The organism is Streptomyces sp. NRRL S-31, assembly GCF_000718775.1.
Classification (GTDB): Bacteria; Actinomycetota; Actinomycetes; order Streptomycetales; family Streptomycetaceae; genus Streptomyces.
The window spans coordinates 1-56,179 of record NZ_JOCB01000040.1; the positions used below are offsets into that span (position 1 = coordinate 1).

53 protein-coding genes and 3 pseudogenes (1 of these 56 cut by a window edge) are annotated in these 56,179 nt (G+C 72.6%); 32 read left to right on the top strand and 24 right to left on the bottom strand.

The genetic code is table 11. The features are described from left to right. Positions 1–206: 206 nt before the first annotated feature. Complete coding sequence (gene polA / locus IF37_RS0117455) at positions 207–2,933, top strand: DNA polymerase I (RefSeq protein ID WP_030743121.1); 2,727 nt, start codon at positions 207–209, stop codon at positions 2,931–2,933. A gap of 815 nt (positions 2,934–3,748) precedes the next feature. Further along, on the top strand, positions 3,749–4,150 hold the full coding sequence (locus IF37_RS42215; RefSeq protein ID WP_173456877.1) for a hypothetical protein: 402 nt from the start codon (positions 3,749–3,751) through the stop codon (positions 4,148–4,150). Here IF37_RS42215 and IF37_RS0117465 read toward each other — a convergent pair. Beyond that, positions 4,068–4,928 (bottom strand): DUF4184 family protein, encoded by an 861-nt coding sequence (locus IF37_RS0117465; RefSeq protein ID WP_030743125.1) that lies wholly within the window; start codon positions 4,926–4,928, stop codon positions 4,068–4,070. The genes IF37_RS42215 and IF37_RS0117465 overlap by 83 nt on opposite strands. Positions 4,929–5,245: 317 nt before the next feature. Here IF37_RS0117465 and IF37_RS0117470 point away from each other — a divergent pair, with 317 nt between their 5' ends. The 3 genes from IF37_RS0117470 (at position 5,246) to IF37_RS0117480 (ending at position 8,353) form a co-directional block, all read left to right on the top strand. Beyond that, a complete protein-coding gene (locus IF37_RS0117470) occupies positions 5,246–7,033 on the top strand; it encodes a lytic transglycosylase domain-containing protein (RefSeq protein WP_030743126.1) in 1,788 nt (595 codons plus the stop codon). Positions 7,034–7,198: 165 nt separating this feature from the next. Next, on the top strand, positions 7,199–7,333 hold the full coding sequence (locus IF37_RS43635; protein ID WP_106981795.1) for an SPW_0924 family protein: 135 nt from the start codon (positions 7,199–7,201) through the stop codon (positions 7,331–7,333). A gap of 27 nt (positions 7,334–7,360) precedes the next feature. Next, on the top strand, positions 7,361–8,353 hold the full coding sequence (locus IF37_RS0117480) for a DUF3068 domain-containing protein (RefSeq protein WP_030743128.1): 993 nt from the start codon (positions 7,361–7,363) through the stop codon (positions 8,351–8,353). Here the strand turns inward: IF37_RS0117480 and IF37_RS0117485 are convergent. Together IF37_RS0117485 and IF37_RS0117490 are read right to left on the bottom strand one after the other, a co-directional pair. Next, positions 8,343–11,006, bottom strand: a complete 2,664-nt coding sequence (locus tag IF37_RS0117485) for an ATP-dependent RNA helicase (protein ID WP_030743130.1) — start codon at positions 11,004–11,006, stop codon at positions 8,343–8,345. The two genes, IF37_RS0117480 and IF37_RS0117485, sit on opposite strands and share 11 nt — an antisense overlap. Before the next feature lie 177 nt (positions 11,007–11,183). Beyond that, positions 11,184–12,155: a class I SAM-dependent methyltransferase gene (locus IF37_RS0117490; protein WP_253915792.1), complete on the bottom strand. Its 972-nt coding sequence runs from the start codon at positions 12,153–12,155 to the stop codon at positions 11,184–11,186. A 236-nt stretch (positions 12,156–12,391) separates the two neighbouring features. Between IF37_RS0117490 and rpsA the strand changes: the two genes are divergently transcribed. The 4 genes from rpsA (at position 12,392) to IF37_RS0117510 (ending at position 16,557) form a co-directional block, all read left to right on the top strand. Continuing rightward, the gene (gene rpsA / locus IF37_RS0117495; protein ID WP_030743133.1) at positions 12,392–13,882 is read left to right on the top strand and encodes a 30S ribosomal protein S1; all 1,491 of its coding nucleotides are present in this window, start codon (positions 12,392–12,394) and stop codon (positions 13,880–13,882) included. Between the two features lie 327 nt (positions 13,883–14,209). After that, a complete protein-coding gene (locus tag IF37_RS0117500) occupies positions 14,210–15,148 on the top strand; it encodes a PAC2 family protein (RefSeq protein WP_030743135.1) in 939 nt (312 codons plus the stop codon). Positions 15,149–15,512: 364 nt separating this feature from the next. Continuing rightward, positions 15,513–16,127, top strand: coding sequence for a dephospho-CoA kinase (coaE, locus tag IF37_RS0117505; RefSeq protein ID WP_030743137.1), 615 nt, complete (start codon positions 15,513–15,515; stop codon positions 16,125–16,127). 49 nt (positions 16,128–16,176) lie between these two features. Then, positions 16,177–16,557, top strand: coding sequence for a M48 family metallopeptidase (locus IF37_RS0117510; protein ID WP_030743139.1), 381 nt, complete (start codon positions 16,177–16,179; stop codon positions 16,555–16,557). Between the two features lie 79 nt (positions 16,558–16,636). Here the strand turns inward: IF37_RS0117510 and IF37_RS0117515 are convergent, their stop codons facing one another. Beyond that, positions 16,637–16,942, bottom strand: coding sequence for a DUF6343 family protein (locus IF37_RS0117515; protein ID WP_052845230.1), 306 nt, complete (start codon positions 16,940–16,942; stop codon positions 16,637–16,639). Positions 16,943–17,178: 236 nt separating this feature from the next. Between IF37_RS0117515 and IF37_RS0117520 the strand changes: the two genes are divergently transcribed. Then, positions 17,179–17,859, top strand: coding sequence for a bifunctional 2-polyprenyl-6-hydroxyphenol methylase/3-demethylubiquinol 3-O-methyltransferase UbiG (locus tag IF37_RS0117520; RefSeq protein ID WP_030743150.1), 681 nt, complete (start codon positions 17,179–17,181; stop codon positions 17,857–17,859). 115 nt (positions 17,860–17,974) lie between these two features. Continuing rightward, a pseudogene (locus IF37_RS39490) lies at positions 17,975–18,434 on the top strand (DoxX family protein). A 175-nt stretch (positions 18,435–18,609) separates the two neighbouring features. On the opposite strand, the gene IF37_RS0117530 reads toward IF37_RS39490, so the two are convergent. After that, positions 18,610–19,395: an RNA-binding S4 domain-containing protein gene (locus tag IF37_RS0117530; RefSeq protein ID WP_030743153.1), complete on the bottom strand. Its 786-nt coding sequence runs from the start codon at positions 19,393–19,395 to the stop codon at positions 18,610–18,612. Between the two features lie 240 nt (positions 19,396–19,635). Here IF37_RS0117530 and IF37_RS0117535 point away from each other — a divergent pair, with 240 nt between their 5' ends. Continuing rightward, complete coding sequence (locus IF37_RS0117535) at positions 19,636–20,331, top strand: uracil-DNA glycosylase (RefSeq protein ID WP_030743155.1); 696 nt, start codon at positions 19,636–19,638, stop codon at positions 20,329–20,331. Positions 20,332–20,424: 93 nt separating this feature from the next. Here IF37_RS0117535 and IF37_RS45820 read toward each other — a convergent pair whose 3' ends face one another. Both IF37_RS45820 and IF37_RS46385 read right to left on the bottom strand, forming a co-directional pair. Then, positions 20,425–20,877, bottom strand: coding sequence for a GNAT family N-acetyltransferase (locus tag IF37_RS45820; RefSeq protein WP_030743158.1), 453 nt, complete (start codon positions 20,875–20,877; stop codon positions 20,425–20,427). A gap of 51 nt (positions 20,878–20,928) precedes the next feature. Further along, positions 20,929–21,333: pseudogene (locus tag IF37_RS46385) on the bottom strand (RidA family protein); the annotation flags it as partial. Positions 21,334–21,481: 148 nt separating this feature from the next. Between IF37_RS46385 and IF37_RS0117545 the strand changes: the two are divergent. The 4 genes from IF37_RS0117545 to IF37_RS44945 all read left to right on the top strand — a co-directional run bounded on the left by IF37_RS0117545 (position 21,482) and on the right by IF37_RS44945 (position 25,396). Further along, positions 21,482–22,249, top strand: a complete 768-nt coding sequence (locus IF37_RS0117545) for a nucleotidyltransferase domain-containing protein (protein ID WP_030743160.1) — start codon at positions 21,482–21,484, stop codon at positions 22,247–22,249. Between the two features lie 128 nt (positions 22,250–22,377). Next, positions 22,378–24,234, top strand: coding sequence for an FUSC family protein (locus tag IF37_RS0117550; protein WP_030743162.1), 1,857 nt, complete (start codon positions 22,378–22,380; stop codon positions 24,232–24,234). A 188-nt stretch (positions 24,235–24,422) separates the two neighbouring features. Further along, positions 24,423–25,067: a DUF899 domain-containing protein gene (locus IF37_RS0117555; protein WP_030743164.1), complete on the top strand. Its 645-nt coding sequence runs from the start codon at positions 24,423–24,425 to the stop codon at positions 25,065–25,067. A 152-nt stretch (positions 25,068–25,219) separates the two neighbouring features. Next, entirely contained in the window at positions 25,220–25,396 is a 177-nt protein-coding gene (locus IF37_RS44945) for a hypothetical protein (RefSeq protein WP_173456879.1), read from the top strand. A 70-nt stretch (positions 25,397–25,466) separates the two neighbouring features. On the opposite strand, the gene IF37_RS0117565 is transcribed toward IF37_RS44945, so the two are convergent. The 3 genes from IF37_RS0117565 to IF37_RS0117575 form a co-directional block, all read right to left on the bottom strand. Further along, positions 25,467–27,608, bottom strand: a complete 2,142-nt coding sequence (locus IF37_RS0117565) for an ABC transporter ATP-binding protein (protein ID WP_079165784.1) — start codon at positions 27,606–27,608, stop codon at positions 25,467–25,469. A 188-nt stretch (positions 27,609–27,796) separates the two neighbouring features. After that, entirely contained in the window at positions 27,797–28,285 is a 489-nt protein-coding gene (locus tag IF37_RS0117570) for a hypothetical protein (RefSeq protein WP_253915793.1), read from the bottom strand. Next, positions 28,282–29,103 (bottom strand): ATP-binding protein, encoded by an 822-nt coding sequence (locus IF37_RS0117575; protein WP_079165785.1) that lies wholly within the window; start codon positions 29,101–29,103, stop codon positions 28,282–28,284. Before IF37_RS0117575 ends, IF37_RS0117570 begins: the two co-directional genes overlap by 4 nt. Before the next feature lie 215 nt (positions 29,104–29,318). Here IF37_RS0117575 and IF37_RS0117580 point away from each other — a divergent pair, with 215 nt between their 5' ends. The 3 genes from IF37_RS0117580 (at position 29,319) to IF37_RS0117590 (ending at position 31,358) form a co-directional block, all read left to right on the top strand. Then, positions 29,319–30,179, top strand: a complete 861-nt coding sequence (locus IF37_RS0117580) for a helix-turn-helix transcriptional regulator (RefSeq protein ID WP_030743173.1) — start codon at positions 29,319–29,321, stop codon at positions 30,177–30,179. After that, positions 30,180–30,434 carry a DUF397 domain-containing protein gene (locus IF37_RS0117585; protein ID WP_030743175.1) on the top strand — a complete coding sequence of 85 codons (255 nt, stop codon included), beginning with the start codon at positions 30,180–30,182 and terminating at the stop codon, positions 30,432–30,434. It abuts the gene before it with no gap. A 114-nt stretch (positions 30,435–30,548) separates the two neighbouring features. After that, complete coding sequence (locus IF37_RS0117590; RefSeq protein ID WP_030743177.1) at positions 30,549–31,358, top strand: SAM-dependent methyltransferase; 810 nt, start codon at positions 30,549–30,551, stop codon at positions 31,356–31,358. Positions 31,359–31,463: 105 nt separating this feature from the next. On the opposite strand, the gene IF37_RS0117595 is transcribed toward IF37_RS0117590, so the two are convergent. After that, positions 31,464–32,903, bottom strand: coding sequence for a PLP-dependent aminotransferase family protein (locus tag IF37_RS0117595; RefSeq protein ID WP_030743179.1), 1,440 nt, complete (start codon positions 32,901–32,903; stop codon positions 31,464–31,466). Positions 32,904–32,950: 47 nt separating this feature from the next. Here IF37_RS0117595 and IF37_RS0117600 point away from each other — a divergent pair, with 47 nt between their 5' ends. Then, positions 32,951–33,559, top strand: coding sequence for a carboxymuconolactone decarboxylase family protein (locus tag IF37_RS0117600; protein WP_052845232.1), 609 nt, complete (start codon positions 32,951–32,953; stop codon positions 33,557–33,559). A gap of 115 nt (positions 33,560–33,674) precedes the next feature. Here the strand turns inward: IF37_RS0117600 and IF37_RS0117605 are convergent, their stop codons facing one another. Next, positions 33,675–35,162, bottom strand: a complete 1,488-nt coding sequence (locus IF37_RS0117605) for a glutamate synthase subunit beta (protein WP_030743183.1) — start codon at positions 35,160–35,162, stop codon at positions 33,675–33,677. Here IF37_RS0117605 and IF37_RS45830 point away from each other — a divergent pair. Further along, complete coding sequence (locus IF37_RS45830) at positions 35,161–35,481, top strand: hypothetical protein (RefSeq protein ID WP_030743185.1); 321 nt, start codon at positions 35,161–35,163, stop codon at positions 35,479–35,481. The two genes, IF37_RS0117605 and IF37_RS45830, sit on opposite strands and share 2 nt — an antisense overlap. A gap of 80 nt (positions 35,482–35,561) precedes the next feature. Here the strand turns inward: IF37_RS45830 and IF37_RS46635 are convergent. Further along, positions 35,562–35,735, bottom strand: a pseudogene (locus tag IF37_RS46635) (hypothetical protein); the annotation flags it as partial. Here IF37_RS46635 and IF37_RS0117615 point away from each other — a divergent pair. Continuing rightward, positions 35,705–35,866, top strand: coding sequence for a helix-turn-helix domain-containing protein (locus IF37_RS0117615; RefSeq protein ID WP_253915794.1), 162 nt, complete (start codon positions 35,705–35,707; stop codon positions 35,864–35,866). The pseudogene IF37_RS46635 and the gene IF37_RS0117615 overlap by 31 nt on opposite strands. 43 nt (positions 35,867–35,909) lie before the next feature. Continuing rightward, entirely contained in the window at positions 35,910–36,542 is a 633-nt protein-coding gene (locus IF37_RS0117620; RefSeq protein ID WP_030743189.1) for a uridine kinase, read from the top strand. Between the two features lie 104 nt (positions 36,543–36,646). Here IF37_RS0117620 and IF37_RS0117625 read toward each other — a convergent pair whose 3' ends face one another. Continuing rightward, positions 36,647–37,774, bottom strand: coding sequence for a magnesium and cobalt transport protein CorA (locus IF37_RS0117625; protein WP_030743191.1), 1,128 nt, complete (start codon positions 37,772–37,774; stop codon positions 36,647–36,649). 194 nt (positions 37,775–37,968) lie between these two features. On the opposite strand from IF37_RS0117625, the gene IF37_RS0117630 reads away from it, so the two are divergent. Further along, positions 37,969–38,763, top strand: coding sequence for a methyltransferase domain-containing protein (locus IF37_RS0117630; RefSeq protein ID WP_030743193.1), 795 nt, complete (start codon positions 37,969–37,971; stop codon positions 38,761–38,763). Between the two features lie 61 nt (positions 38,764–38,824). Here the strand turns inward: IF37_RS0117630 and IF37_RS0117635 are convergent, their stop codons facing one another. Together IF37_RS0117635 and IF37_RS0117640 are read right to left on the bottom strand one after the other, a co-directional pair. Next, positions 38,825–39,760, bottom strand: a complete 936-nt coding sequence (locus IF37_RS0117635) for a carbohydrate kinase family protein (protein WP_030743248.1) — start codon at positions 39,758–39,760, stop codon at positions 38,825–38,827. Then, positions 39,745–40,653, bottom strand: a complete 909-nt coding sequence (locus tag IF37_RS0117640; RefSeq protein WP_030743195.1) for a pseudouridine-5'-phosphate glycosidase — start codon at positions 40,651–40,653, stop codon at positions 39,745–39,747. The genes IF37_RS0117635 and IF37_RS0117640 overlap by 16 nt, the downstream gene beginning before the upstream one ends. Before the next feature lie 99 nt (positions 40,654–40,752). On the opposite strand from IF37_RS0117640, the gene IF37_RS0117645 reads away from it, so the two are divergent. Further along, complete coding sequence (locus IF37_RS0117645) at positions 40,753–41,196, top strand: VOC family protein (protein ID WP_030743197.1); 444 nt, start codon at positions 40,753–40,755, stop codon at positions 41,194–41,196. A 98-nt stretch (positions 41,197–41,294) separates the two neighbouring features. Here the strand turns inward: IF37_RS0117645 and IF37_RS0117650 are convergent, their stop codons facing one another. Beyond that, positions 41,295–41,849 (bottom strand): methylated-DNA--[protein]-cysteine S-methyltransferase, encoded by a 555-nt coding sequence (locus IF37_RS0117650; protein ID WP_030743199.1) that lies wholly within the window; start codon positions 41,847–41,849, stop codon positions 41,295–41,297. A gap of 41 nt (positions 41,850–41,890) precedes the next feature. Further along, complete coding sequence (locus IF37_RS0117655) at positions 41,891–42,763, bottom strand: glycerophosphodiester phosphodiesterase family protein (RefSeq protein WP_030743206.1); 873 nt, start codon at positions 42,761–42,763, stop codon at positions 41,891–41,893. A 278-nt stretch (positions 42,764–43,041) separates the two neighbouring features. Here IF37_RS0117655 and IF37_RS0117660 point away from each other — a divergent pair, with 278 nt between their 5' ends. The 5 genes from IF37_RS0117660 to IF37_RS0117680 all read left to right on the top strand — a co-directional run bounded on the left by IF37_RS0117660 (position 43,042) and on the right by IF37_RS0117680 (position 49,428). Further along, complete coding sequence (locus IF37_RS0117660; RefSeq protein WP_030743208.1) at positions 43,042–43,920, top strand: MHYT domain-containing protein; 879 nt, start codon at positions 43,042–43,044, stop codon at positions 43,918–43,920. 40 nt (positions 43,921–43,960) lie between these two features. Then, positions 43,961–46,099 (top strand): excinuclease ABC subunit UvrB, encoded by a 2,139-nt coding sequence (uvrB, locus tag IF37_RS0117665; protein ID WP_030743210.1) that lies wholly within the window; start codon positions 43,961–43,963, stop codon positions 46,097–46,099. A 174-nt stretch (positions 46,100–46,273) separates the two neighbouring features. Then, complete coding sequence (locus tag IF37_RS0117670; RefSeq protein ID WP_030743213.1) at positions 46,274–46,852, top strand: TerD family protein; 579 nt, start codon at positions 46,274–46,276, stop codon at positions 46,850–46,852. A 310-nt stretch (positions 46,853–47,162) separates the two neighbouring features. Continuing rightward, positions 47,163–48,164, top strand: coding sequence for a TerC family protein (locus tag IF37_RS0117675; protein WP_030743215.1), 1,002 nt, complete (start codon positions 47,163–47,165; stop codon positions 48,162–48,164). A gap of 163 nt (positions 48,165–48,327) precedes the next feature. Continuing rightward, positions 48,328–49,428: a calcium:proton antiporter gene (locus IF37_RS0117680; protein WP_030743216.1), complete on the top strand. Its 1,101-nt coding sequence runs from the start codon at positions 48,328–48,330 to the stop codon at positions 49,426–49,428. A 21-nt stretch (positions 49,429–49,449) separates the two neighbouring features. Here IF37_RS0117680 and IF37_RS0117685 read toward each other — a convergent pair whose 3' ends face one another. Continuing rightward, positions 49,450–50,721: an MFS transporter gene (locus IF37_RS0117685; protein ID WP_030743218.1), complete on the bottom strand. Its 1,272-nt coding sequence runs from the start codon at positions 50,719–50,721 to the stop codon at positions 49,450–49,452. Positions 50,722–50,930: 209 nt separating this feature from the next. Here IF37_RS0117685 and aroQ point away from each other — a divergent pair, with 209 nt between their 5' ends. Then, positions 50,931–51,404, top strand: a complete 474-nt coding sequence (gene aroQ / locus IF37_RS0117690) for a type II 3-dehydroquinate dehydratase (protein ID WP_030743223.1) — start codon at positions 50,931–50,933, stop codon at positions 51,402–51,404. A 14-nt stretch (positions 51,405–51,418) separates the two neighbouring features. Here the strand turns inward: aroQ and IF37_RS0117695 are convergent, their stop codons facing one another. The 5 genes from IF37_RS0117695 to IF37_RS0117715 form a co-directional block, all read right to left on the bottom strand. Next, a complete protein-coding gene (locus IF37_RS0117695) occupies positions 51,419–52,171 on the bottom strand; it encodes an amino acid ABC transporter ATP-binding protein (protein WP_030743225.1) in 753 nt (250 codons plus the stop codon). After that, entirely contained in the window at positions 52,168–53,094 is a 927-nt protein-coding gene (locus tag IF37_RS0117700; protein ID WP_030743226.1) for an amino acid ABC transporter permease, read from the bottom strand. The genes IF37_RS0117695 and IF37_RS0117700 overlap by 4 nt, the downstream gene beginning before the upstream one ends. Then, positions 53,091–53,975: an ABC transporter substrate-binding protein gene (locus IF37_RS0117705; RefSeq protein WP_030743228.1), complete on the bottom strand. Its 885-nt coding sequence runs from the start codon at positions 53,973–53,975 to the stop codon at positions 53,091–53,093. The genes IF37_RS0117700 and IF37_RS0117705 overlap by 4 nt, the downstream gene beginning before the upstream one ends. A 544-nt stretch (positions 53,976–54,519) precedes the next feature. Next, on the bottom strand, positions 54,520–55,176 hold the full coding sequence (locus IF37_RS0117710; protein WP_030743230.1) for an MBL fold metallo-hydrolase: 657 nt from the start codon (positions 55,174–55,176) through the stop codon (positions 54,520–54,522). A 69-nt stretch (positions 55,177–55,245) separates the two neighbouring features. Then, the gene (locus IF37_RS0117715; protein WP_030743232.1) at positions 55,246–55,932 is read right to left on the bottom strand and encodes a maleylpyruvate isomerase family mycothiol-dependent enzyme; all 687 of its coding nucleotides are present in this window, start codon (positions 55,930–55,932) and stop codon (positions 55,246–55,248) included. Between the two features lie 224 nt (positions 55,933–56,156). Between IF37_RS0117715 and uvrA the strand changes: the two genes are divergently transcribed. Further along, on the top strand, positions 56,157–56,179 hold the 5' end (the start) of the coding sequence (gene uvrA / locus IF37_RS0117720; protein WP_030743234.1) for an excinuclease ABC subunit UvrA. Its footprint extends 3,004 nt past the window's final position; the window shows 23 of its 3,027 coding nt (coding positions 1–23); its start codon is at positions 56,157–56,159; its stop codon lies beyond the right edge, outside the window.

Sequence of the window (56,179 nt, forward strand, 5' to 3'; positions counted from 1 at the left end):
CCGCCGAGCCGTCCCGCGGGCGCGGGCCACCGCGCTGAGCCGGGTCCGCGGGCGGGCGGGTCATCGCGCCGCGCGGGGCCCGTGGGCGTGGGTCGCCGCGCCGCGCCGGTCCCGTGGGCATGGGCGCCGCGACACGCCGGGTGACGGTCCGGTGGCCCACGGTGGCCCGGCTCCCGGTGTCAGTGCGGCGTGGCAGGATCGGGGACGTGGCGAAGACAGCACCGAAGCAGACCGACAAGACCCCCGGCGGGACCCGTCCCCGGCTGATGCTCATGGACGGGCACTCGCTGGCCTACCGCGCGTTCTTCGCGCTGCCCGCGGAGAACTTCACGACCGCGACCGGCCAGCCGACGAACGCGATCTACGGCTTCGCGTCGATGCTGGCCAACACCCTGCGTGACGAGGCGCCCACGCACTTCGCGGTGGCCTTCGACGTCTCCCGCAAGACCTGGCGCTCCGAGCGGTTCACCGAGTACAAGGCGAACCGCTCCAAGACGCCGGACGAGTTCAAGGGCCAGGTCGAGCTGATCGGCGAGCTGCTCGACGCGATGCACGCGCAACGCTTCGCCGTGGAGGGGTTCGAGGCGGACGACATCATCGCCACCCTCGCCACCCAGGCCGAGGCCGAGGGCTTCGAGGTACTGATCGTCACCGGGGACCGCGACTCCTTCCAGCTGGTCACCGAGCACACCACCGTGCTCTACCCGACGAAGGGCGTCTCCGAGCTGACCCGGTTCACCCCGGAGAAGGTTCTCGAGAAGTACGGCTTGACGCCCGCCCAGTACCCGGACTTCGCGGCCCTGCGCGGCGACCCGTCCGACAACCTCCCCGGCATCCCCGGCGTCGGCGAGAAGACCGCCGCCAAGTGGATCAACCAGTTCGGCTCCTTCGCCGAGCTGGTCGAGCGGGTCGAGGAGGTCAAGGGCAAGGCCGGGCAGAACCTCCGCGACCACCTGGAGTCGGTCAAGCTCAACCGCGCGCTCACCGAGCTGGAGCGGCGGGTCGAGCTGCCGAAGGCGGTCACCGACCTGGAGCGGTCCCCGTACGACCGCAAGGCCGTCGCGATGGTCCTGGACACCCTGGAGATCCGCAACCCGTCCCTGCGCGAACGCCTCTTCGCCGTCGACCCGGGCGCGGAGGAGACCGAGGCCGCCCCGGTCGCCGCCGACGGCGTCGAGATCGACGGCAGCGTCCTGGGCACCGGCGAGCTGGCCCCCTGGCTCGCCGAGCACGGCACCGGGCCATTGGGCGTGGCCACCGTCGATACCTGGGCGCTGGGCACCGGCTCGGTCGCCGAGGTCGCCCTGGCCGCGGCCGGGGGAGCGGCGGCCTGGTTCGACCCGGCCGAACTGGACGAGGCCGACGAGACCGCGTTCGCCGCCTGGCTGGCCGACGCCGGCCGCCCCAAGGTGTTCCACGACGCCAAGGGCGCCATGCGCGTCTTCGCCGAGCACGGCTGGCGCATCGAGGGCGTCGGCATGGACACCGCCCTCGCCGCCTACCTGGTCAAGCCGGGCCGCCGCTCCTTCGACCTGGACGCGCTCTCCCTGGAGTACCTGCACCGCGAGCTGGCCCCCGCCGCCGCGGCCGACGGCCAGCTGGCCTTCGGCGCGGACGACGGCGCCGAGGCCGAGGCCCTGATGATCCAGGCCCGCGCGGTGCTCGACCTGGGCGAGGCCTTCGGGGAGCGTCTCGCGGAGGTGGGCGCCGCCGACCTGCTCCGGGACATGGAGCTGCCGACCTCCGTACTGCTCGCCCGCATGGAGCGGCACGGCATCGCGGCCGACCGGGCGCACCTCGAATCGATGGAGCAGATGTTCGCGGGCGCGGTGCAGCAGGCCGTGAAGGAGGCGCACGCGGCGGCCGGCCATGAGTTCAACCTGGGCTCGCCCAAGCAGCTCCAGGAGGTCCTCTTCGGCGAGCTGGCCCTGCCCAAGACCAAGAAGACCAAGACCGGCTACACCACCGACGCCGACGCCCTGGCCTGGCTCGCCACCCAGACCGACAACGAACTGCCGGTGATCATGCTCCGGCACCGGGAGCAGGCGAAGCTCCGGGTCACGGTCGAGGGCCTGATCAAGACCATCGCGGCGGACGGCCGGATCCACACCACCTTCAACCAGACGGTGGCCGCGACCGGACGCCTGTCCTCCACGGACCCGAACCTCCAGAACATCCCGGTCCGCACCGACGAGGGCCGGGCGATCCGCCGGGGCTTCGTGGTCGGCGAGGGCTTCGAGTCCCTGATGACCGCGGACTACAGCCAGATCGAACTGCGCGTGATGGCCCACCTCTCCGAGGACGAGGGTCTGATCCGGGCGTTCACCTCGGGCGAGGACCTGCACACCACGGCCGCCTCCCAGGTGTTCGGCGTCGAGCCCGGCGCGGTGGACGCGGAGATGCGGCGGAAGATCAAGGCGATGTCGTACGGCCTCGCCTACGGCCTGTCCGCGTTCGGCCTCTCCCAGCAGCTGAACATCGAGGCGGCCGAGGCCCGCGCCCTCATGGACGCCTACTTCGAGCGTTTCGGCGGCGTCCGGGACTATCTGCGCCGCGCGGTCGACGAGGCGCGGGCCACCGGCTACACGGCGACGCTCTTCGGCCGCCGCCGGTACCTGCCCGACCTCAACAGCGACAACCGCCAGCGCCGTGAGGCGGCCGAGCGCATGGCCCTCAACGCGCCCATCCAGGGCACGGCGGCCGACATCGTCAAGCTCGCCATGCTCAAGGTGGACGGCGCCCTGCGGGCGGCGGACCTCCGGTCCCGCATGCTCCTCCAGGTCCACGACGAAATCGTCCTGGAGATCGCCCCCGGCGAGCGGACGGCCGTGGAGGAGATCGTCCGCCGCGAGATGGCCGCCGCCGTGCGGCTGAAGGCCCCGCTGGACGTCTCGGTCGGCGTGGGCCCGGACTGGGAGTCGGCCGCGCACTAGCCGACGGCACACGGACGGAGGGGGGCGTCGGGGCGAACACCTCGCGACGGCGCCCCCTCCGTCCGCCCCCAGCCCCCACCGGCCCGCACCACCGGACCCCCTCAGCCGTACGCCTGTGCGGGAGGCGCCTGCCGGGTTCCGCCGCCGGAGGCCTGAGCCGTTGCGCCTGCGGGAGCCCTCACCGGGCCTGCTTGGCCGGACCCCCTCAGCCGTACGCCTGTGCCGGAGGCGCCTGCCGGGTTCCGCCGCCGGAGGCCTGAGCCGTTGCGCCTGCGGGAGCCCTCACCGGGCCTGCTTGGCCGGACTCCCTTAGTCGTACGCCTGTGCGGGAGGCGCCTGCGGGGTTCCGCTGCCGGATGCCTGAGCCGTTGCCTCTGCGGGAGCCCCCACCGGCCCGCATCACCGGACCCTCTCAGCCGTACGCCTCCGCCTGAGCCTGCACCGGGTCCTGTTGCCGGACGGCTCGGTCGCCTGCCTCAAGAGCCTTCACCGGCAGCCTCCCGGCCGGATTCCCTCGCAGGACAGCCCGGTTCCGTCGTGCCGGCGCCGGCGCCGGCGCCGGTGTCGGTGCCGGTAGGCGAAGGTCGGTGGCGCGGCGGTGTCGGCCGGTCCTCGCGGTGCCGGCGAGCCGCGGCGCAACCACGCCGACCGACCCCGCGGGGCCGGTGGGCGGCGGTGGCGCGGGACCCGTCGCGTCCGGGACCCGACCCTGCCCCACCCACCCGCGGCAAGCACGCCGGGCCCCCGGGGGACCCGTCACTCTCGTGGCCCCCGCCAAAACGCCCCGGACCCCCCGCAGCCGCAACACTGCGGGCATGGGTATACGCACGCTTCACCGCCGGACGCCCGTGGCAGTCGCCGGGCTCTGGGCGGACGCCGCCTCGGCGCAGGCCGTGCCCGCCGCGCCGGTCCCGGCCCTCGCGCCCGACGCGAGCACCGCCCGCATCCCGGCCGACCCGGCCACGACGTTCCGCGGCGCCACCAGGGGTCTGAGACACCGGTTCGCCGGGCGCCCGGCCCGCGTCCCGGACTGGCGCCAGTGGGCCGACCTGGCCCGCGGCTACCTCGCCCTCACCCTCACCCTGGTCCCGCGATCACGCCCCCGGCGCGAACTCACGGTCTTCGTGGCGTCCCTCACCGAGCGACCGGCCGCCCCCGGCCCGCACCGACCACCTCGGCGCGGCCCCCGGGACCAGCGGCCGGACGCCAGAGCCTGACCGCCACGGCGTAGAGCAGCAACCCCGCGACCACTCCCGCGCCCACGCCGAAGCACAGGGTGGGCACCAGTTCCCAGGGCCGCGCCGCCGTACCGCCCCGCTCCCGCCAGCGCGCCGTCCGCTGCGCCGCCGCGGCCAGCGCACAGCCGCCGATCACCGCGAACGACCACCACCGGTCCCGCACGGACAGCTCCGGCACCCCCGTCGGCACCCCGCCCGGCGCCCGCCGCAGCGCACGCGCCACGAACACCGCGATCAGCACGGCACCCGTCACGGACGACCCGTACTGGAGCCAGGTGAACAGCGGCACGCCCGCCGGGCGGTCCCGTCCGATGGCCGGAAACAGCCGTGAGCCCCACCGGTCGTGATGGGTGAACGCGTCCCACACCACATGGGTGAGCGCGCCGAGCACCGCCGACGCGTACCACCACCCCGCCGACGCGGCCCGCACGCGCCCGCGTGGCGTCCCGCAGCACAGCAGGGCGGCCGGCCGGTCCTGCCACGCCCGGGGCAGCAACGCCACCGACGGCTCCCGGACCAGCAGCCACAGCCCCGCCAGGGCGCAGGCGAGGAACACGTCGACCGTGATGACCCCGGTGAACGCGTGCGTGACCGTGCCGAACTCCATCCCGCCCGGCAGGACACCGGCCGCGTAGTAGGGCAGGTCGGGAGCGAAGGACCCCGTGACGAGCAACACGGGCACCAGCCGGCCCCGGCCGGACCCGTCCCGGCGGACCGCCGGCAGCACGGCCGCCGCATGACTGAGAGTGAACGGCACCCAGGCCTCCCGGACGTTCGCGGCCCGTACTCCGGCGCCGGTGAATCAGGTCCGCCCAGTATGCGTGACGCCGTCCTGGGGCATCCGCGGCAACGACAGTTGGCCAACCGGTGAAATCGGGGCGCCAACAGGTGCCCGATCACAGCAAGTTGTCGTAGGGTCACCTGGGTCCCCGTACCGGGCGCACGGTCGTACGCACGGCGTACGGAGGCAGAGGCGGAACAGGGGCAACCGAAGCACCGGGTCAACCGTCCCACCAGAGCGAGGCAGCACAGACGGAGACGGACGCGCGGGCGTCCACAGGAGGGGTTCACTCTATGGCGGCGCATTTCGGCAGGCGGCTGCGCAAGGGAGCGGCGACCACCGCCGTGGCCGCGGCGGCGGTCGCGGCTCTCTCCGCGTCCCAGGCACCGGTAGCGGCCGGCGACGAGCCCGACAGACCGACGACGGCCGGCGCCGCGACCTCCGTACCGGAAGGCGACGCCAATGCCGGCGCCAACGCCACCGGCAACTCGCCCTACTACACGGACCTGCCGCCGCTGAAGAGCCCGGCGCCCAGCGCCTCGCCGAGCGTCGGCACCCCGGTCACCCGGGCCGAGGGCGAGGCCGGCATCCCGGCGACGGTCCTCGACGCGTACCGGAAGGCCGCGGCCGAACTGCGCTCCGCCAAGCCCGGCTGCAACCTGCCCTGGCAACTGCTGGCCGCCATCGGCAACGTCGAGTCGGGCCAGGCGCGCGGCGGGCAGGTCGACGCCGACGGCACCACGCTGCGCCGGATCCTGGGCCCGCAGCTCGACGGCAACGGCTTCGCGCTCATCCCGGACACCGACAACGGCGCCTACGACGGCAACAGCGACTACGACCAGGCCGTCGGCCCCATGCAGTTCATCCCGTCCACCTGGGCGTGGGCCGGCCGCGACGGCAACGGGGACGGCAAGAAGGACCCGAACAACGTCTACGACGCGGCGCTCGCCGCGGGCCATTACCTGTGCCGCAACGACTGGGACCTGTCCCGCGAGGGCGACCTGCACAGCGCGATCCTCAGCTACAACAACTCGCAGGACTACCTCAACCTGGTCCTGAACTGGATGGAGTACTACCGCAAGGGCTCCCACTCCGTCCCCGACGGCTCCGGCGGTCTGCCCGGGCACCGCAGCGACGAGGACCCCACCACGTCCCCGCGCCCCTCCCACCCGCCGACGACCAAGCCGGACCCCAAGCCGCACAAGCCCGCGGACGGCGGCGGCAAGGACGGCGGCGGCAAGGACGGCGACCACAACGGCGGAGGCGAGCACGGCGGGAACGGGGGATCCGGGACCCCCACCCCCGAGCCGCCGAAGCCGCCCGTCCCGCCGACGACCCCGCCGACCCCGACCGACCTGGTGGACCACCTCAGGGACGCGGGCACCCGGCAGCTCACCGCGATGGCCGGCGACGCCTTCACCGAGCGCATCGGCACCCGCGCCGAGACCAAGGTCGGCAAGTCCGTGGCCAAGGTCCGGGTCCGGTTCACCATCACCGGTGACACGGACGCCACCTTCGCCGGCGGCGAGACCGTGGCCACGGTCGCCACCGACGACAAGGGCGTGGCGCTGGCGCCGGCGCTCCAGGCCGGCGAGAAGACCGGCGACTTCAAGGTCACCGCGGCCGTCGTGGGCCGCACGCTCAAGGGCGTCGACTACACGGCGACCGTCACCGCGCGCGCCGCCGACCTCCTGGCCCGCACCAGCGACACCCCGCTGACCTGCACGCCGGGCGGCGAGTTCGCCGACCGGGTCCAGGTGAAGGCGACGTACAAGGGCGCCGTCGCGGACGGGGTGGCGGCCACCGCCACGCTGGTCACGTCCGCGCTGGACGCCACGGAGAACAGCGAGGGCCCGTTCTTCAAGGACGCCGACGGCAAGGCCGTACGCACCCTCACCGGCCTCCGGACGGACGCCAAGGGCCTGCTCACGCTGCCCAAACTGTACGCCGACACCACCACCGGCACCTTCCTGCTCCGGATCACCACCACGGGCGGCGCGACGCTCAACGTGGAGCTGAAGGTGGCAGCCGCCACCAGCGCGCCGGAGCTTCCGTTGCCGAGCCCGTCCGCCTCCTCCTGACGGCACACCAGGGCGCCCCTTCCGCTCACGGCGGGAGGGGCGCCCTCGTCCGTCGCGTGCACCGCTGTTCTCATCTCGCGCGCGCGTTGCTACGGTGCCGGACCTGACGCTCCATCAGGAACCCGTCAGGTCCCCAGGACCCGACCGCCCGCCGGGAGGCCCCGCATGCGCGCCCTGCTCGCCGCCGCGACCGGTCTCGCCCTCGCGCTCCTGCTGGTCGTCGGGATCAGCGCGCTGGGCTCGCCGACGGGCCCTCAGTCCCCCAAGCCGCTGCTGACGACGGTGCCCCCGCACCCGTAGCCGCGCCCGTCCGGGAGGGAGGCCGGCATGCGCCGCAAGGCCAGCCTGGTCCTGCTCGCCTGCGCCGTGTTCTGCGCGGCGCTGTCCCCGCTGCTGCGCTGGTACGCCTTCCCGCGCCTGGCCCGCATCCCGCCGAACCAGTACCAGGACATGGTTTTGGAGGCCGAGGGCGCCACCCTCCTCGACTACGGCACCATGCGCGCGAAGAAGGTCCCCAAGGTCACCATCGTGCAGACCCTCAAGGGCGACGTGGAGGCCGCGCGGCGGATCGGGAGGACGGCGGGACGGCCGGTCGCCGTCTGGGACGGCCTGTCCTACGTCCAGGGCCCCGACGGCAAGATGGTCTCCAAGGTGCCCGAACGGTACATCTTCGACGCCCACAGCCAGGCCCCCGTGCACGCCACCGGCGAGACGGTCGACGGCGACCCGGTGAGACGCCAGGGCATCGAGTTCAAGTGGCCCTTCCCGACCCAGCGGCGGGACTACGAGTACTTCGACGCGCAGACCCGCACCACCAGCCCCATCCACTACGGGGGCACCCGGACCTTCCGCGGCCTGACGGTCTACTGCTTCGAGCAGACCATCCCCTGGACCAAGGTCCCCATGCCGAAGACCATGCCCGTGCGGGGCATCACCCCCGAGACGGTCGCCCGGACGGGCACCACCCGGTGGTACGCCACGGTCCGCAGGTTCTGGGTCGAACCGGTCACCGGGGCGCCCGTCTACGGCGAGGAGATCCACCGCGAGGAACTGCGCGGCGGCACCCTGCTCGGCGGCCGCGCCAAGGTCACCGCCTTCGCCGGGCACGTGAAGATGCGCGAGGACTACATCGAGCACACGGTCGCCCTGGTCAGGCACAACCGCACCGCCGTCCTGGCCCTCACCTCGCACGCCCCCCGGGGCTTCCTCGCCCTCGGCACCTCCCTGCTCGCCCTCTCCCTGTGGCCGGAGGCCCGCGCCCGCCGCCCGCGGGACCCCGCGCCCGCCCCGGCGGGGGAACCCGGACCGGTCAGCGCCTGAGCCGCGCGTTGGTGTGCCGGGTCGGCTCGGCGGTCGCCGGGTCCTCGGGCCACGGGTGCTTGGGATACCGGCCGCGCAGCTCCGCCCGGACGGCCCGGTAGCCGTCCGCCCAGAAGGACGCGAGGTCGGCCGTGACGGCGGCGGGCCGCCCGGCGGGGGAGAGCAGGTGCACGAGCAGCGGCACACCCGCCACGGCCGGCGTCTCCCGCAGCCCGAACATCTCCTGGAGCTTGACGGCGAGGACCGGCCGCCCGGGATCGCCGTAGTCGATCCGGACCCTCGACCCGCTCGGCACGGTGATCCGCTCGGGCGCCAGCTCGTCCAGCCGGGCCGCCTCCCCGCTCGCCCAGGGCAGCAGCCGGGCGAGTGCCTGCCCGGCGTCCACCCGGGCCAGATCGGCCCGTCGCCGGGCCCGGCTCAGCTCCGGCTCCAGCCACTCGTCCACGCGCGCGTGCAGCGCCTCGTCCGAGACGTCCGGCCATGGCTCCCCGAGACGCGCCCGGAGGAACGCCAGCCGTTGCCGCAGCGCCCGCGCCTCAGCCGGCCAGCGCAGCAGCCCGAGCCCGTCCCGCCGCAGCCCGTCGAGCAGTGCGGCGCGTACCAGGGCCGCATCGACGTCCGTCAGCGGACGCACGGCCAGCTCGATCGCCCCCAGCCGCTCGACACGCCGGGCGACGACGTCCCCGTCGGACCAGCGCACCTCGTCGCGTTCCGTCAGCAGCGCACCGGCGGCGGCCCGTGCCACGTCCTCGTCGACGGCGGCCCCGAGCAGCACGCGCGCGTGGCCCGTGCCGGAGGGGCGGTCGGCGACGGCCACGACGATCCAGTCGGCGCCGCGCAGAGCGGACCCGCCGGGCAGCTCCGCCCGGGTGCCGGACGCCATCAGGTACGAACCGCCATCGAGCCGGGCGACCCGCTCGGGGAACGCGAGCGCGGCGACGAGCCCGGCGAGCCTGTCGTCACCGGCACCCCGGCCCGCTCCGGCGGCGGCCCCATCGCCCCGGCGGTCACCAGCGGTCACGTCCGGCCGGCGGTCTTCGGCGGCTCCGGCTGTCCGGCGGTCTTCGGCGGTTCCAGCCGTCCGGTCGTCTTCGGCGGTTCCGTCCGGCCCACGGCCACCGGCCGTCCCGTCCGTCCGACGGCCACCGGCGGGCCGGCGGGAGGAGTCCGCCGAGACGGCCCTCAGCCGCCGCACCTCGGCGGCCCACCGCGCCCCGTACGCGTCACCCCCACGCCGCGCCCGGTGCAGCGCACCGGCGAGATCGTCCCCGTAGTCGCGCGGCACCTCCTCGGAGAGCAGCGCCACCACCTCGGCACCCGCACCTCCCGTGTCCAGCAGGGCCCGCCCCAGCCGGGGGTGCACGCCCAGCCGCGCCAGCCGCGCACCGACCGGGGTCGCCCGCCCCTCGGGATCCACCGCTCCCACCGCCGTCAGCGCCGAGCGCGCCGCCGCCATCGCCCCGCCCGGCGGCGGATCCAGCAACGCCAGCCCGGAGGCGTCCGGATCGCCCCAGCAGGCCGCCTGGAGCGCGAACGCGGTCAGGTCGGCCACCTGGATCTCCGGCGCCGGAAAAGCCGGCAGACGGCCGTCCTCGGCCTCCGTCCAGCACCGGTACACCGCTCCCGGCGCCTCCCGCCCGGCCCGCCCCGCCCGCTGCCGCCCCGCCGCCCGCGACGCCCGCACGGTGGTCAGCCCGCTCAGCCCGCGCGCGTGGTCCACCCGCGGCTCCCGCGCCAGTCCCGAGTCGACCACCACCCGCACCCCGGGCACGGTCAGCGACGACTCGGCCACGGACGTCGCCAGCACCACCCGGCGCCGCCGTCCGGCGGTCAGCACCGCCTCCTGCACCGCCGCCGGCGCCCGTCCGTGCACCTGGAGCACCTCCGTGCCGCCGAGATCCCCCAGCAGCCCCGCCACGCGCGCGATCTCGCCCACACCGGGCAGGAAGCACAGCACGTCCCCGTCCCGCTCGGCCAGCGCCCGCCGCACCAGCGACGCCACGTGTCCGAGCAGCGCCGGATCCACCCGCATCCCGTGCGGCGGCCGTACCGGACGGGCCGGGGGCGCCCACACCACCTCCACCGGGTGCGCCGTGCCCGCCGCCTCGACCACCGGCGCCCCGCCGAGCAGCCGAGCCCACCCCGCGGCGTCCGTCGTCGCCGACGCGGCCACCAGCCGCAGCTCCGGCCGCAGCGCCTGCCGGACGTCCCACAGGAACGCGGCCACCGTGTCGGCGTCCAGGTGCCGCTCGTGGCACTCGTCCAGGACGACGACGTCCGTACCGGCCAGCTCCTGGTCGCGCTGGAGCCGCTGGAGCAGGACACCGGTCGTCACGACCTCCACGCGCGTGTGCCGCCCCACGACCCGCTCGCCGCGCACCGTGAAGCCGACGCTCCCGCCGGGCTTCTCGCCCAGCAGCCACGCCATCCGCCGGGCCGCCGCCCGCGCCGCGATCCGCCGCGGCTCGGCCACCACGACCCGCCGCTCGGGACCGTCCCCGGCCAGCCCCGCGAGCACGAGCGGCACCAGCGTCGTCTTGCCGGTGCCGGGCGGCGCCACCAGGACGGCGGTACCGGTCCTCTCCAGCGCGTCGGTCAGGGCGGGCAGGGCGGAGCGCACGGGCAGCGCGTCCAGGGCGTCGTCACGGATCACGCCCCCAGTGTCGTACGACGGCACGACGGCCCCCACGCGCGCGGGCGCACATCCGGGCGACAGCGCCCAGACCACCGCCGGCCCGCCACCGCCGGACACGCCTGCACGCGCGCGTGCATCACGCGCGCGTGCACGCGTAGGGACGCGCGCGCCAGCATGGGGACGGGTCCGGTGGGGTCAGTCCCGCTCGCACACGAAGATCGCCGTGCCCGGGATCAGGTTCCCGCGCAGGGGGGACCAGCCGCCCCACTCCGAGGTGTTCCAGGCTGGCCACTCCGGTTCCACCAGGTCCACCAGCCGGAAACCGGACGCCACGACGTCCCGGACCCGGTCGCCGAGCGTCCTGTGGTGCTCCACGTAGACCGCGCGGCCCTCCTCGTCCTGCTCCACGTAGGGCGTGCGGTCGAAGTAGGACGCGGAGACCGACAGGCCCTCGGGGCCCGGCTCGTCCGGGAACGCCCAGCGGATCGGATGCGTCACCGAGAACACGAACCGGCCGCCCGGCCGCAGCACCCGGCGCACCTCGCGCAGCACCAGCCGCGGGTCGGCCACGAACGGCAGCGCACCGTACGCCGAGCACGCCAGGTCGAAGGAGCCGTCCGCGAAGGGCAGCGCGCCGGCGTCGGCACAGACCAGCGGAAACGATCCGCCGATCCGCAGCGCGTGCTGGAGCTGGCGGTGCGAGAGGTCCAGGGCCACCGGGCGCGCGCCCTGGGCGGCCAGCCAGCGGGAGCACTGCGCAGCGCCCGCGCCGATCTCCAGGATCTCCCTGCCCTTCAGCTCCTCGGCGGGACCCAGCAACTCCGCCTCCGTCTCGTCCAGGCCCTCGGGGCCCCAGACGAAGCGGTCGTCGCCGAGGAACGTGCCGTGATCGATCTGGTACTCGTCCGCGTTACGGTCCCACCAGCCCCGATTGGCACGCGTGCTCTCCGTGACGCCCGCGTCACGGCGGGTGGCCTCCGGCTCGAACCCCGCCGGGTGCTCCGGGTCGTACGTTTCCGGCTCTTGGATGATCGGCTCCCTCGTCGTACTCTTCCGTCCAACCCGCCGGGGTCCGTACGGAGGAGATCCCGTCGGCCCGTGCGGCCTGTCGGGGGTTTTTCTTGCCGGGATTGCGGCGATCCGCCCCGGGTGTGCGCCTTCGCGCATTGACCCTGCCCGGCTGCCCCCGTATGCTACAAGTTGCGCTGCGGGCCTGCGCACCTCAGACGTAGCAGGCTGCGCTCGCATCTGTTGTATGTCCCCTCGGTTGTCGAGGCGCTACCGGGCACCCGGTGTCCTTCATGGTGGCGCTTCCTTGGCTGTCCGGCTTCTTCAGAGCGAAACGGGCTCCCGGCGTAAGCAGTACCTACGACTTCAATGTCCGTACCGGAGCCCTTTCCCACATGACGAGCAGCACCGAGACCACCGCCACCACCCCGCAGGTTGCGGTCAACGACATCGGTAACGAGGAAGCCTTCCTCGCAGCGATCGACGAGACGATCAAGTACTTCAACGACGGCGACATCGTCGACGGCGTCATCGTGAAGGTCGACCGGGACGAGGTCCTGCTCGACATCGGTTACAAGACCGAAGGTGTCATCCCGAGCCGCGAGCTCTCGATCAAGCACGACGTCGACCCGAACGAGGTCGTGGCCGTCGGCGACGAGATCGAGGCCCTGGTCCTCCAGAAGGAGGACAAGGAAGGCCGCCTGATCCTCTCGAAGAAGCGCGCCCAGTACGAGCGTGCCTGGGGCACCATCGAGAAGATCAAGGAAGAGGACGGCATCGTCACCGGTACCGTCATCGAGGTCGTCAAGGGTGGTCTCATCCTCGACATCGGCCTCCGTGGCTTCCTGCCGGCCTCCCTCGTCGAGATGCGCCGCGTCCGCGATCTCCAGCCGTACGTCGGCAAGGAGCTCGAGGCGAAGATCATCGAGCTGGACAAGAACCGCAACAACGTGGTCCTGTCCCGCCGTGCCTGGCTGGAGCAGACCCAGTCCGAGGTCCGCCAGACGTTCCTCACGACCCTCCAGAAGGGTCAGGTCCGTTCCGGTGTGGTCTCCTCGATCGTCAACTTCGGTGCCTTCGTGGACCTGGGTGGCGTCGACGGTCTGGTCCACGTCTCCGAGCTGTCCTGGAAGCACATCGACCACCCCTCCGAGGTCGTCGAGGTCGGCCAGGAGGTCACCGTCGAGGTCCTCGACGTCGACATGGACCGCGAGCGCGTCTCCCTGTCGCTGAAGGCGACCCAGGAAGACCCGTGGCAGCAGTTCGCCCGCACCCACCAGATCGGCCAGGTCGTGCCCGGCAAGGTCACGAAGCTGGTGCCGTTCGGTGCGTTCGTCCGCGTGGACGAGGGCATCGAGGGTCTGGTCCACATCTCCGAGCTGGCCGAGCGCCACGTGGAGATCCCGGAGCAGGTCGTCCAGGTCAACGACGAGATCTTCGTCAAGGTCATCGACATCGACCTCGAGCGTCGTCGCATCAGCCTCTCGCTGAAGCAGGCCAACGAGTCCTTCGGTGCCGACCCGTCGGCGGTCGAGTTCGACCCGACCCTGTACGGTATGGCCGCGTCCTACGACGACCAGGGCAACTACATCTACCCCGAGGGCTTCGACCCCGAGACCAACGACTGGCTCGAGGGCTACGAGAAGCAGCGCGAGGAGTGGGAGCGCCAGTACGCCGAGGCGCAGTCCCGCTTCGAGCAGCACCAGCAGCAGGTCATCAAGTCCCGCGAGGCCGACGCGGCTGCCGAGGCCGAGGGCGGCGAGGCTGCGGCTCCGGCCGCGACCGGCGGTTCGTACTCCTCCGAGGGCGCGGACACCTCCGGTGCGCTGGCCTCGGACGAGGCGCTGGCCGCGCTGCGCGAGAAGCTGGCCGGCGGCCAGAGCTGATCGCTGCCGCTTGAGGCTCAGCCGATAGCTGCATGAGGGGCCGTACCTTTCGAGGTACGGCCCCTCAGGGCTTCCCGGACCCGAATCGGCACCGGTCAGGCCGCTGTCGTCGAAGGTGTTGCCGATGATGCGCGCACCGGTTGGTCCAGACCGCTTCGCCTGTCTGAACAGAGGACGCCGACGTGAACGTCGGTGGCGGTGAAGGTACGGATCAGGTGACGAGGCGTCAAGATATCCCGCAAGAGATCCCAGATCAGCGGCGTGTCGCGGGAATTCCCCTGTTCCGGGGCACGTTGTCGAGGGGGAACAGGAGGAGGAGCGGTCACAGTGCTTGATCCGCAGGGTTTGTACGCATGGGAGCCGAAGGGCCTCGCCGTTGTCGACATGGCGCTCGCCCAGGAGTCGGCCGGCCTTGTCATGCTCTACCACTTCGACGGATACATCGACGCGGGTGAGACCGGCGACCAGATCGTCGACCGGCTGCTCGACTCACTGCCCCACCAGCTCGTGGCCCGGTTCGACCACGACAGGCTCGTCGACTACCGGGCCCGTCGGCCGCTGCTGACCTTCAAACGGGACCGCTGGACCGACTACGAGGTCCCGGCCATCGAGGTCCATCTCGTCCAGGACACCACCGGTGCCCCGTTCCTGCTGCTGTCCGGCCCCGAGCCGGACGTGGAGTGGGAGCGGTTCGCGGCGGCGGTGCGGCAGATGGTGGAGCGGCTCGGCGTGCGCCTGTCGGTGAACTTCCATGGCATCCCCATGGGCGTTCCGCACACCCGCCCGGTCGGGCTGACCCCGCACGGCAACCGCACCGACCTCGTCCCGGGCCACCGCAGCCCCTTCGAGGAGGCACAGGTGCCCGGCAGCGCCGAGTCCCTGGTCGAGTACCGCCTCATGGAGGCCGGGCACGACGTGCTGGGCGTCGCCGCGCACGTCCCGCACTACATCGCCCGCTCCGCGTACCCGGACGCCGCCCTCACCGTCCTGGAGGCCATCACGGCCGCCACCGGTCTGGTGCTGCCCGGTGTGGCCCACGCGCTGCGCACGGACGCGCACCGCACCCAGACCGAGATCGACCGCCAGATCCAGGAGGGCGACGAGGAGCTGACCGCGCTCGTCCAGGGCTTGGAGCACCAGTACGACGCAGCGGCGGGCGCCGAGACCCGGGGCAACATGCTGGCCGAGCCGGTGGAGATCCCGTCGGCCGACGAGATCGGGCAGGAGTTCGAGCGGTTCCTGGCGGAGCGCGAGGGCGACAACTGACCCGCGGGGACGCGTGTCCCGCCAGCCCGCCAGCCCGCCAGCCCGCCAGCCCGTGAGCTTGGGAGCCCCGTGTCTCCCGGGTGGCACGCTCGGCGTGCAGCCGTGGTGTTCCGTCCGCTCCTCCGGGGCCCGGGCGCCGGTGATCCGTGGCTCGGCCGCAACGCGGGGGTGGGCACCTCCCCGCCCGGCCCGGATCCGGCCGATACCCGGACGAGAGGGCGAGGACGCCCGGCATGGACCGGCTTGTCCGCCCCCCGGAAGGGTCCGGCCGGCGCCTGCCGCCCGGAGGTCCGTCAATGCCCCCCCATCCGCACCTGCCCACCTGCCCGACCGGTCGCGCGGTGCGGCGTCTAGGCTTCCGCCCATGCTGACAGTGGGCCTGACCGGCGGGATCGGCGCCGGCAAGAGCGAGGTGTCGCGGCTGCTCGTGGAGCACGGAGCGGTGCTGATCGACGCCGACCGCATCGCACGTGAAGTCGTGGCGCCCGGCACTCCCGGTCTGGCGGCCGTGGTCGAGGCGTTCGGCCCGGACGTCCTCGCCGCCGACGGCAGCCTGGACCGGCCCCGGCTCGGTTCCATCGTCTTCGCCGATCCCGAGAAGCTCGCCGTCCTCAACTCGATCGTGCACCCCCTGGTGCGCACCCGTTCCCGCGAGCTGGAGAGCGCCGCCGCCGAGGACGCCGTGGTGGTCCACGACGTGCCCCTGCTCACCGAGAACGGTCTGGCACCCCTCTACGACGTCGTGATCGTCGTGGACGCGAGTCCCGGAACCCAGCTCGACCGGCTGGTACGGCTGCGCGGGATGACCGAGGAGGACGCCCGCGCGCGCATGGCCGCGCAGGCGACGCGGGAGCAGCGCCGGGAGATCGCGGACGTCCTCATCGACAACGACGTGCCCCTGGACGCGCTGCGCGAGCGCGTCGCCGAGTTGTGGGACGGCCTCCTCCGCCGGGCGCGGAGCGGTCCCGGCGCGGAATAGCCGCCTGCCTCGGGGCGTTGAAGCCCGGAAGCAAGGGAAGGAATCAGCCGTGCCCGAGACCAGCGGTTCCACCGGACGTACTCCGGAAACGCATGTCATCGACTTCCGTGCGGCCGAGCAACTGCTCAACGCACGGGACCCGCGGGGCGCGGTGAAGCTGCTCGACGGAGTCATCGCCGCGCACCCCGAGAACACCGCCGCCCGGCTGCTGCGCGCGCGTGCCTTCTTCGCCGCGGCGCAACTGCGGCCCGCCGAGCTGGAGTTCACCATCGTGCTGGAGCGTGAGCCGGACAACGCGTTCGCGCACTTCGCCCTGGCCCGCACCTACGAGCGTCAGGGCCGGCCCGACCAGGCCAAGCGCCACTTCCGGCTGGCCGCCGCGCTGGACCCCAACCCCGAGTACCTGAAGGCGGCCCGGTTCGAGGACTGACGGGCGCGGCGAGCAGGGGTGCGCCCGGCGCTCACGTCCGGACCGGACTGCCCGCTCATGTCCGGACCGGGCCGCCCGCTCACGGGTGACGGTGTCGTGGTCGTGACCGTGGCCGTCGCGGGTACGGTCCGCCCTCCGGCGGCGGGTACGGCGGTACGTCACGGCCCGGCTGGTAGTGCGGCCCCTGCCGCATGTGCCGGAGGATCATGGCCAGATCGGCGGTGACCACCAGCCACAGCACCCCGCACGCCACCGCCCAGCCCAGGCGCCCGGCCAGCGCGAACGCCGCCGTGCCGAAGACCGCCCACACCAGTCCCCACACGCTCAGCCAGAACCGCGCCCGCAGGGCACTGCGCGCGGTCGCCGGTTCACTGCCCGTACGCATCGGACCACCACTCCTGCTTGCAACGTACTCTCCGACGACGACGCGCACCAACGCTCGACGGGGCGGGGTTCGACGGGGCGGCGCTCGACGGGGCGGCGTTCGGTGGGGCGGGGTTCGGTGGAGTGGTGCCCGACGGGGTGGTTCCCGTTCCGACCCGGATACCTCGAACGAGTGAACCGTGGCAGGAGGGGAACGGGCGTGCGGGGACCGGCCGTTGTCCGGGCATGGGAATCGCGATGCGTGAGGGATACGAGGGCACGGGGCCTGGGGCGCTCACCCCCGACGGCTGCGCGGTCGAGCTGTACGCACGGCTGCCGGTGGGCGACGAACCGGACATCATCGCCGCGGCGGTACCGGCCGGGGCACGGGTCCTGGAGCTGGGCAGCGGGGTGGGCCGGGTCACCCACCCCCTCCTGGAGCGAGGCTTCACGGTCACGGCGGTGGACGAGTCCGCCGACATGCTGGCCAGGGTCCGCGGGGCCCGCACGATATGCGCTCGGATCGAACACCTCGACCTGGGCGAGACGTTCGACGTGGTGCTGCTCGCCTCGTTCCTGGTGCACGCCGGTGACGAGGAGGTGCGCAGGGGCATGCTGCGCGCCTGCGCCCGGCATGTGGCCGAGGGCGGCTGCGTGCTCATTCAGCGGGAGGGCCCGGACTACCACACCGATGTGCCCCGGGAGCGGGTCGACCCAAGCGGCTTCACCGTCCGGATCGCCTCGGTGGAGCCTGCCGGGGACGGGGTGAACTCGGTCCGCGCGGAGTACGAGTTCCCGGACGCGGCCTGGACGCAGACGTTCCTCGCCAGACCGCTGACGAAGGAGCAGTTCGAGTCGGCGCTGGCGGAAGCGGGACTGGAGGTGGACGCGTATCTGACACCGGACGGGATGTGGGTGAGGGCAGTGCCCGTGGAGTGACGGAGACCGGGCTCGACGAACCCCGTGATCCGCCTCCGATACGGCGATGACTTCTCGGCTCCGGACCGGTCTGTCTCGGTGAAAGCAATCGGGACCGCTTCACCAGGAGACCCCCATGTCCGAGACCACCGCTTCCCTCGGCGCCGGCGCCACGATGTCCGCCGCTTCCGCCCGTTCCCGCACGGGCCGGGCGCGACGCGGAGCCCTGGGTCGCCCTGCGGGCCGTGCAGGTGCTGCTCGCCCTCTTCTACGGCACGGCGAGCGCCCTGCCCAAGCTCATGGCACACCCGACGGCCGTCGAGTCCTTCGACCGCATGGGCTGGGGCAGCGGGGCCATGTACACCATCGGCGCGCTCGAACTGGCCGGTGCGGTCGCGCTGTTGATCCCGGTGCTGCAATCCGTGGCGGCGATCGCCCTCGGCGTGCTCATGGTGGGAGCGTTCATCGTCCAGCTCACCGCGTTCGACGGCCAGAACGCGGCGACCCCGCTGATCCTGATCGTCCCGCTCGCCCTGATCGCGTGGACTCGCCGGTCCCACAACACGGCCCTGCTGCGGATCCTTCGCCGAGGCTGAACCCCTGCGAGGAGCGCCACGGCCGCCGGTCGGCCCCTGTTCCGGTCCCGGTGTGGCGGACCCTGGACCCCGTCTCTGGTGCAGGGCCCACCGTCGCGGGTGGACTCCCGCCGTCACGGGCGCGATCCTCACCGTCGTTGGCGCGGGCCGCCGTCGACGGTGCGGGCCCGTTGGCTCACCGCCCGCGCGAACGCCCGCCGGAGCCACCGTGCCCGGAGCCACCGAGCCCGGAGCCACCGGGTCCACCGGATGCGTCATGCCCGCCAGCCGTGTCGGAGCCGCGCCGCCCGCGCCGACCGCCGGCCCCGCCCGGGGAGCCGGTTCCGGTCCCGCCCCGACCACCCGGGGAGCCGGCTCCGCCACGGCCACCGGGGGTGCCGGGGCCGCCGTAGCGGGCGAAGCCTCCAGGGGCGCCGAGGCCCCCGAGGCCGCGCAGGCGCTCCAGTTCGCGGCGGTCCCGCTTGGTGGGACGGCCCGCGCCCCGGTCGCGGAGCCCGGCGGGGGCGATCGCCTCACGGGGCGGAGGCGGCGGCGAGTTGTCGATGTAGCACTGCACGGCCACGGGCGCCCCGACCCGCTTGCGGATCAGGCGCTTGACGATCACGACCCGCTCCCGGCCCTCGTGCCGCAGCCGTACCTCGTCGCCGACGCGCACCGAGTACGCGGGCTTCACCCGCTCGCCGTTCACGTGCACGTGTCCGCCCCGGCACGCGGTGGCGCCCAGGGAACGCGTCTTGATCAGGCGCACGGCCCAGATCCAGCTGTCGATGCGGACGGTCTCGCCGTTGGCGGGCCCGGCGGCCTCGGCCGCGGCCACCGCGGCGGCGATCTTGGGGTCGAGCGGTTGCGTAGCGGCAGCGGAAGCGGGAGCGGAACCCGTCCCGTCCGCCCCGTCGCTCGCCGTGCCGGACTCCTCGCCCGTTCCACGGTCCACGTTCTCGTCCGCATCCTCGGAAGCCATGTCCCGACCTTAACGCCCCGGGACCGCTGAGCCGGAAGTGTTTTCACCGGGCTCCCGCGAGACGTCCGCGCGCCTCGGCCCGGCCGGATCGCCCCGGTGCCGGCCGCGCCGCCGAACCGGACACCGAGTGGACGACAGGGCTGTGGCCGTATGCGGCCGACCTCCCAGTGGCCTCCTGATCTGCGGCTTCATGGCACTGGCAGCGCATTCCCCGGGCTCGCCGGGGCATACGGTGGCGGTATGGACGACACCAGCGCCCTCGCCCGGCTCGACCGGCTCGTCGCCGACTGCCGGGCCTGTCCCCGGCTGGTCGACTGGCGTGAGGAGGTGGCCCGCACCAAGCGGGCCGCGTTCGCCGACTGGACGTACTGGGGGCGGCCCGTGCCCGGTTTCGGACCGGCCGATGCCCGACTGGTGATCATCGGCCTGGCCCCGGCCGCGCACGGCGGCAACCGCACCGGCCGCATGTTCACCGGTGACCGCTCGGGAGACGTGCTCTACCAGGCCCTCTACGACGTGGGCCTCGCCTCGCAGCCCACCTCGGCCAGCGCCGACGACGGTCTGGAGCTGTACGGCGTGCGGGTCACGGCACCCGTGCACTGCGCCCCGCCCGCCAACAAGCCGACGCCGGGGGAGCGGGACACCTGCCGCCCCTGGCTGGTCCAGGAGCTGACGTTGCTCCGGCCGACGGTGCGCGCCGCGGTCGTCCTGGGCGCCTTCGGCTGGCAGGCGGCGCTGCCTGCGTTCGCGGAGGCGGGCTGGACCGTGCCCCGCCCCCGCCCCGCCTTCGCACATGGCACCCGGGTCGCGCTCGACGGCCTGGAACTCTTCGGCTGCTTCCACGTCAGCCAGCGCAACACCTTCACGGGGCGGCTGACCACGGAGATGCTGCGCGAGGTCCTGCGCACGGCGGCGGACGCGGCCGGACTGCCGTAGCGCACCGGCATCGTCAGGGTCCACCGACAACCCGACAACCCGACACCCCGGCTGCCGACAGCCGACCGTCCGCCCGTCATCAGCAGGCGGCGGTCACGGCCGCCACACATACCGGACGTCCGGCTCCCGCTCCTCGTTGCCGCTGCCGTCGGTGTACTCGGCGGCGACGAAACCGTGCCGCTCGTAGAAACGGTGCGCGGGGGCGTTGACCTGGAAGGTCCAGAGGGTGAGGCCCTGCGGCCGGCGCTCCTTGGCCAGGGCCACGAACCGGTCGCCGAGGCCACGGCCCCGCCAGTCGGGGGCGAGGTAGAGCTGGGACAGCTCGTCGTCGCCCAGCACCATCAGACCGACCACGTCCCCGTCCGTGTCGGCGACCCAGGTCTCGCGCGACGGCACCACCACGTCCCGGAAGTACGCCCGTACCTCGTCGTCCGAGTGGGCCCGGCCGACCGTGGGCAGGGCGGTGGCGAAGGACCGCAGCCAGACGTCGGCGGCGGCGCCGGCGTCCGCCGTCCCCGCCCGGCGGAGCACGACCGTGTCCGCCACCGGTCGCCGCTCCGCCGGTTCCGGCTCTGCCGACGTCGCCGATCGCCGCTCCGCCCGATCCGGCACCGCGGCCGTCGCCGTGATCTCCACGAGCTGACCGGTGTACCCGAGACAGGAGACCCCGAGCAGCGTCGACGAGTGCGGTCCCCTGCTCAGGCCCGACGCCTCGACCACCTTCCACACCTCGGAGAGCGTCGCCGGCTCGTCGGCGACCACGTACACCTCCGTCACCAGCACGTGCTCCAGATCGCTGCCGACCGCCCGCAGCTGCTCGCGCAGATTGGCGATCACCTGCTCGGCCTGGCGCACGGGATCGCCCGGTCCCACCAACTCGCCGTCGGCGGTGAGCGGCACCGCCCCCGCGAGGAAGGCGAGCCGCGTTCCGGCCTCGACGACGGAGACGTGGGAGTAGGAGGGCGGAGGGAAGAGGGCGGGGGCGGTCACACGCCGGATCACGGAAGCGGCTCCTGGTGGGGTCGGTGGACAGCGTCTTCGATGATCGGGCCTCCGTCACCCCGCCCGCATCCGAATTAGCCGGGCCCGCCCCGCGGCGCCACCGGAATTCCGGGAGCGGCACCAGGCACCGCTGCGGCAGGCTGGGCGCATGCCTGAGCCATCGGACAGCGACTTCCTCGCCCGCACCGCCGACCGCCTGGCCGCCCTCCCCGCCGTCCGGGCCGTGGCCCTCGGGGGCTCCCGAGCCGAGGGCACCCACCGCCCGGACAGCGACTGGGACCTCGCCGTCTACTACCGCGGCGCCTTCGACCCGGACGACCTGCGCGCCCTCGGCTGGCCGGGCGAGGTCTCCGACATCGGCGGCTGGGGCGGCGGTGTCTTCAACGGCGGCGCCTGGCTGACCATCGACGGCCGCCGGGTCGACGTGCACTACCGGAACCTGGACGCCGTCGCACACGAACTGGCGGAGGCGGAGGAGGGCCGCTTCCGGGTCGAGCCGCTGCTGTTCCACCTGGCCGGCATCCCCAGCTACCTGGTCGTCGCGGAACTGGCGGGCAACCGGGTCCTGCGCGGCGACCTCCCGCGCCCGGCCGGATACCCGCCGAAGCTACGCCGCTCCGCCACCGGCCACTGGTCCGGCTCCGCCTGCGCCACCCTCTCCTACGCCCGGGCCAACCACGCCCCGCACGGCCGCCTCACGGAGACCGCCGGGGCACTCGCCACGGCCGCCGTCCAGGCCGCGCACGCCGTCCTCGCGGCCCGCGGGGAGTGGGTGACGAACGAGAAGCGGCTGCTGGAGCGGGCCGGGCTGCGGGCGGTGGACGCGGTGCTGGGCGGCCTCGGGGCCGATCCCGAGACCCTCGCCGACGCCGTCACCAGGACCGAGGGAATTATCGCCGGGGCATTGCGTTCATAAAGATGCCGGTGCTTCCCGGCGGCTTTCACACGGCCGAAACGTGATCGTTCCGTTTGCGCGGGGAACGCGGTTTACCGTGGAGCCTCACCCGTCGGCCACCGTCGTCCGAGGGCCCACTCCGCCCTCGTATGAACAGGAGCCCCGTGAACCGGCCCGCCGTACCCCTCTGGCTAGCCCACGCCTTCCGTGCCCAGCGCGGCCCCGTCCCCTGGAACGCGGTGTGCCGGGGAGCGCTCGCCGCCGGGCCGGCGCTGCTCGCCGGGATGCTCGCCGGGCGGACGGCCCTCGGGGTGCTCGCCGCCATCGGCGCGATGCTCGCCGGCATGAACGACCGGCCGGGCAGCAGGCGCGCCTCCGTGCGGCGGCTCGGCGTGCCCGCGCTGGCCGGGGCAGTGGGACTGCTCGCGGGGACGTACGCCGGGCAGGGGCTGACCGCCGTACCGCTGACCCTGGCGCTCGCCGCGCTGGGGCTGCTCGCGGGCGGCGTCAGCGCCGTCGGGCCGGTCGCCTCCGCCGCCGGTACCCAGCTGCTCGTCGCCGCGGCCATCGGCGCCGGGACGCCGGCGGCCGAGCCCGGCTGGCAGCGGGCGCTCGCCTTCCTCGCCGGGGCCGGCTGGCTGCTCGCACTGCGGATCGTCCTGCCCACCCCCGGCTCGCTCACCGGGGACTTCCGGTTCGACGGGGAGCGGAAGGCGGTCGCCGACGTGTACGACGCGATCGCCGGGCTCGTCGAGGCCGTGGGCGGAGCCCGGACCACGGCGGCCCGGGCCGCGCTGACCGCCGCGCTCGACCACGCCCAGGACGCCCTCGCCGGACCCCGGCTGCGCCGGTACGCCGGCTCCGCCGCCGAGCGCCGGCTGCACGCGCAGTTCGCGGCGGCCCTGCCCCTCGCCGAGGCGGCCACCGCGCTCCACTGGGCCGGGGAGCCCGTGCCGGCGCGGGCGGCGCAAGGGCCCCGGCGGCTGGCCGCGGCGGTGCGGAACAACGCCGGCCCCGGACCCCTGCCCGCGCCCCACCGGTCCGCCCCCGCCCTGCGTGCCCTGGACGACGCCCTGCTGCGGGCCGCCGACGCCTTCGACCGGGGCGACGGCGCGCACCGCGGGCTGCTCGGCCGGCGCCGCGGCGTCCGGCACGCGCTGCGGGCCGCGCTCGGAGCCGGCGGCCGCGAGTACGGCGTGCGCGTCGCCCTCTGCTTCGGCGCCAGCGCCGCCATCGCCCAGGCCCTGCACCACGCCCGCTGGTACGGGCAGCACGCGCACTGGTACTGGCTGCCCGCCACCGCCGTCTTCCTCGTCAAGCCGGACCTCGGCCCGCTCGCCTCACGGGTGCTGTGCCGGGCCGCCGGCACGGTGCTCGGCGCCGTGGTGTTCGCCGGTCTCGCCGTGCTGCTGCCCCGCCCGGCCGGACTGGTCGTCCTGGTGGTGGTGTGCGGTGCCCTCATACCGGTCGCCATCCGGAACTTCGCGGCGCTCACCGCCGTCGCCACCGTCCTCGTCCTCGCCCTGATCATGGCCGGCGGCGAGCCGCAGGCATCGGTCAGCCGGATCGGCGAGACCCTGCTGGCCTGTGCGCTCGTGCTGCTCGTGGGGCACCTGCCGATGCCCGGGCGGCACGGCGGCGGGGTGCGGGACCGGCTCGCCGCGGCCGGTGGCGCCGCGCACGCCTACCTCCTGCACGTCCTCGGCGCCTCCGGGGACCGTCCCGAGCGGTGGGCGCTGCGCCGGGAGGCCTACCGGACCCTCGCCGAGGCCCGTTCCGCCATCGCGCTGTCCGCCGCCGAGCTGCCCGCCCTCGCCCGGCACACCGAGGGCACGGACGCCGTCGCCGAGGCGCTGGAACGGCTCGTGGACACCACCACCGCCTGCGCCGTGCACCTCGACGACACCGGGCGGCTCACCCCCCGGCACGTCCACCGGCTGCGGGAGGCGCTGGCGGAACTGGAGCAGCAGGGCGTACCGGTGGTGCGGCTGCCCGCCGCCGCGTAGCCGCCCCCACAGCCCAGCCCAGCCCGATCCAGTCCGATCCGATCCAATCCAGCCCAGCCCAGCCCAGCCCGGTCGGCCGCCTGCTCGCCGGTTCGTGCCGCTCGGCTGGAAAAATTTCCACGCCCCGCGATGAGTTCCGCGTCCGCCGGCGGTCACCACCCCGAACCGACCGTCGGACAGGAGGGCCCATGTCGCTTCCGGAGATCGTCTCGCGCGAGCAGTGGAGCGCGGCGCGCGAGGAGTTACGCCGCAAGGAGGAGGCGGTCAGAAGGGCGCGTGAGGTCCTGGACTCCGAGCGCCGGCGGCTGCCCATGGTCGAGGTGGACCCGGAGTACGTCTTCGAGGGCGGCGACGGCAAGGCCACCCTCCTCGACCTCTTCGAGGACCGGACCCAGCTCGTCGTCCACCACTTCATGTTCGCGTCGGAGTGGGAGACCGGCTGCCCGTGCTGCGCGGCCTTCCTGGACCAGGTCGGCCACCTCGCCCATCTGCGTGCCCGGAACACCTCCTTCGCGGCCGTCTCCCGGGCGCCGTTCACCCGCATCCTGCCGTTCAAGGCCCGGATGGGCTGGGCGGTGCCGTGGTACTCCTCGGCGCACAGCGACTTCAACCACGACTTCGCCGCCACCGTCGAGTCGGGCGGCGAACCGGTCGAACGCCCGGGCGTCAGCTGCTTCCTGCGCGACCACGACCGGGTCTTCCACACCTACTCGGTGTACGACGACGGACTGGACGTGCTGGGCACCACCACGGCCCTGCTCGACCTGACCGCGCTCGGCCGCCACCCCGCGGGAAGCGACCGGCTGAGGCTGCACGACGAGTACGACTGCTGACACGGAACGTACGGTTCGTGTCACAAGGTGAACGGATCCTCACGGTCCGCGCCGACCCCGTGTCGGCAATGTCTCAGTTGGATCACCGACCAGGCCGTTGCCCCTCTCCAGGGCGTTAACTCCTACACGGACAACGCTTCTGGAGGTGCGAGATGGTGAACGGGCGAACGGTGCTCGAACGCTTTCCCGCCGGTGGTCCGCGAGGCTCCTGGCCCGCGGAGGAGTTCGCGCACGCCCGGCGTCTCGAGGGGCTGCCCGCCGAGGTCGTCATGGACCTCGCGACGGACACGTTCCTGGTGATCGTCCGCGGCGGCGGGACGGCCGATTGAGACGCCCGAGTGAGACGGCCGGGTGGTACGACCCGGTGAGACGGTCCGTGAGACGGCCGAGTGAGCCGTCTCAGGCCGGCTTCGGCGCGGGTACCTTCTGTGCCGCCGGAGCCGGAGCCGGGGTCGACGCGGCCGCCGAAGCCGAACCGGACGCAGTCGCCGTAGCCGTAGCCGTAGCCGCAGCCGCCACCGTCCCCGTTCCCGCCCGCGCCGGTGTTCCCGCAGTGAACTGCCGCGCCTGGAGCGTGTACAGCTCGGCGTAGACACCACCCCTGGCCAGCAGCTCCTCCGGGGTGCCGGACTCCACCAGGCGCCCCTGCTCCAGGACGTGCACCAGATCGGCGTGACGTACCGAGGCCAGCCGGTGGGTGATCAGGACCACCGTCTGCCCGCCGTCCGCGAGTGCCCGGATCTTCTCGAAGACCTCCAGCTCGGCGCGCGCGTCCAGGGCCGCCGTCGGCTCGTCCACGATCAGGATGCTCCCGCGCCGGTAGGCGGCCCGGGCGATGCCCAACCGCTGCCACTGGCCGCCGGACAGCTCGTGACCGCCGCTGAAGTTCCGGGCGAGCAGGGTGTCCAGGCCACGCGGCAGTTCCGCGACCACCTCCTGGGCGCCCGCCTCGGCGATCGACGCGGCCAGGCGTTCCTCGGTCATCGGCGCGGCGGAGCGGCCGACGGCCACGTTCACCCGGGCGGTGAACGGCCAGCGCTTGAAGTCCTGGGCCACCATCGCGATGCGCTCGGCGAGCAGCCGCCGGTCGGCCCGCGCGGCGTCGACGCCGTCCCACAGGATCCGGCCGCGGCTCGGGGTGTACAGCCCCGCGAGCAGTTTCACCAGGGTGGTCTTGCCCGAGCCGTTCTCGCCGACGAGCGCGATGATGCGACCCAGGGGCAGGGTGAGGGTGACGTCGTCCAGGGCGGGGCGGGGCGGAGTCCCCGGGGGAAGGCCGGCCGGGTGCGAGTCGGTCGGGTGCGCGTCGGTCGGCTGAGCGTCGGCCGGGTGCTCGTCGTGCGGATAGCTGAAGGTGACGTTCTCGAAGCGGATCTCCTTCGGGTCCTCCGGCAGCGGCTCTCCGCCCGCCGGGATGGCCCGCTCGGCCGCCGCCACGTACAGCCGTTCGAGGTCCCCCACGAACAGGGCCTCCTCGTGCAACTGGTTGATCTCCAGCACCAGCGTGTCCAGGCTCGCGGCCCCCGTACGGATCGCGATCACCGCCGTACCGGCCACCGCCAGGGCCATCGCGCCGCCCAGCAGCAGCGCGCCCAGCGTCGCGTAGGTCGCCAGGGTCGCGAGGCCCGTCCAGGCGGCGGCGATCAGGCCGGTCCGGGCGGCCAGCCGGGACAACCGGGCCTGTTCCGCCTCCGCGGTCTCCGACATGGACCGGAAGTGCCGCAACAGGAACGGGCCCACCGCGTGCACCCGGATCTCCGGGGCGGCGGCCGGCTCGGTGAGCAGGTTGCCGATCAACTGGCCGGCCCGCGAGTGCTGCACCCAGGTGTGGAACGACTCGTAGCGGCGCCGGGCGTTGGTCAGCGCGCTCCACGCGCTGGGCAGGGTCATCGTGACCAGCAGCGGCAGCAGCGCCGGATGCAGCACGGTGAGCACGCCCGCCGCCGCGACCAGCGAGATCATCGCGTTGATCACCCGTGCGCCGTAGCCGATCATGTGCCGGGCGGACCGCGCGCCGTACTGGGCCGTGTCCAGCAGCTTGTGGAAGGCGTGGTCCTCGATCGCGGCCAGCTCGACGTTCGCGGCGCGTTCCAGGTACAGCTCCGTCGCCACCCGCTCCACCTTCGGCTCCAGCCGTCCGGTGGCGTACGTCGAGGCGCCCCGCAGCAGCGCCGCGACCAGCATCACGGTGGCCATCACCACCAGGGCGGGGGCGGCCGACCGCAGCCGCTGCTCGATGTCCGGGCCGGTGAGCAGCTTGCCGAGCGCGCTGTTCACGGCCAGCAGACTCACCGCCTGGGCCGCGCCCCGGCCCACCTCGGCGCACAGCACCACCCGTGCGGCCCGCGCGTCGGCCTGCCGGGCCAGCCGGAGACTCGACGCCAGCATGCCCGGCAGCCGGACCAGCATCGCCCGGAAGCTCAGCGTCAGAAAGGCGTCCGCGTGCTGGTTCCAGCCCATGTCGTACCGCAGCGGCCCGCCGAACAGCAGCCTCTCCGACGCCGACACCACGGGCTCGGGCGCCCCCCGTCTCTTCCTCACCGTGACCTCCCGTACGACCCCGACGGAACGGCCACTATCGCGGCCGGGGCGGCGGCCCGGCAGGGCGCGAGGAGAAGTGCGAGGGGCGCGGGGGGAGCACGGTCCGCGGCGGTGCGGGCGGGTGGCGCGCCGTCCGGGCGGACCGGGCGGCGCGCGTGGAGGTCAGGCCGACGCGGTCCGCGCGGCGGTCAGGCCGACGCTGCCCGCGACCAGTCCGGGACCGTGTCCGTCACCCGGCACAGCGCCAGGTACAGCGGGATCGGCGGGGTGTATGGGACGGTGCCCTCGGGGCGGTGGATGAGCCGGGCGGTGCCGTTGATCAGGGCACCGGTGGCGTAGCGGGCCGGGGCCGGCCAGGGCAGCGCGTAGTCGGAGTCCGACGGGACGATCCACCACCAGCGGGTGCCGTCGGCGTACACGCAGCCCACTCGCGGCAGCCGGGGTACGACGAGCGGACCGAGGCGGTCGGGGACGGCCACCGCGTCACAGCCGAGCGGAGCCGTCATGCCGTCCGGCAGGGACAGGCGCCGGCCCGGGTCCGGCGCGGGCCGCCGGCGTTGCAGCCGTACCAGCGTGTTCAGGCCGATCGCGGCCCCCGGACCGGCACCGATGCCACCGGATCCCCCGATGCCACCGGACCTCCCGGCGCCGCTCCCGGTACCGCCGACGCCCGTCATCGGTGCTCCCCGGGGAGACGCTGCCCGGGCGCGCGGTACGAGTACTGCTGCCCCGGCTCCCCCTGCTCGTACCGCGCCGGCTCGGCCTGCCCGCGCTGCCAGCGCTCCCCGTGCCCGCGCCGTCCCGACTCGCCGCGCCCGGCGAACTCCGCGTCCCGCAGGCCCGCCTCGGCCGACCGTTTGTCGTCGGAGACATCGGAGACATCGGAGACATCGGAGTCGTCGGGGCGGCCCGGCTTGGGGCGGGCGCCCCAGCCCAGGTCGCCCCGCGGCTCCGCAGGGTCCGGGTCGGCGTCGGTCCGGCGGGACAGCTCGGCCCAGACCAGCAGTCCAGGGCCGTGCTCCTGGGCACCCCAGGACCGGCACAGCACGTCGACGAGGAGCAATCCCCTCCCGTGCTCCTCGTCGGGTCGCTGCGGGGACGGGTGGGGTTCACCAGGAGCACAGCCCTCGTCGCGTACGGCTATGCGCACCGTGTCGTCGTGGTCGTGCAGCTCGCACACCACCCGGCCGCTCGCCGTGTGCACGATCGCGTTGGTGACCAGCTCGGAAATGACCAGGGCCGCGTTGTCGCAGGTGTCCGCGCAGACCGACCAGCCGGACAGCCGGGCGCGCGTCAGGCGTCTGGCCTGGGCGACGGAACCGGGATGTGCGGCCAGCTCGAAGCGGAAGGAGCGCCCGGCGGCGCGCCCCCGGGGGACGACGCCCTCACGCGCGCTCGCACCGGCTCGCGCGGGGGAACCCCCATCGGCACCGAGACCGCGAGGGCCTGCGGCGGCGTCTGTTCCTAAAGGCGCGGACGGAATCACGCCTGCCACTATCGCCCTGCCACGGACACTTGGCAAGAGTCACTCTGAAAATTGCAGAGTGCTGTGTGACTCGGTGAGGGGCCGTGGCACACTGCTCGCAACAGCACCTCGCGCGGCGCCAATTGGAGTGGTCGGAGATCCGCCTCGGACTTCGAATGAACCTTCGAATGGCGCCGTAGGGCTGTCAGGAGACATCGCGTGGAGGCTTCGGTGGAGGTGGGAGCGTGAGCGAGCCGCGGTCCGCGCCGACGGTGGGCCAGGTGGTCCTCGGCCGGCGCCTGCTCGACCTGCGGGAACGTGCCGGACTGAAGCGCGAGGAGGCCGCCCGGGTCCTCCGCGTCGCCCCCGCCACCATCCGCCGCATGGAGACGGCCGAGGTCGCCCTCAAGATCCCGTACCTGCAACTGCTGCTGAAGGCCTACGGCGTCCCCGAGGACGAGGCGGAACTCTTCGTCCAACTGGCCGAGGAGGCGAACCTGCCCGGCTGGTGGCAGCGCTTCCACGACATCCTGCCGGGCTGGTTCTCGATGTACGTCAGCCTGGAGGGGGCGGCCGCCCTCATCCGCTCATACGAGCCGCACTTCGTCCCCGGTCTGCTCCAGACCGAGGACTACGCGCGCGCGGTGCTGAAGTCCGGCGCCATCGGCCAGACCAGCCCGGAGGACATCGAGCGCCATGTCGCGCTGCGCATGCAACGCCAGGAGCTGCTCACCCGTCCCGACGCCCCCCGCTTCTGGGCGGTGATGGACGAGACGGCCCTGCGCCGCCAGGTCGGTGGGCCGGAGGTGATGCGTGCGCAGATCGACAAGTTGCTTGAGGCCACGAAGCTGGCCCATGTGACGCTCCAGGTCGCCCCGTTCGCCAACGGGCCGCACCCGGGGACGTACGGGCCCTTCGTGCTGTTCCGATTTGCCATGTCAGAACTGCCGGACATGGTCTACAGCGAGTACCTGACCGGCGCCGTCTACCTGGACGCGCGCACCGAGGTGGCGACCCACCTGGAGGTCATGGACCGCATGGCGGCGCAGGCCGCTACGGCACAACGCACGAAGGAGATCCTCCGGGATCTTCGCAAGGAGCTGTGAATGGAACGCATCAAGCCGCGCGGGCGTGTCTACAACGGCATGCCCGCGCGGGAGTTGGGCAGCGAGGGGTGGCACAAGCCCTGGAGCGGCGGCAACGGCGGGAACTGCCTGGAGGCGATGAAGCTCGCCGACGGCCGGATAGCCGTACGCCAGTCGACCGATCCGGACGGACCGGCGCTGATCTACACCATGGACGAGATGACCGCGTTCATCCGGGGCGCCAAGGCGGGGGAGGCCGACTTCCTGCTTACCTGATCTCATCGACGGCCCGGCCTCACGGTCCGTCGGCGATATTTTGATTGTTGCTCAGCTTCCCCATGGTGACAGTGACTTGATCATTCAACGCGTCCGACGTTCACGGAGTGCCGCATGACAGGGCAGGACCCGACCGCCATCGAGATCGACACCAGCAAGCCGCATCCCGCGCGGATGTACGACTGGTATCTCGGCGGCAAGGACAACTACCCCGTCGACGAGGCGATGGGCCGGCAGATGCTGGCCCTCGACCCCCGGGTGCCGGTGATGGCCCGGGTCAACCGCGCGTTCATGCACCGGGCCACCCGGTGGCTGGCCGCGCGGGGCGTACGGCAGTTCCTGGACATCGGCACCGGCATACCGACCGAGCCGAACCTGCACCAGGTCGCCCAGCAGGTCACGCCGGACGCCCGGGTCGTCTACTGCGACAACGACCCGATCGTGCTGGCCCACGCGGCGGCCCTGCTGCGCAGCACACCCCAGGGCGTCACCGAGTACCTCCAGGCCGATGTGCGCGACCCGGACGCGATCATCGAGGGCGCCGGGCGGATCCTGGACCTCGGCCGGCCGGTCGCCCTCTCCCTGGTCGCCCTGCTGCACTTCATCACCGACGAGGACGGCGCACACGACCTCGTCTCCCGGCTGCTGGCCGCCCTGCCGTCCGGCAGCTACCTGATGATGACCCACGCCACGGCCGACTTCACCCCTGAGGAGTCGGCGGCGGCCACCGAGAAGCTCAAGGCCGCCGGCATCACCCTCGCCCTGCGCTCCCGCGAGGCGTTCACCCGCTTCTTCGCCGGCCTGGAGCTGATCGACCCCGGCGTCGAGGTGGTCCACCAGTGGCACCCCGAACTGGGCGAACCGGTGCCGGGCCAGGACGACGGCGTGATCCCGGGGTACGGCGCGGTGGCCCGCAAGCCCTAGCACCTACGGCGGCATCCGGCGAGCCCCGCACCGGCTCCCGGCCCCTGGCCGCCCCTTGCCCCGTCCTCTGGGCTCACCGGCTCACCGGCTCACCGGCTTACCGGTTCACCCCGGCGGCAGCACGCGGCACAGCGCCTCCAGCGCCGCTGCGTAGGCGTGCTCCGCAGGGGCCGCGTATCCCACCACCAGGCCGTCGTCGGCCGCCGCCGGGCCGCGTGGATGCCGGAACGCGGCCAGACCGTCCAGGGCGACGCCCTGCCACGCGGCGGCCTTCACGGTGGACCGCTCCGTGCCGGGCGGCAGCCGCAGCACCGCGTGCAGCCCGGCGGCGATGCCCGTCACCTCGATGTGCGGCGCGTCCTCGGCGAGGGCGGCGACGAGCCGGTCGCGCCGCCGCCGGTACGTCTGCCGCATGCGCCGCACATGGCGGTCGTACGATCCACAGGCCATGAAGTCCGCGAGCGCGAGCTGGTCCAGGACGCTGGCCCACCCCTCCCGCTCGCCCTTCGCCGCCAGCACCGGCCCCACATACCGCTGTGGCAGGACCATCCAGCCCAGCCGCAACGCCGGCGACAGGCTCTTGCTGACCGACCCGATGTGGATCACCCGCTCCGGATCGAGTCCCTGGAGCGCGCCGACGGGCCGGCGGTCGTAGCGGAACTCGCCGTCGTAGTCGTCCTCCAGCACCACCGCCCCCCGCGCGCGTGCCCAGTCGATCACCGCCGCCCGGCGCTCCGGGTGCAGCGGGCCGCCGGTCGGGAACTGGTGCGCGGGCGTCAGCAGCACGGCCCGCTCACGCCCGAGCGCGTCCACCCGCGCGCCGTGCTCGTCCAGCGCCAGCGGTACGGTGCGCACCCCGGCCGCCGCGAGCAGTTCCCGGTGGAAGCCCAGCCCGTACGCCTCGACCCCGAGCGGACCCCGCAGCACCCCGCCCGCGGCCGGCACCTCCCCAGCGCCCCGGCCGAAGAGCAGCCGCAACGCGTGCGCGAAGCCCGAACAGATCACGATCCGGTCCGGCTCGGTACGCACCCCCCGCGCGCGTGCCAGGTACTCCGCCAGCGTCTCCCGCAGCTCGCGCCGCCCGGCCGGGTCGCCCGGTCCGAACGCCTCGCTGGGCGCCGCCAGCAGTGCCCGGCGGTACGACGCCGACCAGGCCGCGCGCGGGAAGGCCGACGCGTCCGGTGTCCCCTGGCGCAGGTCGTGCCGTGGACCACGCGCGCGCGGGGGCGCCTCCACCGGTGTCCGGAGGGTGGGCCGCAGGGGCTCCGTCCGGTCGGCGACCCGGGTGCCCGAACCCTGCCGGGAGGTCAGCCAGCCCTCCGCGACCAGTTCCGCGTACGCGTCGGCCACCGTGTTGCGGGCCACGCCCAGGTCCGCGGCGAGCGACCGGTACGGCGGCAGCCGGGTGCCCGACGCCAGCCGCCCATCGCGCACGGCCTCCCGCAACGCCCTGGTCAGCGCCGCCCGCCGGCCTCCCGGACCGGACAGCTCCAGATGCAGGTCGGCACCGATCCGCTCCGCGGAATTGACCCACGAATCCGTCATGGAAATGCACCCTACAGCCGGTCTTTGGGCCCCATAAGTTGAAGCAGATGACGACGAACACGAACCCGAACACGGCCGCCGCCTCCACGTCCACGTCGACGTCCACCTCCGCCTCCGCCTCCGCCGTCTCCACTCCCTGTACGACCACCACGCCCGGCATCACCACCGGCATCAGCACCAAGATCGCCGCCGCCGAGGCCGCCCGCACCCGCCTGGACTTCGCCAAGGCCGCGCCGAAGGTCTTCCGCGCGATCATCGGCCTCGACGCCGCGGCCCGTCAGGGTCTCGACCCCGCCCTGGTCGAGCTGATCCAGATCCGCGCCTCCCATCTCAACCACTGCGCCTACTGCCTGCACATGCACACCAACGACGCCCGTAAAGCCGGCGAGAGCGAGGACCGGCTCCACATGGTCGCCGTCTGGCGCGAGGCCCGGCACTTCTTCACCCCGAGGGAACAGGCCGCCCTCGCCCTGACCGAGGCGGTCACCCTGGTCGCCGAGGGCGGTGTCCCCGACGCCGTCTACGCGGAGGCCGCCACGCACTTCGACGACCAGGAACTGGCCCAGGTGCTCTCCCTGATCCTCGCGATCAACACGTGGAACCGGGTGGCCCTGGCCACGGGAAAGGTGGCGGGCACGGACGAACGCGCCGCCTGACCGTTTCGCTGAACCCGAACCCGAACCCGAACCTGGATCATGGAGCCGGAGCTTGGACCTCGGCTTCAGCTTTGGCCCGGCTCGGCCTCCTCGGACCACGCTTGCGGACTGGGCCTCAGACCACCATCGGCCGGTCGGTGGGCGCGATCGGGGCCGGGAGCCGGGAACGCCCCGTCAGATGGCGGTCGACAGCCGCCGCGACCGCCCGCCCCTCCGCTATCGCCCACACGATGAGCGACTGCCCGCGCGCCGCGTCCCCCGCCGCGAACACTCCGGGGACGTTGGTCGCGAAACCGTCGTCCCGGGCGATCGTCCCGCGCGGACCCATCACCAGCCCCAGCTGCTCGATCAGCCCGTCCTCCCGGTCAGGCCCCGAGAACCCGAGCGCGAGCAGCACCAGGTCGGCCGGGACCGTCCGCCCGGTGCCCGGCACCGGAGTCCGTCGCGCGTCCACCTCCACCAGGTGCAGCGACCGCACGCGCCCCGTCTCGTCCCCGGTGAAGCGGAGCGTGGACGCCGCGAACAGCCGGGCGTCCGCGTCCGCCGCCGGAGCCGTCCGCAGATCCCGCGCCTCCTCGTGCGCGGCCGACAGCCGGTAGATCTTCGGGTACGTCGGCCACGGCTCGCTGTCCTCGTCGCGCTCCGCGCCCGGCTGCGCGTAGATGTCCAGCTGGGTCACGGACGCGGCCCCCTGGCGCACCGCGGTGCCCAGGCAGTCCGCACCGGTGTCCCCGCCGCCGACGATCACCACATGCTTGCCGGCGGCCGACAGCGGTGAGACCTCCAGATCCCCCTCACAGACCCGATTCGCCAGCGGCAGGTACTCCATCGCCTGGTGTATCCCGTCCAACTCCCGGCCCGGCACCGAAAGTTCCCGCCACGCCGTCGCACCCGTCGCGATCACCACGGCGTCGTACCGGGTCCGCAGCTCGGCAGCCGAGACGTCCCGGCCGACCACCGTCGACGTCCGGAACTTCGTCCCCTCGGCCCGCATCTGCTCGATCCGCCGCTCCAGATGCCCCTTCTCCATCTTGAACTCGGGGATGCCGTACCGCATCAGCCCGCCGATCCGGTCGTCCCTCTCGTACACCGCGACCGTGTGTCCCGCCCGGGTCAGCTGCTGCGCCGCGGCCAGTCCGGTGGGCCCGGAACCGATGACGGCGACCGTCTTCCCGGACAGCCGCTCGGGCGGCCGGGGCGGGGTGAACCCTTCCTCCCACGCCTTGTCGGCGATCGCGCACTCGACGTTCTTGATGGTGACGGCCGGCTGGTTGATCGCCAGCACACACCCCGCCTCGCACGGCGCCGGACACAACCGCCCGGTGAACTCCGGGAAGTTGTTGGTGGCGTGCAGCCGGTCGCTCGCGGCCCGCCAGTCCTCCCGCGAGACCAGGTCGTTCCACTCGGGGATGAGATTGCCCAGCGGGCAGGCCTGGTGGCAGAACGGCACCCCGCAGTCCATGCAGCGGTCGGCCTGCTTGCTGATGATGGGCAGCAGCGCACCCGGGACGTAGACCTCGTCCCAGTCCCGCACCCGCTGCTCGACGGGCCGCCGCGGCCACTCCTGGCGCGGCGTGGTCATGAATCCCTTGGGATCGGCCATGGCGTCTTCCTCGCGTACGGGCACCGGAGGCACCGGGTGTACGAAGGGCCGTGCGACATCGGGCGGCACCTTCGGCCACGATACGTCCCCGCCGACACCCCCGCAGGGCGGCGGACAGCGCTCCCTGCCGCGCTTCCCGGCCACCGGACTCACCGGACTCACCGGACTCACCGGACTCACCGGACTCACCGGACTCACCGGGCTCACGGGGCTCACGGGGCTCACCGAGCCGACCGGGCTCACCGACCGGTCCGACCGCTGCCACAAAGAACCCGGGGTCCAGTGCGTCAAAGCCCTGCTCCGGCCCGCTGAACGGTGAGACGGCAGGCAGGCGTCGACATGTCCGGCGGCGGTCCGGTTGACCGACCCGGAATCGGTGACGTCACCCCGCACCAACGTGACGCCCTCCGCTTCGAGATCCGGGTGCCGCGCCGGATCCCGCACCACGGCCGTCACCCTGTAGCCCCGCGCCCGCGCCTCGGCCGTCACGGCCGTCACGGCCCGCCCGGTTCGGCCCCGGCTCCGAAGAGCGCGACGGCCTGGTGACCCGCACCGCCTACGACGAGAATCCACCCCGCGTCGAATACGCCCTCACCTCGCTCGGCCGCACTCTGATCCCCCTTCCCGACGCGGCACGTGTCCGGAGCGAGACCCACCTTCCCGCCCTGCTCGCGCCCCGCCGCGCGGCCGGCCCCCGCGCCTGACCGTCCGCGCCGCACCGCCGGACCACCCGGCATCATGGTCCCTGTGCGACTCGAAGCGATCACCTGGGACCGGCTGGCCGAGCGGCTCGCCGACCGGCTGGCCGACGCCGTGCCCTCCGACGGAGGAGCCTGGCCGCGGGTCGGCTTCGACGGTGCCCCGGCCGCTCACCCCGGAGACCTCGCCGCGCGGGTCGGTGAGGCGCTGCGGGTACGCGGCAGGCCCTCTCTCGTCATCGGCACCGAGGGCTTCCTCCGCCCGGCCTCGCTGCGTCTGGAGCACGGACGGCGGGACACGGAGTCCTACTACAACGGTTGGTTCGACACGGGTGCCCTGTGGCGGGAGGTCTTCGGTCCGCTCGACCCGGGAGGCAGCGGGCGGATCCTGCCCGACCTGTGGGATCCGGTCACGGACCGGGCCACCCGCAGCCCGTACGTCCAACTTCCGCCCCGCGGAATCCTTTTGGTCCACGGCCCCCTCCTGCTGCGCCACTGGTTTCCCTTCGATCTGACCGTGCATCTCCTCCTTTCCCCGGGTGCCCTGCGCCGCCGTACCCCCGAGTCCGACCACTGGACCCTCCCCGCCTTCGCCCGCTACGAGGCCGAGACCGATCCGGCCGGGACGGCGGACGTCCTGGTCCGTGCCGACGATCCGCGGCACCCCGCCTGGAACGGCTGACCGGCGACACCGTCCAGCGAATCGGCTCGCGTCGTCGGCCCACTCCGCGCGTTCGGCCGACGGCGGCCCGCCGGCCGTCTCCGCGCCGCGGGGGTGCTCCGGTGTCAGAGCCAGCCGTTGCGCCGGAAGCCCCGGTACAGCGCCAGACAACCCGCCGCCATCACCGCCATGACCAGCGGATAGCCGAACTCCCAGTGCAATTCCGGCATGTGCTCGAAGTTCATGCCGTACACCCCGCACACCATCGTCGGCACGGCGATCACCGCGGCCCAGGCGGTGATCCTCCGCATGTCCTCGTTCTGTGCGACCGTCACCTGTGCCAGATGCGCCTGCAAGATGGAGTTGAGCAGTTCGTCGAAGGCGGCGATCTGTTCCTTGGCGCGTATCAGATGGTCGAGTACATCCCGGAAGTAGGTCTGTATCTCCGGGGCGACGACCCGGATGGGACGGGTCGCCAGGTCTTCCACCGGGCGGACCAGCGGCACCACCGCCCGCTTCAACTCCAGCAGTTCCCGCTTCATCTGATAGATCCGGCCGGGATCGAGACGTGCGCCGTTCTCCGAGAACACCTCCGTCTCGACCTGGTCGATGTCGGACTGCACCGCGTCCGTGACGTTCAGATACTCGTCGACCACATGATCGGCGATCGCGTGCAGAACCGCCGCCGGCCCCTTGGCGAGCTGGTGCGGATTCGCCTCCAACTCCTCGCGCAACGGACCGAGTGAGCCGTGTCGGCCGTGCCGCACCGTGATGAGGAAGTCCTCACCGACGAATGCCATGATCTCGCCGGTGTCCACCACCTCGCTGGTCGCCGTCAGCCGCTCGTGCTCCACGTAGCAGACGGTCTTGAGCACCGCGAACAGCGTGTCCCCGTAACGCTCCAGCTTCGGCCGCTGGTGTGCCTCGACCGCGTCCTCCACCGCCAGCGGATGCAGGTCGAACAGCTCGGCGATGCCCGAGAATTCAAGGTCCGTCGGCTCGTGCAACCCGAGCCAGACGAAGCCCTCGCCCGACTTGCGCACCAGCCGTACGGCCTCCACGAGGTCGGCGCACCCGGGCACGCGCACACCCTCCTGGTACGTCACGCAGTTCACCACCGAGGAGCCCAGGGGCGACCTGGCGGGGTGGCTCAGGTCCACGCGCGGCCGACGCCGGGCCAGCCGCGCCACCTTGCGCAGGCCACCACCCCTGCCCAGTCCCGTGACCTTTCGCAGATTCCCTGCCATGGACATCTGGATCTCCTCGTGTGGATCTCCTCGTGCAACGCTTCCGCGCCTTGCCCCGCAAGTTTGCCAGTCCCGGGGCAAAGCGCGGGCAAGCCTGTGGGAACGCGGAATTCCGCTTGGTTCCCGCCTGTGGACAGAGCGACCGCGGAACAGAGAGACCCCGGAGAGGAACAACCATGATGACTGGGATGATCGGGGACATGACGCGATCGGACGGGTACCTCCTGGACAACCGGCAGAGCGAGGCGGGCCGGCGCTTCGACGCCTTCGCGGACCTCTTCGACCCCGTGACCTTCCGGCACCTCGAAGAACTCGGCGTCGCCCCGGGCTGGCGCTGCTGGGAAGCCGGGGCCGGCGGCACCTCCGTCGTGTCCTGGCTCGCCGGGAAGGTGGGACCGACCGGACAGGTCGTCGCCACCGACATCGACACCTCCCGGCTCACCCCCGCCGCGCGCCCGCCGGTGCGGGTCCGCGTCCACGACGTGAGCGCCGAGGAGCCTCCGGGAGAGGGATTCGACCTGGTCCACGCCCGGCTGGTCCTCGTCCACGTACCCGACAGGGAACGGGCCCTGCGGTCCATGATCGAGTCGCTGCGGCCCGGTGGACGGTTGCTCATCGAGGACGCCGACCCCGCCCTCCAGCCGCTGACCAGCCCGGACGAGTACGGCCCCGAGCAGCGGCTCGCCAACCGGCTGCGGCAGGGCTTCCGCCGGCTCCTCGCCGACCGCGGCGCCGACCTGTCGTACGGCCGTAAACTCCCGCGGCTGCTCCGGGAAGCCGGTCTGCGCGACGTGCAGGCCGACGCGTACTTCCCCATGGCCTCGCCTGCCTGCACCGCCCTGGAAGCGGCGACGGTCCGTCAGATCCGGGACCGGCTCGTCGCCGCCGGTCTGGCCACCGACGCGGAGATCGACCGACACCTGGCCAATGTGGAGTCCGGCGGCATGGACCTCGCCACCGCACCGATGATCTCGGCATGGGGGTACAAGAAGTAGTACCGCCGGCTCCTTGACCACGAGCCGCCTTGAGGCGCCGGAGCCGGCCACGTGATCGGCCTCAAGGCACGCTCCCCGAAAGCGGTGGTCTGCCACCGACCCGCTCCACCGCCCGCGCGCCCGCCGCACAACCCCGTGCCGCCGCCTCCTCCGGCGGCGCGCCCGCGAGCAGGGCGGCCAGGAAGGCACCGGTGAAAGCGTCCCCGGCGCCCGTGGTGTCACGAGGCGTCGCCGGTACGGCCGGGACCCGGGCCACCACCGAGCCGGACCGGGCCACCAGCGCACCGTCCGCCCCCGCCTTCGCCACCACCAGCGGCACGAGGCGGCTCAGCTTGGCCGCCGCGTCCACCGGATCCGGCAGCCCGGTCAGCAGGCACGCCTCGTCCCGGCTGGGCAGCAACACGTCCAGCCCCTCCGCGAACGTCAGGAAAGCGTCCACCCCCAGCCGTGCCAGGAAACCGGCCGACGCCGGGTCGAGACTGACCGGCACGCCACGCGCGCGTGCCGCCACGAGCGCGGTCCCGGCGAGCGCCCGGCTCGACTCCGTGAACAGCAGATAACCCGACAGGTGAAGTCGGGTCACCCCGTCGAGCAACGCGTCCGACCAGTCGGCCGGACCGAGCCGCAGGGACGCCCCGCTGTCCGTCAGGAACGTCCGCTCGGCCGCCGCGCCCGTGTCGACGAGGCAGACCACCGTCCCGGTCGCCGCCCGCGGATCCACCACCAGCCGGGGCCGCACCCCGGCCGCGACCAGCTCCCGCTCGTGCCACGAGGCGGCATCCGCGCCCACTCGCCCCAGCAGTCGCACGTCCCCGCAGCCCGCCGAGGCCGCCCAGCAGGCCACATTGGCGCCGGCACCGCCCGGCAACGTCCTGATCACGGAGGCCGTGTCGGTGCCGGCCGCGAGCGACCCCCGGTGCCGGGCGACCACATCCGTGACCACGTCCCCGACGACCAGCAGCGCTCCGCCGTCCCCCGCGCTCACACCCCGGCCCAGGCCGTGGCGATCCGCGCCGCCAGCCGTACGTTGCCGCGCACCGCCGCCAGATTGGCGCTCAGCGAGGCACCGTCGGTGTGCCGGACCAGGTGGTCCAGCAGGAACGGCGTCACCGCCTGCCCGGTGACTCCCTGCTCGCCGCAGGTGCGCAGCGCGTCGGCGAGCACGCGCGCGTGGAGGTCGGGATCGAGCTGTTCCGCTTCCGGGACCGGCTGGGCGACGATCAGCGCCGCATCCGGCGCGGCCAGGGCGTCCTGGGCACGCATGACGGCGGCGACCTGCTCGGGCGTGTCCAGCGTCCAGTCGACCGGATGCCCCGAGTCCGCCAGGTAGAAGCCGGGGAAGCGGTCCGTGCGGTAACCGGCGACGGCCACGCCCAGCGTCTCCAGCCGTTGCAGCGTCGCCGGCACGTCCAGGATCGATTTCACGCCCGCGCACACCACAGTGATCCTCGTCCGGGCCAGCAGCCCCAGGTCGGCCGACTCGTCCTGGGTGACGGTCCACTCCCGGTGCACACCGCCCAGCCCGCCGGTGGCGAACACCCGGATGCCCGCCAGCGCGGCCAGCCGGGCCGTCGCCGACACCGTGGTCGCGCCGCTCGCCCCCGCCGCCACGGCGAGCGGCAGGTCCCGGTGGCCCAGCTTGCGGATGCCGTCCTCGTTCGCGACCCGCTCCAACTGCCCCTCGTCGAGACCGACCCGGGGCCGACCGTCGAGCACGGCGACGGTCGCCGGCACGGCACCCTCCCGCCGCACCGTTTCCTCCAGCTCCCGCGCCACCTCCAGGTTCCGCGGACGGGGCAGACCGTGCGCGATGATCGTGGACTCCAGCGCCACCACCGGCCGTCGCGCGTCGAACGCCTCCCGGACTTCCTCCGACACCACCAGCACCACGTGCCCGCCTCCCGTCCGCCGGTCCTTCCTCATCTCTGGCGGGCACCGGCCACGGCTAAACGCTTGTGACCCGGAGGAGGGGCCACCAGCCTGGGACACATGACGAAGCACACCATGCGTCTCGACCACGTCGTCCTCTGGGTCGCCGACCCGGTCGCCGCGGCCGGCTTCTACGAGACGGCCGTCGGGCTGGAACCCATCGACGTCACCAGGTTCGCCGAGGGGGAGGTCGCCTTTCCCTCCGTACGCGTCAACGAGGAGACCATTCTCGATCTCGCCCCGCACGAGTTCGCCGAGCGGATGGAGATGCTGCCCGGTTCGGCCGAGAGCGCGGGCCACCCGGTCAACCACGTCTGCCTGTCCCTGCCGGCCGACGCCTTCGACGCCCTCCGCGCCCGCCTCGAGGACCACGGCGTACCCGTGTCCGGCATCGACCCCGGCCTGTCGGGCGCCCGCGGCAACGCCGCCCGCAGCTTCTACTTCCGCGACCCCGACGGCAACGTCTTCGAGGTCCGGCACTACGACCAGGATCCGTCTCACTGACCTCGCCGCCGGTCGGAAGACGCCGTGCCCGCGAGCCGGCCTGATCCGAGCCGAGCCGAGCCGAGCCGGAAGGCAGGCCCTGGCCGCGCCGGTTCCGGTCAGAACAGCGGCTCGGGCAGCACGCCCTCCAGCGCCAGCAGCTTCCGCTTGGTCTCCAGCCCGCCCCCGAAGCCGCCGATGCCGCCGCCGCTCTCCACCACCCGGTGGCACGGCACCACCACGGGCAGCGGATTGGCGCCCATCGCCGCGCCCACCGCCTGCGCCCCTCCGGGCTGCCCGACCCGCCCCGCCAGATCGCCGTACCCCACCACGGTGCCGTACGGCACACCGGACGCCAGCTCACGCAGCACCTGCCGGTTGAAACCGGAGATCAGCGACCAGTCCAGCGGCAGGTCGAAGCCGTGCCGCTCACCCGCCAGGTAGGCCCGCAGCTGACGTATCGCCTCGGCCAGCAGCGGGGAGCACGGATCCTCCAGGGGCTCGCCGCCCAGCCGGGCGGCCAGTCGCTCCAGCGCCCGGTCGCGCACCGCGTCCGAGGCATGGAAGACGACGTTGACCAGGCCGTCCCGGGTCGCCGCCAGCATCAGCGGGCCGATGTCCGTGTCGACCACGGCCCACACGACCCGCTGCCCGTCCTGCCCATGGCTGTCCATGCGCCCACCGTACGACCCGGCACTGACAACGCCCGCCCGGATCAGTCCGAACCCAGCGCCGACCGCACCACGTCGGGCTTGTTCGAGATGATCCCGTCGACGCCGCAACCGGCGACGCGGCGGGCGGCGGCCGCGTCGTCCACCGTCCAGGCGAACACTCCGAGCGGCCGACCGTGCGGCCCGGTGACGGAGTGCACCGCCGAGACGTACTCGCGGGTGAGCGCCGTCTGCGAGGGATTGACCAGATCGGCGAAGTCCGCGAACCGCGGCAACTGCGCCACGGGGGGCGCACCGAGGTAGGCGGTGGTGAGCGCCGGCTTCAGTTCGTGCACGGCCCGCACGCTGTCGGCGCTGAAGCTCTGCACGATCAGCCGGTCCCGGTGGCGGCCGTCCAGCCAGCCCTCGTTCCCGAGCAGCTTGAGCGTCTGCTGCTCGATGCCCGGGTACAGCTCCGGACTCTTGATCTCCAGCAGCAGCTTCTCGTGGTTGTGCTCGACCCGGCGCATGTACTGCCGGAGCGTCGGCACGCGCGCGCCCGCGTACGTGGGCGAGAACCAGCTGCCCGCGTCCAGCCGGGCGATCTCCGCGGCTGTGAAGTCCCGCACCTTCCACGGAGCCCGGCCGGGGAAGACGTCCTCGACGTTCGTGGTGCGTTCCAGGCTGTCGTCGTGCAGGACGACCAGTTCACCGTCCTCGGTGCGCTGGACGTCGTTCTCGACCCAGGAGAAGCCCAGCTCGGCGGCCCGGTCGATGGCGGCCAGCGTATTCTCGGGCGCGTAACCGGAGGCACCCCGGTGGGCGACCACGGTGGGCACGCCGTCGCCGCCCGCCCGGGCGTGTGAGGCGGGGCTCAGCAGGACGGCCGCCGCCCCCAGGACCGCGGCGATCGTGACGGCGACTACGCGTGCGTACATGCGTACTCCTCGCATCGGGCGAATACCGACAGCACCAGATTGAACGCCCTGGGTCAACGGTACCCGGGTGCACGATGACCACAGACTGAAGACCTGCGCCCCGAGTCGCTCACCAGTGGCGCACATCTGCGGCAAGGGCGTGTTTCTTTGCCGGAAAATCGTTCGACCATTCCGGTGGGAGTCATACTCTCTGCGACACCCTGACCGCCCGCGCGGTCCTGGGACGGGGGCACAACTCAGGTATTCCGGGACGCGAGAAGGCGGAAGGGCAGCCGCGCATGCAAGGCACGGTCGACGGATTCAGTTACGGGGCCGTCACCCCGTTGGTGGCCTATGTGATGGCCTGCCTCGGCGGCGCCCTCGGCCTGCGCTGCACCACACGGTCCCTGCTGGTCACGCACTCCCGGCGCCCCGCCTGGCTGGCCCTCGGGTCGGCGGCGATCGGCTCCGGCATATGGACCATGCACTTCGTCGCCATGATGGGCTTCACCATCGTGGAGACGCCGATCCACTACGACGCGCCGATGACCTACGCGAGCCTGGGGCTCGCCATCGTCATGGTCGGTGTCGGGGTCTTCATCGTCGGCTACCGGGGCGCCACCGGCACCCCGCTCTTCACCGGCGGCACGATCACCGGTCTGGGGGTCGCGTCGATGCACTACCTCGGCATGGCGGGCATGCGTTTCCACGGGCAGTTCACCTACGACACGCCCACCGTCGCCGCCTCCGTCGTCATTGCGGTGGTAGCCGCCACCACGGCCCTGTGGGCCGCCGGACAGGTGCGCGGCTTCCTGTGGAGCGTCGGGGCGAGCCTCGTCATGGGGCTCGCCGTCAGTGGCATGCACTACACCGGCATGGCCGCCCTCGGCGTCCACCTCGACAGCTCCGCCCCGACCCCCGGAACCGCACCCGAGGTGTCCTCGCTGGCGCCGATGCTGATCGGCCCGCTCGCCTTCCTGCTCCTGGCGGGCGTCGTCGTGGTCTTCGATCCGCTGATGGTGGTGGGCGGGCCCGACTGGCGGCCCGTCGAGCACAAAGCGGGTGTTCCGGCCGCCGCCGTCACCCCCCACGGGGACCGCCGCCCCACCCTCCACCAGGGGCGCCGACCGATCGGCCGACCCGAGCACCAGCCTTCCCGCACCCCGCAGAACCACTGATCGCAGCCCGTTGTCAGTGCGGGGTCGTACGGTTGATGACATGCGGCCCGTTTCCCACATCGAACGCACGGTGGCGCCCTTCGAGGTCGTCAGCCCCTACCAGCCCAGCGGTGACCAGCCGACGGCCATCGCCGACCTCGCCAAGCGCGTCCAGGCCGGCGAGAAGGACGTCGTCCTCCTGGGCGCGACCGGCACCGGCAAGTCCGCCACCACGGCGTGGATGATCGAGCAGCTCCAGCGCCCCACCCTCGTGATGGCGCCGAACAAGACGCTCGCCGCCCAGCTGGCGAACGAGTTCCGCGAGCTGCTCCCGAACAACGCGGTCGAGTACTTCGTCTCGTACTACGACTACTACCAGCCCGAGGCCTACGTCCCCCAGTCGGACACCTACATCGAGAAGGACTCCTCGATCAACGAGGAGGTCGAGCGGCTGCGCCACTCGGCCACCAACTCGCTGCTCACCCGCCGCGACGTCATCGTGGTCGCCTCGGTGTCCTGCATCTACGGCCTCGGTACGCCGCAGGAGTACGTGGACCGCATGGTCCCGCTCAAGGTCGGCGACGAGATCGACCGGGACGAGCTGTTGCGCCGTTTCGTCGACATCCAGTACACGCGCAACGACATGGCGTTCACCCGCGGCACCTTCCGGGTCCGCGGCGACACCATCGAGATCTTCCCGGTCTACGAGGAGCTGGCCGTCCGCATCGAGATGTTCGGCGACGAGATCGAGGCGCTGTCCACGCTCCACCCGCTCACCGGCGAGATCGTCAGCGACGACCAGCAGCTCTACGTCTTCCCCGCCTCTCACTACGTCGCCGGCCCCGAGCGCATGGAGCGGGCCGTCAACGACATCGAGAAGGAGCTCGGGGAGCGCCTGGCCGAGCTGGAGAAGCAGGGCAAGCTCCTGGAGGCCCAGCGCCTGCGGATGCGCACCACGTACGACATCGAGATGCTCCGCCAGATCGGTACCTGCTCCGGTGTGGAGAACTACTCGATGCACTTCGACGGCCGTCTGCCGGGCTCCCCGCCCAACACCCTGCTGGACTACTTCCCGGACGACTTCCTGCTCGTCATCGACGAGTCGCACGTCACCGTCCCGCAGATCGGCGCGATGTACGAGGGCGACGCCTCCCGCAAGCGCACCCTCGTGGACCACGGCTTCCGGCTGCCCTCCGCCCTGGACAACCGCCCCCTGAAGTGGGAGGAGTTCCAGGAGCGCATCGGACAGACCGTCTACCTGTCGGCCACCCCCGGCGCCTACGAACTGTCGCGCTCGGACGGTGTCGTGGAGCAGATCATCCGACCGACCGGCCTGGTCGACCCGGAGGTCGTGGTCAAGCCCACCGAGGGCCAGATCGACGACCTGGTGCACGAGATCCGCAAGCGCACCGAGAAGGACGAACGGGTCCTCGTCACCACGCTCACCAAGAAGATGGCCGAGGACCTCACCGACTACTTCCTGGAACTCGGCATCCAGGTGCGCTATCTGCACAGCGACGTCGACACCCTGCGCCGCATCGAGCTGCTGCGGGAACTGCGCGCCGGTGAGTACGACGTCCTGGTCGGCATCAACCTCCTTCGTGAGGGCCTCGACCTGCCCGAGGTGTCGCTCGTGGCGATCCTGGACGCCGACAAGGAGGGCTTCCTGCGTTCGGGCACCTCGCTGATCCAGACCATCGGCCGCGCGGCGCGCAACGTCTCCGGTCAGGTCCACATGTACGCCGACAAGATCACCCCGGCGATGGAGAAGGCCATCGAGGAGACCAACCGCCGCCGGGAGAAGCAGATCGCCTACAACAAGGCCAACGGCATCGACCCGCAGCCGCTGCGCAAGAAGATCAACGACATCGTCGCGCAGATCGCCCGCGAGGAGGTCGACACCGAACAGCTCCTCGGCTCCGGTTACCGCAAGACGAAGGACGGCAAGGGCGCGAAGGCCCCGGTTCCGTCGCTCGGCGACAAGGCGGCCAAGGGCGCGAAGGCCGGCAAGGCCGCCAAGGGCAAGGCGGTGCCCACCGACCGTCCGGCCGCCGCACTGGCCGAACAGATCGAGGAGATGACCGAGCGCATGCGTGCCGCCGCCGCGGAGTTGCAGTTCGAGATCGCCGCCCGGCTGCGCGACGAGGTCTCCGAGATGAAGAAGGAATTGCGCCAGATGCGGGAGGCCGGCCTCGCCTGAGCCTTCGCCCCGCCGCCGACCTCGGCATATGCGCCAAGTGTTGCAACACCGACACAAAGCGCGGACCGGGGTCGGCTCTCCCGGCGGCCCTGCGTAGGGTCGTGGACAACCGCGCCGTGCGCTGCTGTGACGGGCCCGGGGCGGCAACAGGGGACCGTCGAGAGGGGATCAGCCGTGTCCGTCAACTTGTCCAAGGGTCAGGCCATCAGCCTGGAGAAGAAGGACGGGGCCACCCTGACCGCGGTCCGCATGGGGCTCGGCTGGCAGGCGGCGAAGCGGCGAGGCCTGTTCGGCTCCCGCACCCGCGAGATCGACCTGGACGCCTCGGCGGTCCTCTTCGCCGGTGCGGAGCCCGAGGACGTCGTCTTCTTCCGCCATTTGGTGAGCGACGACGGTTCCGTGCGCCACACCGGTGACAACCTTGTAGGCGGTGTCGGCCAGGGTGGCGACGACGAGGCGATCCTGGTGGACCTCCAGCGGGTCCCGGCCCACATCGACCAGATCGTCTTCACGGTGAACTCCTTCACCGGGCAGACGTTCCAGGAGGTGGAGAACGCGTTCTGCCGCCTCCTGGATGAGGCCACGGGTCAGGAACTCGCCCGCTACACCCTGGCCGGCGGCGGCGAGTACACCGCCCAGATCATGGCCAAGGTGCACCGGGCCGGCTCCGGCTGGACGATGACCGCCATCGGCGCCCCGGCCAACGGCCGCACCTTCCAGGACCTGATGCCGGCGATCCTGCCCCACCTCTGACACCGAAGGTCCGGGTCCCGGCCGGATCCCCGGTCGACAGCACGCATCCGCGCCGCACTGGCCCGGAAGCCGGACAAAGGGCCGGTAAAGCGCCTTTGACCTGGCGCTTTGGAAAATTCTTTACCAATCGCTTTACCTTTCCTTGGTGATTGGGGTACCGTTTTGAGTACGGAGGGGAGTACTCCTGGCTGCGGCGCACCCGTCAATACGGACCGGTTCCGGTCCCGGGGCGCCGGCCCGTTACGGGCGGAAGAGACCTCCGGCAGCGACAACGCTGATGTGTTCGCCGTCACGTAATGCCGGAGGTGCAGTGGAAGTCTCCCTGGCCCTGTGGGCCTTCACCATCGTGGGTCTGGCCGCCCTGATCGCGGTCGACTTCGTCATCGGCCGCAAGCCGCATGAGGTGTCGATCAAGGAAGCGGGTATCTGGACGGCCGTCTGGATCGCCCTGGCCGCTCTCTTCGGCCTCGGCCTGCTCGTCTTCGGCGGTGGACAGCCGGCCGGGGAATTCTTCGCGGGCTTCATCACCGAGAAGTCACTCAGCGTCGACAATCTCTTCGTCTTCGTGCTGATCATGGCGAAGTTCGCGGTGCCCGCCCAGTATCAGCAGCGTGTCCTGCTCGTCGGCGTGCTCATAGCTCTGGTCCTGCGGGCCGTCTTCATCGCCGCCGGGGCCGCGATCCTCGCCAGCTTCGCCTGGGTGTTCTACCTCTTCGGCGCCTTCCTGATCTGGACCGCCTGGAAGCTCATCCAGGAGGCCCGCGCGGACCAGGAGGACGAGGAGTTCGAGGAGAACAAGCTCCTGAAGGCCGCCGAGCGCAAGTTCGGTGTGGCCGACCGGTACCACGGCACCAAGCTGTGGATCCAGCAGAACGGCAAGCGCGTCATGACCCCGATGCTGGTCGTGATGCTCGCCATCGGAACCACGGACGTGCTGTTCGCCCTGGACTCCATACCCGCGATCTTCGGCCTGACCCAGGACCCGTACATCGTCTTCACCGCCAACGCCTTCGCCCTGATGGGTCTGCGCCAGCTGTACTTCCTCATCGGCGGGCTGCTCAGGAAGCTGGTGCACCTCTCGTACGGGCTGTCGGTCATCCTCGGCTTCATCGGCGTCAAGCTGGTGCTGCACGCCCTGCACGAGTCCGGTGTCCACGTCCCCGAGATCAGCATCCCCGTCTCGCTCGGCGTGATCTGCGGGGTCCTCGCCGTCACCACGGTCACCAGCCTGCTCGCCAACCGCAAGCAGGCGGCCACCGAGGCGGCGCACGCCGGCGGTCAGGACGCCCGCAAGGACAGCGTCGACGTCTGACGGCGTCGTCCGGCAAGCCCCCGATTCCCCCAGTCACTTCTCGGCGGTGCCTGCCACGGAGACGGGGCCCGGCCCACCGGCGCCGGGCCCCGCACCGGAAAGGATGAGAGGTATCCGAAAAGAACGGAATGCGAACCCTGTACGTCTCTGCGAACATCGCCGCATGATCACTCGGCTCCGGTCGCTCACCCATCAATGGACGATCCTCGTGCCGGTGCTCGCGGTCGTCCTGCTGGTTCTCACCTGGGGCCGGGGCCTGCCCGGCGCCGTCGTCGGCCTGATGACCCTCGTCCTCGCCGGCGCCGTCCTGGCGGCGGTGCACCACGCCGAGGTGGTCGCCCACCGCGTCGGCGAGCCCTTCGGCTCACTGGTCCTCGCCATCGCCGTCACGATCATCGAGGTGGCTCTGATCGTCACCCTCATGGCCGACGGCGGCGACAAGAGTTCCACCCTGGCCAGGGACACCGTCTTCGCCGCCGTGATGATCACCTGCAACGGCATCGTCGGACTCTGCCTGCTCGTCGCCTCCCTGCGGCACGGCACGGCGGTCTTCAACCCCGAGGGGACCGGCGCGGCACTGGCGACCGTGGCGACACTGGCCACGCTCAGCCTGGTGCTGCCGACCTTCACCACCAGCAAGCCCGGTCCCGAGTTCTCCGCCCTCCAACTGACCTTCGCCGCGCTGTCCTCACTGATCCTGTACGGACTGTTCGTGACCACCCAGACCGTGCGGCACCGTGACTACTTCCTGCCCATCACCCGGCAGGGCGCGGTCATCACGGCCGACGAGCACGCCACACCCCCGCCCGCGCGCACCGCCTGGATCAGCCTCGGCCTGCTCGGACTGGCCCTGGTCGGCGTGGTCGGCCTGGCCAAGGGCGTGTCGCCCACGATCGAGTCGGGCGTGGCGGCGGCGGGCCTGCATCATGCCGTCGTCGGTGTGATCATCGCCTTGCTCGTCCTGCTGCCCGAGACGATCGCCGCACTGCGCTCCGCCCGCCGCGACCGCGTGCAGACCAGCCTCAACCTCGCGCTCGGCTCCGCTATGGCCAGCATCGGCCTGACCATCCCGGCCGTGGCCCTCGCCTCCGTCTGGCTGCCCGGGCCCCTCGTCCTCGGGCTCGGCCCGACCCACATGCTGCTGCTCGCACTCACCGTGGTGGTCAGCTCCCTGACCGTGGTGCCAGGCCGGGCCACACCTCTGCAAGGCGGTGTCCACCTGGTGCTGTTCGCGGCCTACCTGGAACTGGCCATCAACCCGTAGCAGGAGGCGGCCGGCGACCGGTCAGCCCGTGGCCGGCTCGGGCGCCGGAGCCGGGACCGGCCGCGTCTCGGGCAGCAGTGCGAAACAGACCAGGCTCACCAGCGCGATGACGGTCAGATAGACCCCCACGCCCCACGGCACCCGACCGCTCCGCTCCGCCAGTGTTGTGGCCACGATCGGAGTGAGAGCACCACCGAGGACCCCGCCCAGGTTGTAGCCCACGGTGGCGCCCGTGCAGCGCACCCGCGCCTCGAACAGTTCCGGCAGGTAGGCGGAGATCACCGCGAACATGGTGACGAAGGCGAGCAGCGCGCCCAGGATGGCCAGGAACATCAGCAGGGGCTCGCCGGTCGACAGCAGCGCGACCATCGGCAGCATCCACAGGACGCAGGCCGCGCACCCCGTCAGGCACATCGGCCGGCGCCCGTACCGGTCGCCGAGCAGCGCCACGAGGGGGATGAGCGCGCCCTTCACGACCACCGCGCCCATGACGCACGTCAGCATGACCGTACGGCTCACGCCGAGCCGTTCCGTCGCGTACGACAGCGACCAGGTCGTCACCGCGTAGAACACCGCGTAGCCCACCGCCAGCGCCCCCGCCGTCAGCAGCACCAGCCGTCCGTGGTGCCGTACGACCTCCAGGAGCGGCACGCGCGCGTGGTCGTCGATCTCCAGGAACCGGGGGCTCTCCGTGAGGGACGAGCGTAGCCACAGACCGGCCAGCGCCAGCGCGCCGGCCGCCCAGAACGGCACCCGCCAGCCCCAGCGAGCGAACTCCGCGTCGGACAGCGCCACCGAGAGCGCGAGCATCACCCCGTTGGCCAGGACGAAGCCGAGCGCCGGCCCCACCTGCGGGAAGCTCGACCAGAGGGCGCGTCGTCCCGGGGGAGCGTGCTCGGCGGTCAGCAGGACCGCCCCACCCCACTCACCGCCGAGCCCCAGCCCCTGGAGGAAGCGCAGGACGAGCAGCAGCACGGGCGCGGCCACCCCGATGGTCCCGTAGGTCGGCACACAGCCGACCGCGACCGTCGAGGCACCGGTGAGCAGCAGCGAGGCGACGAGCACCGGACGCCGTCCGCGCCGGTCCCCGAGGTGCCCGAAGAGCACCGAGCCCAGCGGCCGGGCCACGAACCCCACCCCGAAGGTCCCGAACGCCGCCAGGGTCCCCGCGACCGCCGAGAACGTTGGGAAGAACAGCGGCCCCAGCACCAGAGCCGCAGCGGTCCCGTAGACGAAGAAGTCGTAGAACTCGATCGCTGTCCCGGCGAGCGAGGCGGCGGCGAGCCGCGGCATGGACGGAGTGCTTACTGCGTGTAGATCGCGCATGTCGCGTCAACTACCCACCGTGATCAGGGGTTACGGGGGCGTACAGAGGTGACCGAGGGACTGGAGTGCGCGCCCTGGCGACCGGCGCGCACGGCCCGCTGCCGGTCCCGGCCGGCGTGATAGACCGGAGGCGAGCGGCGGTCCCAGCCGCACCGCCCCGAACGACCGGAGGAACCGTGCCCCGCACCCTGGCCAACGCCTCGATCATGATCCTCAACGGGCCCAACCTGAACCTGCTCGGCCAGCGCCAGCCCGAGATCTACGGCAAGGACACGCTGGCCGACGTCGAGGCGCTGTGCGCCAGGGCGGCGGCCGCGCACGGCGGCACGGTGGACTTCCGGCAGTCCAACCACGAGGGCGAACTGGTCGACTGGATCCACGAGGCGCGGCTCGGCCACTGCGGCATCGTCATCAACCCCGGCGCCTACTCGCACACGTCGGTCGCCATCCTGGACGCGCTCAACACCTGCGACGGCATGCCCGTGCTGGAGGTGCACATCTCCAACATCCACCAGCGCGAGTCGTTCCGGCACCACTCGTACGTGTCGCTGCGCGCGGACGGCGTCATCGCCGGCTGCGGAGTGCAGGGGTACGTGTTCGGCGTGGAACGGGTCGCGGCGCTCCTCGGGGCGGCGCGGGCCGACTCGTAGCCCCGCGCGCGGGACTACAGCCGGCCCGCCTCCACGATCCGTCGGAGGAACCGCCGGGTGCGCTCCTGCCGCGGATCGCCGAAGACCTGCTCGGCGGTGCCGCGCTCCAGCACGACCCCGCCGTCCAGGAAGCACACCTGGTCGGCGACGTCCCGCGCGAAGCCCATCTCGTGCGTCGCCAGCACCATGGTCATGCCCTCGTCCTTCAGACCACGGACCACCTCCAACACCTCGCCCACCAGTTCGGGGTCGAGCGCGGCCGTGATCTCGTCCAGCAGCAACAGCCGGGGCCGCACCGCGACGGCCCGCACGATCGCCGCACGCTGTTGCTGACCGCCGCTGAGCCGGTCCGGATAGGCGTCCGCCTTGTCGGCCAGACCGAGGCGCTCCAGCAGCTCCCGGGCCCGTTCCTCGGCCTCCGCGCGGGACACGCCGTGCACCCGGCGCGGCGCCAGGGTGATGTTGTCGAGCACGGTCATGTGCGGGAAGAGGTTGTACGCCTGGAAGACGACACCGATCCGGCGCCGCACCGCGTCCTGGTCCACCCGCGGGTCGGTGATCTCCTCGCCGTCCAGCCAGATCGCGCCGTCGTCGATCTCCTCCAGCAGGTTGGCGCAGCGCAGCAGCGTCGACTTGCCCGAGCCGGACGCGCCGATCAGCGCGGTCACCGTGTGCGGTGCCACCTCCAGACCGACATCCCGCAGGACCACCGAGCCGCCGAACGTCTTGCGTACGGACTCCATCCGCAGCACCGGAGCGTCGCTCATATCGTTCCTCCCTGGGCCCGCCGCCGGTCCATCCTGGCCGTGACCCAGTCGGTGAAGCGGGTCATCGGGATGGTCAGCGCGACGAACACCAGCCCCGCCACGATGTACGGCGTGTAGTTCAGACTGCGGCCCACGATGATGTCGGCCGCGCGTACGGCGTCCACCGCACCCCCGATGGAGACCAGACCGGTGTCCTTCTGCAACGACACCAGGTCGTTGAGCAGCGGCGGCACCTGGCGGCGCACCGCCTGCGGCAGGACGACGTAGCGCAGGGCCTGCCGGTTGGTGAGGCCCAGCGAGCGCGCCGCCGCGCGCTGCGAGGGATGGATGGAGTCGATGCCGGCCCGGAACACCTCCGCCACGTACGCCGAGTACGTCAGCGTCAGCGCCGTACCGCCGAGCAGGACCGGATCGACCGTCACACCCTGGAGCCGCAGCGCCGGCACGCCCAGGACGACGATCATCAGGTTGATGATCAGCGGCAGACCGCGGAAGAAGTCGGTGTACGCCGCCGCCAGCACCCGGAGCGGGAAGAAGACCGGGCCGCGCAGGGTCCGTGCGACGGCGATCAGCATGCCGAGGACCAGGACGGCGGTACCGCAGATCAGCAACAGGCGGACGTTGAGCCACAGCCCTTCGAGGACCTTCGGGAACGCCTCACGCGCGTAGTGGGCACTGAAGAAGGTCTCCTTGGTGCGCGACCAGCCTGGGGCGTTGACCACGACCAGGTAGAGGACGGCGGCCATGACGAGGGTCGACAGGGCCGCGATCGCCGTGGCGCGACGGGCACGCGCGCGTCGGTGGCGCTCGCGGGCCAGGCGCCGCTCGGAGGGCACGTAACCGTCGCCGGAGCCGTCGCCACCGGTCATGTCACCCTCGTCGTCCGTCCCCTCCCGGACCGACTCGCCCTTTGTGAACGTCACTTGAACACCGGGGCGTCGACGGCGTCCGAGAGCCACTGCTTCTCGATGCCCGCCAGCGTGCCGTCCTCGCGCAGGGCGTCGACGGCGGCCGTCACACACGGGGTCAGCGCGCTGCCCTTGTCCAGCACCAGTCCGAACTGCTCGGGTGCGCCGCCCTGGTGCTCGAACTGGCCGACGATCTTCGCGTTCGTGACCTCGGCCGCGGTGATGTAGAACGCGGTCGGCAGGTCGGTGACGACGGCGTCCACCTGGCCGTTCTTCAGCGCCGACTTGACCTGGTCGTTCTTGCCGTAGACGGCGGCCTGCCGCGTCGGCTTCACCACGTCGGTGATGTAGGCGAGGCTGGTGGTGCCCACCTGGGCGCCCAGCTTGAGCTTCCTCAGGTCCGCGATGCTCGCCGCCTGGGCGGCCTTGCTGCCCTTCAGCGCGATGACGGCCTGGCGCACGTCGTAGTAACCGGAGGAGAAGTCCACGGCCTTGCGGCGCTCCGCGCTGATCGACACCTGGTTGATGTCGAAGTCGAAGGTCTTCTCCCCGGGTGCGAACGCCTTGTTGAACGGCACGCTCTGCCAGACGACCGCGTCCTTGCCGTACCCCAGCCGCTTCGCCACGGCGTAGGCGACCGCCGATTCGAAGCCCTTGCCGTTGGCGGGCTTGTCGTCCTTGAACCAGGGCTCGTACGCCGGTTCGTCCGTCGCGATCGTCAACTTCCCGGAGGTCTTCGTGGCGAGCTCGCCCGCGGCGCAGTGCTTCGCGGCCGAGCCGGAGGGGGCGGCCGACGCCTTCTCCTCGGGCTGCGGCGCACAGCCGACAGCGGTGGCGAGCAGGGCTATGGTGGCGGCGACGACCGCGCTGCGCAGGGCGTGAGGGGCAGGGTGCATGGCGGGAGAGTGGCAGCGAAACCCGCGTTTGTCCACGTCACCGAGGTAGCTGTCCGCATGGTGGGAACGGGTGTTGCGGCCGTGTGAACGCGGTGACGCGCGTCCCCCACACGCCTGACCGGTGCTTGGGCCGCCGGCCGAGGGCGGGGTTGGAGACCGGCGGCCCCTACCGCTCAGGAGCCGTCATCCTGCGCGGGGCTGCTACCAGTTGACTGCACGGAACCGTTCTCCGGGAGTGCGCACGGGGGCCCGGTGCGTGCGAAGCATTCACACGGGGCGCGCGCGGAGGTGGCGCGCGCCCGGCACATGCGCGAGGGCTCGGCGCAGGGACGCGGTCGTACGCGGGGCGTGCGTACGGCCCGTGCGCCGGAGCGTGGGGCGGACACCCGCGACGCCAGGCGCTCGCCACGGGGACGCGGGCTTCTTCTACCGTGCCCTCGCCGCTTCTACCGTGCCCCCACCGCGGGCAACGGAAGCCGTGCTCCAGCCGTACTGGCGCGCCAGCGCACGGACACGCCCCGGGCAGCCGGGCGTCCGCCTCCGGTCACCACCCGCGCGCGTGCCACTCCGGCAGGTGCGGCCGCTCCGCGCCCAGCGTCGTGTCGTTGCCGTGTCCCGGGTAGACCCACGTCTCGTCCGGCAGCACGTCGAAGATCTTCGTCTCCACGTCGTGGATCAGGCTGGCGAACGCCTTCGGATCCTTGCGCGTGTTGCCGACCCCGCCGGGGAAGAGGCAGTCGCCGGTGAAGACGTGCGGATGGCCGTGCGGGTCGTCGTAGACCAGTGCGATCGAACCGGGTGTGTGCCCGACCAGATGGCGCGCGGTGAGCTCCACCCGGCCCACCCTGATGACATCGCCGTCGTCGACGGGGACGTCGGTGGCCACGGGGATGCCGGCGGCGTCGTCGCGACCGGCGTACGTACGCGCGCGCGTGGCCGCGACCACCTCACCGAGCGCCTGCCAGTGATCGCCGTGCTGGTGCGTGGTGACGACGGACGCGATGCCGTCGTCGCCGATCATGGCGAGCAGCGTCCCCGCCTCGTTGGCGGCGTCGATCAGGAGCTGCTCGTCGGTGGCCCGGCAGCGCAGCAGATAGGCGTTGTTGTCCATCGGGCCGACCGCGATCTTGGTGATCATCAGGTCTTTCAGCTCGTGCACATCCGCCGGTCCGCCGACCTTGACCTCGCCTGAGTACGTCATGTCGGCAGCCTATAGCGGGGGAAGCCCCGATGGGTGGCCGCCCGGGCGGGCTCCCGGACGGCCGTCGTCCTACAGCGGGGGCAGCTGTGGCAGGGCCCCGCCCCGGACCTCCAGCGCCGCGCCGTCGCGGCGCCCGGCGAGCCAGCCCACCAGGTCCGCCGGCCGGCCGGTGACCGTGATGGCGGGCGGATCGGTCCGGCGTCCGGTGGCCCACGCGTGCGTGCCATCCGTGAGACGGGTCGCCGGGACGTCGGGGTGTCCGGAGAACCGGTCCGCCAGGAAGCCGGTCTCCCGCTCCAGGAACTCCGCCGCGAGATCCTCCAGCTCGTACCCGGCCCCGAGGTCCACGTGGTGCAGCTCCACCTCCACCCACCGGCGGAACGGCACCCGCGACGCGGAGTCGGTGACCCCGTTGCGCAGCTCCACCGTGCGCGTCCAGTCCGCGGGCGCCTCCCCGGCCGCCTGGAACCGGGCCGCGCTCTCCCGGATGTCGGCTGCCTGGACCTCGACGGGCCGAGGCGCGTCCCGCTCGATGTCGGCGTCCCGCGCCTCGGCGTCGGTGTACATGGGGCGTCCCTGGAGGACGTTCACCAGTGCGTCCGCGTTCCGGGCGAGATGGGCGAGGACGTGCCCGCGGCTCCAGCCGGGGAGCCGCGACGGCTCGGCGAGCGAGGCGTCGTCCATTTCGGCGACCGCGCTGAGCAGCTGGTCGGTCGCTTCACGTACACGGGCCAGGTCATGAGCGTGATCCATCATGGCGCCGACCCTAGCCCCGCCACTCCTTCGGGTGAAGGTGGTGAAGCTCGCCCGCAAATCGAATGCACGTCCTATATCTTCGATGGCGGCGTCGGGCATGCTGGAAGGCCGGGGGTTGTTATGCAACCGGGCAATCCGACCGGCGTTGTCAGTGGCTCCCCCTAGTCTGAAGAAGCACGGGGGCCCCGCCCCTGTCACTTCTCTCAAGAAAGGTGCGGACCGGCGTGGCCGACCGTCTCATCGTCCG

Excerpts from the sequence above, each read along its gene's own strand:
- IF37_RS42215 (WP_173456877.1), top strand. The coding sequence starts at position 3,749 with ATGGGTATACGCACGCTTCACCGCCGGACGCCCGTGGCAGTCGCCGGG.
- IF37_RS0117470 (WP_030743126.1), top strand. The coding sequence starts at position 5,246 with ATGGCGGCGCATTTCGGCAGGCGGCTGCGCAAGGGAGCGGCGACCACC.
- IF37_RS43635 (WP_106981795.1), top strand. The coding sequence starts at position 7,199 with ATGCGCGCCCTGCTCGCCGCCGCGACCGGTCTCGCCCTCGCGCTCCTG.
- IF37_RS0117480 (WP_030743128.1), top strand. The coding sequence starts at position 7,361 with ATGCGCCGCAAGGCCAGCCTGGTCCTGCTCGCCTGCGCCGTGTTCTGC.
- IF37_RS0117490 (WP_253915792.1), bottom strand. The coding sequence starts at position 12,155 with ATGCGCGAAGGCGCACACCCGGGGCGGATCGCCGCAATCCCGGCAAGA.
- rpsA (WP_030743133.1), top strand. The coding sequence starts at position 12,392 with ATGACGAGCAGCACCGAGACCACCGCCACCACCCCGCAGGTTGCGGTC.
- coaE (WP_030743137.1), top strand. The coding sequence starts at position 15,513 with ATGCTGACAGTGGGCCTGACCGGCGGGATCGGCGCCGGCAAGAGCGAG.
- IF37_RS0117515 (WP_052845230.1), bottom strand. The coding sequence starts at position 16,942 with ATGCGTACGGGCAGTGAACCGGCGACCGCGCGCAGTGCCCTGCGGGCG.
- IF37_RS0117520 (WP_030743150.1), top strand. The coding sequence starts at position 17,179 with ATGCGTGAGGGATACGAGGGCACGGGGCCTGGGGCGCTCACCCCCGAC.
- IF37_RS0117530 (WP_030743153.1), bottom strand. The coding sequence starts at position 19,395 with ATGGCTTCCGAGGATGCGGACGAGAACGTGGACCGTGGAACGGGCGAG.
- IF37_RS0117535 (WP_030743155.1), top strand. The coding sequence starts at position 19,636 with ATGGACGACACCAGCGCCCTCGCCCGGCTCGACCGGCTCGTCGCCGAC.
- IF37_RS0117545 (WP_030743160.1), top strand. The coding sequence starts at position 21,482 with ATGCCTGAGCCATCGGACAGCGACTTCCTCGCCCGCACCGCCGACCGC.
- IF37_RS0117550 (WP_030743162.1), top strand. The coding sequence starts at position 22,378 with ATGAACAGGAGCCCCGTGAACCGGCCCGCCGTACCCCTCTGGCTAGCC.
- IF37_RS0117555 (WP_030743164.1), top strand. The coding sequence starts at position 24,423 with ATGTCGCTTCCGGAGATCGTCTCGCGCGAGCAGTGGAGCGCGGCGCGC.
- IF37_RS44945 (WP_173456879.1), top strand. The coding sequence starts at position 25,220 with ATGGTGAACGGGCGAACGGTGCTCGAACGCTTTCCCGCCGGTGGTCCG.
- IF37_RS0117570 (WP_253915793.1), bottom strand. The coding sequence starts at position 28,285 with ATGACGGGCGTCGGCGGTACCGGGAGCGGCGCCGGGAGGTCCGGTGGC.
- IF37_RS0117585 (WP_030743175.1), top strand. The coding sequence starts at position 30,180 with ATGGAACGCATCAAGCCGCGCGGGCGTGTCTACAACGGCATGCCCGCG.
- IF37_RS0117590 (WP_030743177.1), top strand. The coding sequence starts at position 30,549 with ATGACAGGGCAGGACCCGACCGCCATCGAGATCGACACCAGCAAGCCG.
- IF37_RS0117595 (WP_030743179.1), bottom strand. The coding sequence starts at position 32,903 with ATGACGGATTCGTGGGTCAATTCCGCGGAGCGGATCGGTGCCGACCTG.
- IF37_RS0117600 (WP_052845232.1), top strand. The coding sequence starts at position 32,951 with ATGACGACGAACACGAACCCGAACACGGCCGCCGCCTCCACGTCCACG.
- IF37_RS45830 (WP_030743185.1), top strand. The coding sequence starts at position 35,161 with ATGGCGTCTTCCTCGCGTACGGGCACCGGAGGCACCGGGTGTACGAAG.
- IF37_RS0117605 (WP_030743183.1), bottom strand. The coding sequence starts at position 35,162 with ATGGCCGATCCCAAGGGATTCATGACCACGCCGCGCCAGGAGTGGCCG.
- IF37_RS0117625 (WP_030743191.1), bottom strand. The coding sequence starts at position 37,774 with ATGTCCATGGCAGGGAATCTGCGAAAGGTCACGGGACTGGGCAGGGGT.
- IF37_RS0117630 (WP_030743193.1), top strand. The coding sequence starts at position 37,969 with ATGACGCGATCGGACGGGTACCTCCTGGACAACCGGCAGAGCGAGGCG.
- IF37_RS0117645 (WP_030743197.1), top strand. The coding sequence starts at position 40,753 with ATGACGAAGCACACCATGCGTCTCGACCACGTCGTCCTCTGGGTCGCC.
- IF37_RS0117650 (WP_030743199.1), bottom strand. The coding sequence starts at position 41,849 with ATGGACAGCCATGGGCAGGACGGGCAGCGGGTCGTGTGGGCCGTGGTC.
- IF37_RS0117655 (WP_030743206.1), bottom strand. The coding sequence starts at position 42,763 with ATGTACGCACGCGTAGTCGCCGTCACGATCGCCGCGGTCCTGGGGGCG.
- IF37_RS0117660 (WP_030743208.1), top strand. The coding sequence starts at position 43,042 with ATGCAAGGCACGGTCGACGGATTCAGTTACGGGGCCGTCACCCCGTTG.
- uvrB (WP_030743210.1), top strand. The coding sequence starts at position 43,961 with ATGCGGCCCGTTTCCCACATCGAACGCACGGTGGCGCCCTTCGAGGTC.
- IF37_RS0117680 (WP_030743216.1), top strand. The coding sequence starts at position 48,328 with ATGATCACTCGGCTCCGGTCGCTCACCCATCAATGGACGATCCTCGTG.
- IF37_RS0117685 (WP_030743218.1), bottom strand. The coding sequence starts at position 50,721 with ATGCCGCGGCTCGCCGCCGCCTCGCTCGCCGGGACAGCGATCGAGTTC.
- IF37_RS0117695 (WP_030743225.1), bottom strand. The coding sequence starts at position 52,171 with ATGAGCGACGCTCCGGTGCTGCGGATGGAGTCCGTACGCAAGACGTTC.
- IF37_RS0117705 (WP_030743228.1), bottom strand. The coding sequence starts at position 53,975 with ATGCACCCTGCCCCTCACGCCCTGCGCAGCGCGGTCGTCGCCGCCACC.
- IF37_RS0117710 (WP_030743230.1), bottom strand. The coding sequence starts at position 55,176 with ATGACGTACTCAGGCGAGGTCAAGGTCGGCGGACCGGCGGATGTGCAC.
- IF37_RS0117715 (WP_030743232.1), bottom strand. The coding sequence starts at position 55,932 with ATGATGGATCACGCTCATGACCTGGCCCGTGTACGTGAAGCGACCGAC.